Source organism: Zoogloea sp. (assembly GCF_028689785.1).
GTDB lineage: Bacteria > Pseudomonadota > Gammaproteobacteria > Burkholderiales > Rhodocyclaceae > Zoogloea.
Map to the genome: position 1 here is coordinate 1 of NZ_JAQVCN010000044.1, position 42,018 is coordinate 42,018.

Genomic DNA, 42,018 nt, shown 5'->3' on the forward strand with positions numbered 1-42,018 from the left:
GCCACGGGCTGACCGGCCGGGGCATCTGCCGGCGCCTGGGGCACCAGATCCAGTTCAATGTCGAGGCGGGCCCTGGGTGCGGCGGCATGAAAACGGGCCGGATCCACGTCATGCAGGCTGAGACGCCCCGAGCGCAGGGGTAGGGGCGCAAACGGGGTGGCCGCCAGATGCACCTCACCGCGCAAACCTGAGCCGCCCGCCCTTGCCGTCAGCTCCAGCTCGGCGAGGGTACCGGCGACATCGGCGTCCACAGCGTAGGCTTCGCCTTCCTGGACGGTGTTCAGATGGGCGCGGACCTTGAGAGGGAAAGGCCCCTGACCGTCCAGGGTAGCGTCCGCAGCAAGCTGACCGAAGGGGGCGCTCACTCTCAGAGCGGAGAGCTCATGGTGGCGCCCGTCGGACACCAGCCCGCCAGCCAGGGCGGTAAGTTCAAGTTTGGGCTCGATGGGCTGGCCATCCACCAGATCAGCAATACGCAGGCGGTCGATGGCCACCCGGTCGAGCTGCAATGCCAGCGGCAGCACCAGGCTGGCCGGCAGGGTTGCGGGTTCGGTGCTGGGCTGGCTCGCCACGCGCACTTCCGAGGCGCTCAGGGTAGCCGCCTCAAAACGCCGATCCATCAGGGCGCCAGGGCGCCAATCGAGCTGTAAGTTGAGCACATCCAGGTGCAGGGTAGGCGTGCGCACCAGCACGGCGTCGGCGCGCCACTCGCCCAGCAGGTAGCCCTCGGGCTTCTCGATATGCACCAGGCCGCCGCTCAGGCTGCCGGCCAGCCCTGCCAGGGCCTGCAGGCCCGAAGCCGTGGCGCCCAGCCAGCCGGCCAGCACCACGACGATGACCACCAGGCCCATGCACAGGCCCAGCACCCCGCGGGTCAGGCGCGCAACCCGGCCTTCCCCACGACGGGGCGGCGGCCCGGGCGGGCCATCCGGCGCGCCAGGCGATGCGGTATCGGCCGGCGGGGCCGGCACCTCACGCATGGATCAACCGAACAGGGCGGCCAGTCCAGCGCCCGGGTCGTCGGCACGCATGAAGGCCTCGCCGACCAGGAAGGCATTGACCTGATTGGCCTGCATCAGGGCCACGTCGGCGGGCGCCAGGATGCCGGACTCGGTGACCACGATACGCCCGGCCGGGATACGCGGCAGCAGATCCAGGGTAGTCTGCAGGCTGACCTCGAAGGTGCGCAGGTTGCGGTTGTTGATGCCCAGCAGCGGCGTGCGCAACTGCAGGGCCAGGTCCAGCTCGGCGCCATTGTGAACTTCCACCAGCACCCCCAGGCCGAGGCCTTCGGCGATGGCCTCCATCTCCTGCATCTCGGCCAGGCTGAGGGCCGCGGCGATGAGCAGGATGGCGTCGGCACCCATGGCCCGGGCTTCGTACACCTGATAGTTGTCCACCAGGAAATCCTTGCGCAGAGCCGGCAGGGCGCAAGCGGCGCGGGCGGCCTGCAGGTATTCGGGAGCGCCCTGGAAGAACTGCCGGTCGGTCAGCACCGACAGGCAGGCCGCGCCGGCCTTCTCGTAACTGGCGGCGATTTCGGCCGGGCGGAAATCGGCCCGGATCACCCCCTTGGAGGGACTGGCCTTCTTGATCTCGGAGATCACCGCGGCGCGGTCGGCGGCGATCTTGCTGCGGATCGCCCCGACAAAATCACGGGCCGGCGCCTGGGCGGCAGCCAGCTCGCGCACGGCGGCGTCGGAGACCACCGCCCGGGCGGCGGCCACTTCCTCGCGCTTCACGGCGAGGATCTTGTTGAGGATATCGGACATCGGTGTGTTCTTTCGTGGATATCGTTTCCGGGTCCAGCACGCTGGCATTCTGTCTGCGACCGGCGCGGCTGTGGGGTCGAACTCGTTCGACCTCACGGGCAGGCACCTCAGGCAAAGCGCCTGGTACAGGCCACAAAGGCCTCCAGCTTGGCCCGGGCGGCGCCGGAGGCGATGGCTTCGCGGGCCTTGAGAATGCCCTCGCCGATGGAGTCGACCACATTGGCGGTGTACAGCGCCGTGCCGGCGTTGAGGGCGACGATCTCCCGGGGGGCGCCGGGCTGGTTGTCGAGCACGCCCAGCAGCATGGCCTTCGACTCGTCGGCGTCGGCCACCCTGAGGTTGCGGCTGGCCATCATGGTCAGGCCGAAATCCTCGGGGTGGATCTCATACTCGCGGATCTCCCCATCCTTCAGCTCGCCCACCAGGGTGGCGGCGCCCAGGGAGACTTCGTCCATGCTGTCGCGGCCATGAACCACCAGCACATGCTTGGCGCCCAGACGCTGCATGACGCGCACGCAGATGCCCACCAGGTCGGGGTGGAAGACCCCCAACAGGGTATTGGGTGCGCCAGCCGGGTTGGTGAGAGGGCCGAGGATGTTGAACAGGGTACGCACGCCCATCTCCCGGCGCACCGGCGCCACGTTCTTCATGGCGCTGTGGTGATTGGGGGCGAACATGAAGCCGATGCCGGTCTCGGCAATGCACTCGGCCACCTGGGCGGCGTTGAGGTTGAGATTGACGCCCAGGGACTCCAGCACATCGGCACTGCCCGACTTGCTGGAGACGCTGCGCCCACCGTGCTTGGCCACCTTGGCACCGGCCGCAGCCGCCACGAAGATGGTGGCGGTGGAGATGTTGAAGGTGTGGGAGCCATCGCCGCCAGTGCCCACCACGTCCAGGAAGTTGTCGTCCGCCGGCACAAGCACCTTGGTGGACAGCTCGCGCATCACTGTCGCCGCCGCGGCAATCTCGCCGATGGTCTCCTTCTTGACCCGCAGGCCGGTCAGGATGGCGGCGGTCATGACCGGCGAGATCTCGCCAGCCATGATCTGACGCATCAGGGAGAGCATCTCGTCGTAGAAGATCTCCCGATGGTCGATGGTGCGTTGCAGGGCTTCCTGGGCACTAAAGGTCATGGCGGGCTCCGGTCAGGCTTTGGATTGTTCGAGGAAGTTGCGCAGCAGGTCGTGGCCACGCTCGGTGAGGATGGACTCGGGGTGGAACTGCACGCCTTCCACCTGCAAGGTCTTGTGACGCACCCCCATGATCTCGCCGTCATCGGTCCACGCGGTGACCTCCAGGCAGTCGGGCAGGCTCTCACGCTCGATGGCCAGCGAATGATAGCGGGTGCAGGTGAGCGGATTGGGCAGACCCTTGAACACGCCCTGGTCCAGGTGATGCACCGGCGACACCTTGCCGTGCATGAGCTTCTTGGCGTGGATGATCTTGCCGCCAAAGGCGGCGCCGATGCTCTGGTGGCCCAGGCACACGCCAAGGAGCGGGATCTTGCCGGCGAACGCCTTGATGGCCGCCACCGAGATGCCCGCCTCGGCCGGCGAACACGGCCCCGGCGAGACGACGATCTGATCGGGCTGCAGGTGGGCGATCTGTTCGACGCTGATCTCGTCGTTGCGGAACACCTTGACGTCGGCGCCCAGCTCGCCGAAGTACTGGACGAGGTTGTAGGTAAAACTGTCGTAGTTGTCGATCATCAGCAACATGGCTGTCATTCCTTTCCGGAAGTGCGCTGCGGCACAGTGGCGGTCAACGCAGGGGAATCTTCATCGCAGCGCCCGCCGATCGCGGGCCGCTGCAGGCAGGTCGGGTTCGCAAGGCCGCAAACCGGGCGATCACAGGCGCGTGTCGAGCCCGGCTTCGGCGATCTCGGCGGCGCGCAGCATGGCGCGGGCCTTGCTCTGGGTTTCCTGCCATTCGGCGTCCGGATTGGAGTCGGCGACAATGCCGGCGCCAGCCTGGACATGGATTTGCCCATCCTTGACGACGGCAGTGCGGATGGCGATGGCCAGGTCCATGTCACCGTGGAAGCCCAGGTAGCCCACCGAACCGGCATAGATGCCTCGCTTGGTCGGCTCCAGTTCGTCGATGATCTCCATGGCCCGCAGCTTGGGGGCACCGGACACGGTGCCCGCCGGGAAGGTGGCGCGCAGCACGGCCAGGGCGTTGAGCCCGTCCTTGAGCTTGCCTTCCACGTTGGAGACGATGTGCATCACGTGGGAGTAGCGCTCGACGCTGAAACGCTCGGTGACCTTGACCGTGCCGGTGCGGGCCACCCGGCCGCAGTCATTGCGGCCCAGATCGAGGAGCTGGGTGTGCTCGGCGAGTTCTTTCTGGTCGGCCAGCAGCTCGGCCTCCAGGGCCAGATCCTCGTCGTGGGTGGCGCCGCGCTTGCGGGTGCCGGCAATGGGGCGCACGGTCACGTCGCCATCCTCAAGGCGCACCAGGATCTCGGGGGACGCGCCCACCACCTGAAACTCCTCGAAGTTGAAATAGAACATGTAGGGCGAGGGGTTGAGGCTGCGGATCGCCCGGTACAGGGCCAGGGGGCTGGCGCCAAAGGGCTTGCTCATGCGCTGGCTCAGCACCACCTGCATGATGTCGCCTTCGACGATGTAGTCCTTGGCCTTCTGAACCGCGGCCTTGAAGGCCTCCTCGCCAAAGCTGGACACCGCCTCGGCTGACTCGGCGACCTGCTCGACCGGCACGCTCACCGGCTCGCGCAGCTTGCCCAGCAGCACCTTCAGGCGGCGCACGGCGCGCACGTAGGCGTTGGGCACCTCGGGCTCGGCGTAAACCACCAGGGTCAGCTTGCCGGAGAGGTTGTCCACGATGGCGATTTCTTCGGACAGCAGCAGCAGGATGTCGGGGGTACCCAGTGCGTCCGGTTTTTCGGTCTTGGCGAGGCGCGGCTCGATGTAGCGCACGGTGTCGTAGCCGAAGCAGCCCACCAGGCCGCCGGCAAAGCGCGGCAGGTGGTCGCGGGGCGGCACCTTGATGCGGTCCATGAACTCGGCGACGAAATTGAGGGGGTCGCCATAGTCACGGCGTTCCACCAGACGGTCGTTGGTGAGCAGCAGCACCGAACGGCCATGGACCTCGATGCGGGTCGAAGCGGCCAGGCCGATGATGGAATAGCGGCCGAAGCGCTCACCCCCCTGCACGGATTCGAGCAGGTAGGTGTTGGGCGCATTGGCCAGCTTTAGGTAAACGGAGAGCGGGGTATCGAGATCCGCAAAGGTTTCGAGGGTAACCGGGATGCGGTTATAGCCCTGAGCGGCCAGGGCATTGAATTCGGCTTCGGTCATGGAGACTCCGGAAGGGCATGTTGCTTTTTCGCGAGGGTATCACGGGGCAGGCCCGCGACTGTTCAGAGCTGGCTCAGGCGAGCAGCCATGACCGGCCGCCGCATCCGCCAGAGCGGGGGATACGAACGGCAGGGAACTCCTCAACGAAGAACATGCGCTTGCGGGTCACGATGGATGGGTATCCGTGAATTCAGGTGAGGATGCGCGGCAGCGCATCGACGAGGCTGGATAGTAGCCCGTCACATTCGATGCTGTCCACCGGCCGGCCTTCGCTGTAGCCGTAGGTGACCAAGAGCACCGGCATGCCGGCGGCCCGGGCAGCCTCGGCGTCGTTGGCCGAGTCACCGATCATCCACGCCGCGTCGGCCGGCACGCCCAGGTGGGCGCACGCATGGAGCAGCGGCGCCGGGTGGGGCTTCTTGTCGGGCAAGGTATCGCCGCTCACCGTCACGCTGAAGAAACGGGCGATGCCGGTGCGCTCCAGCAACGGCCCGGTGAAAGCGCCGGGCTTGTTGGTGACGCAGGCCATGGGCACCCCGGCCGCCTCGAAGGCCACCAGAGCCTCCACCACACCGGGGTAGATCATCGTGCGCTCGCCGTTCACAACCGCGTAGTGGCGGCGGAAGACGTCCACCGCGGCGTCCACCTCGGCGGCCTCTGCCGAGCCGGACTCGGCCAGGCAGCGCCGCACCAGGTTGATCATGCCCTTGCCAACGAAAGTGCGGATCACCTCCAGGGGATGGGGTGGGCGCCCCAGCTCCACCATCATCCGACGGCAAGCCTCGGACAGGTCGGGGATGGAATCCAGCAGGGTGCCGTCGAGATCGAAGAGAACGGCAGTGGGGGCGCGGTGGGCAGACATCGGGCAGCTCATAACGGGGCAACAGGACAGCGCCGCAGCATACGGGAGATCAGCCCGCCGACGCCAGTCTGGCACGCCCGTGCAGCAGGGCCCGGCCCAGGCAAGCCAGCAGCACCAGCAAGGGCAGCGCCGCGAGCCCATTGACCAGGGCCCAACCCAGCCGGTCCACCAGGGGCGCAGCGGCAAAAGTGGCCAAGGTCACCACGGCAAACACCAGGCTGTCGTTGAGCGCCTGCAAGTGGCCCTTTTCCTCGTCCCGCCAGCACTCGGCGAGGCGCGTGGTGGCCCCCACGTAGAGCAGGTTCCAGCCCAGGCCGACCAGCACCAGCGCAAGCTGGAAGTGCCCGTAGCGGTCGCCTAGCAGGGCAATGCCGATGGCGGCCAGGCTGGCCAGCACGCCCAACACCATCACCGGCAGCGCGCCGATGCGGCCGATCAGCCCCCCGGTAAGGAAGGACGGGGCAAACATCGCCACCAGGTGCCACTGGATCACCGTAGCCGTGGCATTGAAGTCATGCCCGACGCACAGCATGGCAAGGGGCGTGGCCGTCATCAGCAGGTTCATGACTCCGTAGGCCACTACCGCCGCAGCCACGGCCAAACCCACGCCGGGGTCGGCCAGCATCTGGCGTGCCGACCGAGGAGATGCCTGTGCCTGCCGCCGCGATGGCGGTGGCAGGCACAAACGCCCGGCCGCCCCGGCCGCCACCACGGCCAGCGCAGCGAGGATCAGGAAGCTCGCCAGGAAAGGCGCCTCCGATAGATGACGGGTGGAGCGCGCCAGCCACGGCCCCAGGAAGGCCGCCAGCACCCCGCCAGTGAGGGTGAGGGACACGGCCAGCCCCTTGCGCGCAGGGGGCACGGCTTCGATGGCGGCAAAACGGTAGAACTGCCCCACTCCGCCCAGCACGCCGATACCCAGGCCTGCCAGCACGAACAGGGGGAAGCTGCCCCAGGCGATGGCCAGCGCCGCCAGCAACAACCCGGCCATCCCCACCAGAGCGGCCCCGATGAACACCGGCCGACGGCCGTGGCTGCCCATCAGCCGGGCGGCCGGATGCAACACCAGCAGGGTGGCCAGGTACTGGGCAGCCAGAGGCAGGTTGGCCAGCCCTGCCGGCGCCGACAGCCCCACGGCGACCAGGGCCGAGCTGGAGAGAACGAGACCGACCAGGGTCATCATCAGGGCCTGGCTGAGGGCGAGAAGAAATACATTGGCGTTCATGGGGCGCTCCCGAAGACTTTGACGCCGCCATGGTCGCCGGCTAGAGTGAATGGCGTAAATGACGTAAAAACCACCTTTTCTGCCACACCACCATGCTCCGCTCCATCAGCCTGCTGGTCTATCCCGGCTTTCAGATCCTCGATGCCGCCGGCCCCCTGTCGGCCTTCGAAACCGCCAATCGCTTCGCAAGCGACAGCTACCGGCTGGCCATCGTGTCCCGGGACGGTGGTCCGGTGGCCAGCTCCAGCGGCGCCGTGCTGCTGACCCGCCCCGTGACTGCCGACGACTCACCGGACACCCTGCTGGTGGTGGGCGGCGACGGGGTGGATGAGGCCTCGAACTGCCCCGCCACCCTGAGTCTGGTCCAGGCCACCAGCGCGCGGGCCCGGCGCACCGCCAGTGTCTGCTCGGGTGCCTGGCTGCTGGCCAGCGCCGGGCTCCTCGACGGCCGGCGGGCCACCACCCACTGGCGGCGCACCTCACGCTTCAAGCAGCGTTTTCCGGGGGTACGGCTGGATGCAGATTTGATTTACGTGCAGGACGGCTCGGTATGGACCGCCGCCGGCATCTCCGCCGGCATCGACCTGGCCCTGGCCCTGATTGCCGACGACCTGGGAGAGGCGGTAGCGCGCCAGGTGGCCCGACAGTTGGTGGTGTATTACCGCCGCCCAGGCGGCCAGTCGCAGTTCTCGGAGCTGGCGGAAATGCAGCCTGCCGGCGGGCGCTTTACGAGCCTGCTCGACTATATCCGCCAGCATCTGGGGGAAGAACTGGATGTGGATACGCTGGCAGCCCGGGCGTGCATGAGCCCACGCCACTTCTCCCGGCGCTTTACCGAGGAGATGGGCGTTACGCCCGCACGGGCGGTGGAAAAGCTGCGGGTGGAGGCCGCAGCGGCGGCCCTGGAGAGCAGCACCGAGGCGGTGCAGAAAATCGCCCGGGACTATGGCTTTGGCGATCAGGAGCGGATGCGCCGGGCTTTTGTGCGCACCCTGGGCCGGCCGCCCTCCGCCCTGCGGCGCAAGACGGCCTGAGCGGATCAGACCCCGGCCAGGGCGGCGCGCAGGCTGCCCAGCACGCTGTTGTAACGCTGGGGGTCGCTGTCCTTGCCGGCACCGAACACGGCCGAACCGGCGACGAAGGTATCAGCGCCGGCCCGGGCGATCTCGGCGATGTTGTCCACCTTCACGCCCCCGTCGATCTCCAGCCGGATCTGGCGGCCGCTTCGGGCCGTGTAGGCATCGATCTTGGCCCGCGCCTCACGCAGTTTGTCGAGGGCGCTGGGGATGAAGGTCTGGCCGCCGAAGCCCGGGTTGACGCTCATGATCAGCACCACGTCCAGCTTGTCCATCACGTAGTCCATCCAGTTGAGGGGCGTGGCCGGGTTGAACACCAGCCCGGCTTGGCAGCCACAGTCGCGGATCAGACCAAGGGTGCGATCCACGTGATCGGAGGCATCGGGATGGAAAGTGATGATGTTGGCGCCGGCCTTGGCAAAGTCCGGCACGATGCGATCCACCGGCTTGACCATCAGGTGCACATCGATGGGTGCGGTGGTGCACGGGCGGATGGCCTCGCACACCAGGGGGCCGATGGTCAGGTTGGGCACGTAATGGTTGTCCATCACGTCGACGTGCACCCAGTCGGCACCGGAGGCGATCACGTTGGCGACTTCTTCACCCAGTTTGGCGAAGTTGGCGGAGAGAATACTGGGGGCGATGCGGAAGCTCATGGCAGATCGTGGCGGGGATAACGCAAAGGTGCGGCAGTGTACCCGCCCCGCCCACGCTGCGCCAACGCTGCGTTCCTCATGCCCTGCGTGGTTGCGGCACGGGCACAATTCGGCTTCAATTGAATCCCCAACGCGCTGCACCCAAGACAATGACCACCAGCAAGGAAGAGGACACCATCGAAGTCAGGGCCGTGGCCCAGTACATCGAGGAGCAGTCCAGCATCGAAGCCAACCGCTATGTCTTCGCCTATCGCATCACGATCCGCAACACCGGCCAGGTCCCGGCCCAGTTGGTCAGCCGGCACTGGATCATCACTGACGCCGAAGGCGCGGTGCAGGAAGTGGAGGGGGCCGGCGTGGTCGGCAAGCAACCCCTGCTGCGCCCGGGCGAGAAATTCGAATACACCAGCGGCTGTACCATCGCCACCCCGGTTGGCACCATGAAGGGGAGCTACCGCATGGTCGCCGAAGACGGCAGCCGCTTTGATGCACCGGTCCCCGAATTCACCCTGGCGATGCCCCGCACCCTGCACTGACGCCCTGCCGCCCCGATTGCGCCGGCCTCCCTCCCGCAGATCCGGCGCGGCCTGCACGCCCCCGTCTGCGGGGGTGCCGGCGGGCATGAATATCGCTTCGCCCTGCATCACGATTACGCCCGGAACACTCGACAACACGTGCCCCCACTCTCCGGCCGCCAACGCCGCACCAGCCTCCACACTGCCCGGGCCGTAGACCGCACGCGGGTTCTCGACACCCTGGTGAACAACCTGGAGGGCATGGTTTACCGCTGCCTCGACGACGCCCAGTGGACCATGATCTTCGTCAGCCAGGGCTGCACCGCCCTGACCGGTCACGCCCCTGCCGACATCATCGACAACGCCATGCTGTCGTGGGCCGACATCACCCACCCGGAAGACCGGCCCTGGGTGGGCGAACACATCCGGGACGCGGTCCGCGAAGGACGGCGCTTTTCCCTGCAGTACCGCATCCTCACCCGCGGGGGTGATCTCCGCTGGGTGATCGAGCGCGGCATCGCGGTGCCCGACGAACAGGGGCGCACGGTGATCGAGGGCTTCATCGAGGACATCACCGCCAGGAAGGTGACCCTGGATGCCCTGGAGCACACCGAGCTGCGCTACCGCCACATCTTCGAGTACGCCTCGGAGGGCATCTTCCAGACCACCCAGGACGGCCACTACCTGGCCGCCAACCCGGCCCTGGCCCGGCTCTACGGCTACGCCTCGCCCCATGAGCTGATGGCCGACCTGTCGGACATCGAGAGCCGGCTCTACATCGACCCCGAACGCCGCGACGTCTTCCGCCACATCATGGAAACCCGCGGCGAGGTCATCAACTTCGAATCCGAGGTGCGCCGCCGGGATGGCTCCCGCATCTGGATTTCCGAGAACGCCCACACGGTGCGCGACGCCGCCGGGCGCTTCATCTGCTACGAAGGCACGGTGCAGGACATCTCCGAGCGCCGCCATGCCGAGGAGCACCTGCGCCTGCTGGCCACGGTGTTCTCCAACAGCAACGAAGCCATCATCGTCACGGATGCGGCCAACCGCATCATCGCCACCAACCAGGCCTTCACCAAGCTCACCGGCTACACCCAGGAGGAAGTAGCCGGCCGGGATCCGTCCATGCTGTCCGCCGGCCGCACGCCACGGGACGTCTACCGGGAGATGTGGACCAGCCTGGAGAGCACCGGCGCCTGGCAGGGTGAGCTGTGGGACCGCCGCAAATCCGGCGAGCCCTACCCCAAGTGGCTGTCCATCTCGCTGGTGCGCGACGAGCACGGCCAGATCCAGAACTACATCGGCAGCTTCATCGACATCTCCGAGCTGAAGGCCTCCGAAGAGCGCATCCGCCACCTGGCCCACCACGACCCCCTGACCAACCTGCCCAACCGCTTCAGCCTCAACGAGAAGCTCGAGCAGGCGGTCGGCTTCTGCACCCGCAAGGGCGTGCAGATGGCCCTGATGCTGATCGATCTCGACCGCTTCAAGGCCATCAATGACACCCTCGGCCACCACGTGGGCGACGAGCTGCTGGTGCAGGTGGCCCAGCGCCTGAGCAGCACCGTCCGCAAGAGCGACATCGTGGCCCGCCTGGGCGGTGACGAGTTTGTCGTGGTGCTGCCGGGCGTGGACTCGCCAGCCGACGCCGCCCATGTGGCCGACAAGATCGTCCAGACGGTGTCGGCGCCCTACCAGGTGGGTGGGCAGGAGCAGCGCACCTCGCCGAGCATCGGCATCTGCATCTATCCGGACGACGCCACCGAGATCGGCGACCTGCTGAAGAACGCCGACATGGCCATGTACCACGCCAAGGCCAAGGGGCGCGGCAACTACCAGTTCTTCACCGAGAACATGAACGCAGCCATCATGCGGCGCATCGCCCTGGAGTCGGAGCTGCGGGTCGGCCTGGAGCGCGGGCAGTTCGTGCTCCACTACCAGCCGCAGCAGGATTTGCGCAACGGCCGCCTGGTGGGCCTGGAGGCGCTGGTACGCTGGCAGCATCCGGTGCGCGGCCTGATTCCGCCGGCCGAGTTCATCCCGGTGGCGGAGGAGACCGGCATCATCGACGCCCTCGGCGACTGGGTGCTGCAGGAGGCCCTGCGCCAGCTGGGTGAGTGGCGCGCCCGAGGCCTGACCGAGCTGCGCATGTCCATCAACCTGAGTACCGGCCAGTTTCTCGACAAGACCCTGCCGGCCCGCATGGATGCCCTGCTCGCCCGCCACGGCCTGGCCGCCGGGCTGATCGACCTGGAGGTCACGGAGTCCGTCTCCATGGCCTCCCCCGACGAGACCATCGAGGTCATGCGGGCCCTCACCCAGCGCGGCCTGAGCCTGTCCATCGACGATTTTGGTACTGGCTATTCATCCCTCGCTTACCTCAAGCTCTTCCCCATCCGCACCCTCAAGATCGACCGCTCCTTCGTCAAGGACATCGAGACGGACCCCAGCGACGCCGACATCTGCGACGTCACCGTACTGCTGGCCCACAAGCTGGGCCTGGAAGTGGTAGCGGAAGGGGTGGAGACCGAAGCCCAGCTCAAGTTCCTGCGCAGCATCGGCTGCGAGAAGATCCAGGGCTACCTGATAAGCCGGCCGCTGCCCGCCGACCAGCTGGAAACCCTGCTGCGGCAACCCGCCCAGGCCTGGAGCAGTGGCGCCGTGGAACTCTGGCACCCCCTCTGAGCCGGGCTGCCCCTCCAGCAGCGCCCTGCGTCGCAGCATCTCCGCCCGCACCTGGGGCGTAAGTCCGTAATCCCGGGCCTGGTCCAGGCCGCGCCAAGCACAGCCGAATTCATCCGCAAAGCCCGCCAGCGCCGGCCCCAAAGGCCCTGCCGTCGCAGATACGCGCCGCCCTCACGCCTTGACCCGGCGCATGCAAGCCAACAGGACCAGCAGGATAGCTGGCCGGCTCCGCAGGCCCGCTTTTCAGCTTCCGAACAAGCCAAAACCACAAGTTTTTTTACAAGAGATTGACAATTATCAATTTTCTGTCCAAAAACACCGTTTCAGGAGCAAGAAAACCTAAAACCCTGCCGTTACTATGGCCATGGTGGGCATCCCGACAGCACTTGTAGAACCGCTTTCCCGCCAGACGCCGATAAATCAACAATAAAAGAGTGAATCACGCCCATGTGGATCAAGCGCAACCAGTACGAACAACTCCAGGCTGAGCTCCAGGCCACCAACGCACGGGAGCAGGCCCTGCAAAGCGAGCTCGACGCCCTGCGCAGCGAGCTTGAGGGCCTGCGCCACACCCATTCCGAGAAAGTGCACCACTGCGAGCACCTGCTCGCCGTAGTGCGCCGCATGTCCGAATTCGGCAACTCCCTGTCGGGCGCCCAAGGCAGCCTGGGCGAGATGGCCGGCATTCTGCGGGACGAGAAGGTCAAGGCTGTCGAGGCAGCCCACGTCTCCCAGACCAGCGGCCAGGCCACCACCGAGATCGCCGAGAACCTGCAGCGCCTCGCCACCGAATCCCAGAGCTCCGCCAGCCAGGTGGAGGCCCTGGCCCTTCGCGCTGACGAGATCAGTGCCATCGTCAAGCTGATCCATGGCGTGGCCGACCAGACCAACCTGCTCGCCCTCAACGCTGCCATCGAAGCCGCCCGGGCCGGTGAGGCCGGTCGCGGTTTTGCCGTGGTGGCCGACGAAGTACGCAAGCTGGCCGAACGCACCTCCACCGCCACCGCCGAAATCTCCGCCCTGGTCACCCGCATCCGCGAGGACTCCACCCGTGCCCGCAACAGCATGGAGAGCCTGGCCGAAGCCGCCGGCCGCTTCAGCGAACGAGGCCAAAAGGCCACCGAAGACATGAAGCTGCTGATGGCCCTGTCCGGCAACATGGAAGGGGTGATCGCCGGTAGCGCCATGAAGAGCTTCGTGGAGGTGGCCAAGATCGACCACATCGTCTTCAAGTTCCGCATTTACCTGGCCGTTTTCGGGCTGAACAACCTGAAAGCCCACGAAACCTCCACCCACACCACCTGTCGCCTGGGCAAGTGGTACTACGAAGGTGAAGGCCAGGCCTGCTTCAGCCGCCTGCCCGGCTACCGGGAGATCGAGCCGCCCCATGTGGACGTCCATCGGGCGGGCGTCGACGCCTTGCAGGCCCTGGAAAGTGGCGACATGGATGGAGTGCTCCGTCACCTGGACAGCATGGAAAGCGCCTCCATGCGCGTGCTCGACAACCTGCAGCGCATGGGCGAGGCCGCTATGCACGACCCCTCCGCTCTGTGCGTGGCCGACGATCACAGCCACACCCACTGAATCCGCCGGGCCAGGATACAAGCCGGCCCGCATTGACTCCCCCGCCGCGCCCGCCCAGAATCGGGCGCCATGCCCAGCCTCGACACCCTCCTCGCCTTTCTCGGCATTTCCATCCTGATCACTCTCGCCCCCGGGCCCGACAACCTCATGGTCATCGGCCAGAGCCTGTCCCGGGGCCGCCGGGCGGGGCTGGCCTTTGGCCTGGGCTGTGCCGCCGGCTGCCTCACCCACATCGCCTGGGCCACCTTGGGCATCGCCGCCCTGGTCCGCGCTTCGGCGGGCCTCTTCCTGGCCATCAAGCTGGCCGGTGCAGCCTACCTGCTGTGGCTGGGCATCCAGGCCCTGCGCAGCGGGAGCAGCCTCCGGCCAGCTACCGGTACGCCCCCCCAACCCTGGCAGCGTGACCTGCGCAGGGGTTTTGTGGCCAATGCCCTCAACCCCAAGGTGGCCCTGTTCTTCCTGGCCTTTCTGCCCCAGTTTGCCGACCCGTCCCAAGGCAGCGTCAGCCTGCAGATGCTGGTCCTGGGCCTGGTCTTTGCCGCCCAGACCAGCCTGATCTTTGGCACCATGGCCTGCGCTGCCGGCAGCATCGGCCACCTGCTCGCCCGGCAGCCCACCCTCGGGCCATGGCTCGACCGCCTGTGCGGCGCCCTCTTCATCGGGCTGGCAGTCCGTATCGCCAGCGACGATCTGTAAGGGCGGCAGCCCCCGCCCCTCCCCCAACACCGAAAACCCTAAAAATGCGACGTTCCCCTTCCGGCGCCCCGCCCCTCCCCGCCACTGGCGACCGCCACGACTGGCAGACCATCAAGAAACTCGTGCCCTACCTGTGGGCCTACAAATGGCGGGTGCTGTTTGCCCTCGGCTGCCTGATCTCGGCCAAGTTTGCCAACGTCACCGTGCCCCTGATCTTCAAGCAGCTGGTGGACGGCCTGGACATCACCCGCGAGCAGGCCGTCATCGTGGTGCCGGCGGCCCTGCTGGTGGCCTACGGCGCCCTGCGCTTCTCCACCTCGCTCTTCACCGAGCTGCGCGAGATCGTCTTCGCCCGGGTCACCCAGGAATCAGTGCGAGAGATCTCACTGCAGGTCTTCGGACACCTGCATGCCCTGTCCCTGCGCTTTCACCTGGAACGCCAGACCGGCGGGCTGACCCGGGACATCGAGCGCGGCACCCGCTCCATCGGTAGCCTGATCAGCTACACCCTGTACTCCATCCTGCCCACCTTCGTGGAGATCAGCCTGGTGATCGGCATCCTGTTGGTGAAGTACGAACCCAGCTTCGCCATCATCACCCTGGTCACCCTGGTGCTTTACGTCACCTTCACCTTCAAGGTCACCAACTGGCGTACAGCCCTGCGCCGCCAGGCCAACGAGCTGGACTCGGCCGCCAACGCCCGGGCCATCGACAGCCTGATCAACTACGAGACGGTGAAGTACTTCAACAACGAGGCCTTCGAGACTCGCCGCTACGACACCGAGCTGAAGAAGTGGACCGCGGCCCAGATCACCAACCAGAAGTCCCTGTCCCTGCTCAACATGGGCCAGGCAGCGATCATCGCGGTCGGTGTCACCGCCATGATGTGGCGGGCCGCCCTTGGCGTCGCCGACGGCCGCATGACCCTGGGCGACCTGGTGCTGGTCAATGCCTTCCTGATCCAGCTCTACATCCCCCTCAACTTCCTCGGCGTGCTGTACCGGGAGATCCGCCAGGCCCTCACCGACATCGAGCGCATGTTCGGCCTGATGGGCACCCACAGGGAGGTGGCCGACGCCAGCGATGCCCATGCCCTGGCCCGGGGCCCCGCCAGCGTGAGCTTCGAGCGGGTGGACTTTGCCTACGAGACCAGCCGGCCCATCCTCCACGGAGTCGACTTCTCCATTCCGGCGGGCCGCACGGTGGCGGTGGTGGGCCACTCGGGCTCGGGCAAATCCACCCTCGCCCGCCTGCTGTTCCGCTTCTACGACGTGCAGGGCGGCGCCGTGCGCATCAACGGGCAGGACATCCGCACACTCACCCAGGACAGCCTGCGCGCTGCCATCGGCATCGTTCCCCAGGACACCGTGCTGTTCAACGACACCCTGTTCTACAACATCCAGTACGGCCGCCCCGATGCCAGCCGCGAAGAGGTGGAGGCCGCTGCCCGGGCCGCCCAGCTCGAAGACTTCATCGCCCGCCTGCCCGATGGCTGGCAGACCCGCGTGGGCGAACGCGGCCTCAAGCTCTCCGGTGGCGAGAAGCAGCGCGTCGCCATCGCCCGCACCCTGCTCAAGAACCCCGACATCCTGATCTTCGACGAAGCCACCTCGGCGCTGGACTCCAAGACCGAAAAGGCCATCCAGGCCCAGCTTGATGCAGCCGCCCGGGGCCGCACCACCTTGGTCATCGCCCACCGGCTGTCCACCGTAATGAACGCCGACGAGATCATCGTGCTCGACCAGGGCCGCATCCTCGAACGGGGTGGCCATGCCGGGTTGCTGGCCAGCGGCGGCGCCTATGCCCAGATGTGGAAGCTGCAGCAAGAGGAGCGGGAAGCGGAGGAGCAGGCAGCCTGAGGGCCGTCTCGGCAAGAGACGCCACGGGGAGATTGACAGGCAAGTGCCCGGCGGGCGCATCATCACCCTATCCACTGCGTCATCCCCCTGGCACAGGAGCGCGCCATGTCACAGCCAACCGGAAGCCCCGCCTCGCCGGGAGAGACCATCCTGCTGATCGCCACCCGCAAGGGGGCATGGCTGTATTTCTCGGATGCGGAACGTCGGGCCTGGCGGGTGGATGGGCCGCACTTCCTCGGCCACACCATCCACCACATGGTGCTCGACCCCCGCGACGAACGTACCCTCCTCGTGGCGGCCAGGACCGGGCACCTGGGCCCCACCGTTTTCCGCTCCACCGATTTCGGCCGCAACTGGCGGGAAGCCTCCCGCCCCCCGGCCTTCGCCCCCGCCCCGGAAGGCCAGGAGGGGCGTGCCGTGGACCACACCTTCTGGCTCACCCCGGGCCACCTCAGCGAGCCGGGCCTGTGGTACGCCGGCACTTCACCCCAGGGCCTGTTCCGCTCCACCGACGGCGGCGTCACCTGGGCCCCCGCCTCCAGCATCAACGACGCCCCCCAGTACCGCCAATGGATGGGCACCGTGCAGGACGGCACCCCGGACGGCCCCAAGCTGCACTCCATCATCATCGACCCGCGGGACGCCAGCCATCTCTACATGGCCATGTCCGGCGGCGGCGTGCATGAATCCACCGATGGTGGCCAGACCTTCACCCCCCTGGTGGATGGCCTGCAGGTGGTCGAGGGCTTCAACCCCGATGACGTCGCCTTTCACGACCCCCACTGCGTGCGACTCTGCCCCTCCAACCCCGACCGCCTCTACCAGCAGAACCACTGCGGGATCTACCGCCTCGATCGGCCATCGCGCAGCTGGACACGCATCGGCAAGGCCATGCTGGCAGAGGTGGGCGACATCGGCTTTACCATGGTGGTGCACCCGCGCGACGCCGACTGCGCGTGGGTCTTCCCGATGGACGGCACCAGCGTCTGGCCCCGCACCAGCCCGGACGGCAAGCCGGCGGTGTACGGCACGCGGGACGCCGGCACCAGCTGGCAGCGCCTCGACGCCGGCCTGCCCGTCAGCCAGGCCTGGTGGACCGTGAAACGCCAGGCCATGAGCGTCGATGCCCACGACCCGGTGGGCGTGTATTTCGGCACCAGCAGCGGCGAACTGTGGATGAGCCGCGACGAAGGCATTGAGTGGGAATGCATCGCCCGCCACCTGCCCGAGATCTACGCCGTGGAAACCGCGACCCGGGCCGTGCCGGCGTGAAAGTCCTCATCCCCAGCGCCCTGTACGCCTACACCGGCGGGGCCCGCGCCGAAGCCGACGGCGAGACCCTCGCCGACGTGCTGGCCGACCTCGACCGGCGCCACCCGGGTATCCGCTTCCGCATGATTGACGAGCAGAACCGTATCCGGCGTCACATCCGCTTCTTTTCGGAAAACATCCAGATCTGCAAGCTGGATCACCCCCTGCCCGCCACCGGAGAACTGATCATCGTGCAGGCTCTGAGCGGGGGCTGAGCGCAATACAGGCGTCAAGAAGGCGTAACACGGGCTGGTTAGCGTTGTCGGTTTATCCAATCGCCGGAGCCACCCGTGTTCGCCAAACGTCTGCTCGCCGCCGCCATCCCGGCGGCCCTCGCCCTGCCCTTCTCCTTCAATGCCCACGCCGGCGTCTCCCTGATCGGCATCGGCCAGATCAGCGGTTCCGACCTGTCGGGCCTCAACGGCACCCTCGAAAACGGCGCCTCCGCCAGCATCCTCGGCGGGCTCGGCTCCGCCATCGCCTGGGCCGGCGGCGACACCTTCCTGCTCACCCCCGACCGTGGCCCCAACGCCAGCGCCTGGAACAGCGCCGTGGACAACACCACCAGCTGGATTCCGCGCTTCCAGACCATGAGCCTCGGCCTGAGCACCACCACATTCAGCGCCGGCAGCATCGCCACCCTCAGCCCGGTGCTCGACGCCACCACCCTGCTGTCCAGCACCACCGCCCTCAACTATGGCAGCGCCCCGGTACTGACCGGCAGCAATGGCCAGAACTACTTCACCGGCCGCTCCGACGCCTTCGCCACCGGCACTTCCACCAACCCGAACAACGCCCGCCTCGACCTGGAAGGCATCCGCGTCGCCGCCGATGGCAAGAGCGTCTACATCTCCGACGAATACGGCCCCTACATCTACCGCTTCGACCGTGCCACTGGCGAACGTACCGGCGTGATCACCCTGCCGGAGAAGTTTGCCGCCACCACCCCGGCCGCCACCGAAGCCGCCGAAATCGCCGCCAATACCAGCGGCCGCGTCACCAACAAGGGCATGGAAGGCCTCGCCATCACCCCCGACGGCAAGACCCTGGTCGGCGTCATGCAAAGCCCCCTGGCCCAGGACGGAGGCACCGCCGCCAGCACCGTACGCATCGTCACCATCGACCTCACCACCGGCAAAGTCACCCACGAATACGCCTACCAACTCGACAACATCGGCACCGCCGCCAAGCCCAAGTACGGCACCATCAGCGAAATCGTCGCCATCAACGACCACGAGTTCATCATCGATGAGCGCGACGGCAAAGGCCTTGGCGACGACTCCAAGGCAGTCCAGAAAAAGCTCTACACCATCAACCTGAGCGGCGCCCAGGACGTGAGCAACGACACCGGCGCCACCGCCCTCGCCGGCAAGGCCGTCACCAAGACCCTGTTTGTCGACCTGGTCGCCCTGCTCAAGGCCAACGGCTACACCGACCGGACCATCCCCGCCAAGATCGAAGGCCTCGCCTTCGGCCCCGACGTGTGGGTGGACGGTGTGCTCCAGCACAGCCTCATCGTGGTGAACGACAACGACTTCCTCGACACCGTGGACGTCAATGGCACCCCCACCGCCAACCCCAACCAGTTCTTCGTACTGGGCATTACCGGCGATGTCTTCCCCGGCTTCCAGGCCCAGCAGATCCCCGAACCTGCCACCCTCGCCCTGGCGGCCCTGGGGCTGACGGGCTTCATGCTGCGTCGCCGGAAGTAAGCACCGCACGGCGGGGCGGGGCGGGGCCGCTCATGAAGACCGCATCAAGACGCCGCCCCGCGCGCCCTCCAACGAACCACCCCCAAGGCCGCCCACCACGCCAGCCCGAGCCAGAAGGCCGTGATGAAGCACCAGCCGAAGATCGTGGGCGCACACCAGCCCCAACCACAGGCCCCATCATTCACCAGCAAGCCCGGCACCCCAAGCGTGTGAAAGAGATAGACCGACAGGTAAGGCAACACCACCAGCACCCCGACTGGGCTATCGAGATAAGACGGCCAGAGCAAGGCAGGGGATAGGGCAAGGAGATAGGCGCCGACAATCAAGACGAAGACGCCGATGGGGTGGTGGAACGGGCGGCAGAAGTGATGGGGCATGGGGGCTTCGGATAAACTGGTGAACGTATTCAGCGGCAAATTCTCTTCCATGCCCATTGCCGATGCTCACTGCCCCACGCGCCGATCGGTGAGAAAGGCTCCAAGCGCGACTCGCCGATTTCAATATTCTCCGTACCCGGAGGGCATCCAGTGCTATGGAGGCGAACAAGGCGATGGCTCACGCGACGGAGGTCGAGGGAACTCGACCCCGCAGCAATCCAGAACAGTCACTTCCTGCGCACGTCCAGCCACACATCCAGCCCCTGGGCGTTGAGCTCCACGTCCAGCGCCAGAATGCGCCGCCACTCGGCTTCAGGCACGGTCCACCCGGCACGGACGGCCTCTTCGCCGACCAGAGCCCAGATGTCCTGCTCGATCCGCTCCTTGCGCTCCTCTGCGGCCTCGTGACGCTCCGCGATGGCCACGTGGGCGTCGATCAGGCGGTGCATATCGGCCGCCAGGCGCGGCACGTCCCGCACCTGGGCGTAGTGAGTCAGATACATGGCAGTGGGCTGCTCGGCCTCCATGCGGCGGATGGAGGCGTGCATGGCCTCCGGCTCGAACTGCACCGGCGTGGTGGTGGGGAAGATGCTGGGTTTTCCGTTCACATCCAGAGTCCGGTACGAGAGGCCAAAGGTATCGCCGGTAAAGAAGGCCCGGCTCTTCGTGTCGAAATAACACACGTGATGGCGGGCATGACCCGGCGTGTCGAAGACGCGGATGACGCGCCCCGCCAGGTTCAGCTCATGGCCGTCACCGGCCTCGATGATGCGCTCCACCGGCACAGGGATCAGCTCGCCGTAGAGCGCCCTCGCCCGCTCCGGCCCATACACCGCCGACACCCCGGCAAACAGCTTCGACGGCTCCGCCATGTGGCGTGCCCCTCGCGGATGCACCACCAGCTTGGCGTTGGGAAAGGCCTGCATGAAGGCTCCGGCACCACCGGCATGATCCAGGTGGATGTGGGTGAGGAGCACGAAGTCCACCGACTCCGCAGACAGGCCCGTCTCGGCCAGGGCCGCCAGTACATGGCGTAGCGATTCGTTGTTTCCCGTATCTACCAGCGCCGCCCGGCCACCTTCCTCAATGAGGTGAATCGCGGCCACATCGGGTCCGGTATAAGCTGAGTCCACGGCAAAGATGCCGCTCCCGAAATCGATCAGTCCCTGCATGGCCTTGCCCCTGAAAAAATACCGATTCTAGCCGGCACGCTGACATTTATGTGACGTGCACGTAAAGTAATCCGTCGTCACGCGGCGTGAAACCTTCGCTCGCCAGCCCCCAAACAGATTGGCATAATCCGCGGCTACCCCTTCTTCATCACCTCACATGGCCCTTCTTCGCTGCAACAAGTGTGGTCACGTCGCAGAAGCCCATGCCACCCAGATCGGCACCAACGTCCCCTGCCCGGCCTGCGGCAATCACGTCCCGGTGTACGACACGGTCCTGTTCGTCCGCAAGGTACTGCAGCAGTACTTCGCCCTGCAGGACGAAGTGAAGCAGCTTCGCGCCGGCTCTGCCGTTACCGAAATCGCTACTGCTCCAAAAACGGCGGTGTCCGACATTGATTTCCACAACACAGAACACCTCACCAGCGAAGCCTGGCATGCAGAGATCGTAGCCTGGTTCCAGCGCCGGCAGATCCAGGTCCGCACCAGCCCCGACGCCGTCAACACCACGGGCTTCTTCGACGAGTTTGCCGTGGAGATCGGTGACAACTACCCCCTGCTGGGGGACGTGGTGGGCAAGATCCGCTGGGCTCAGCAGAAGGATGTGCCCCACTTCAGCCTCAAGCTCGGCGAACTGAGCCAGAAGGACGGCCAAGCCATCAATGCCTTCTGCAAGCGCCTCCACGAACACACTTTCCTGTCCAAGTACTTCTACCAGAAGCAAGACAAGCTGGGCCGGGCCACCATTCAGTCGGCCCCGGCCATCCGGAATTTCTTTGCCGGTGACTGGCTGGAGTGGTACGCCCTGATGAAGCTGTTGACCTTCCTCCAGGCGCGGCAGAAGGCCTTCTCCTGCACCCGCAACCTGTCGGTGATCTTTCCCAACGAAGACCTCCATGAGCTCGATGTATTCTTCCTGGTAGAGAGCAACACGCCGGTGTGCGTCGAATGCAAGACCGGCGAGTTCCGCCAGGACATCGACAAGTACCTGCGGCTGCGCAAACGCCTGGGCATCGACCGGAGTCAGTTCATCCTGTGCTGCCTGGGCCTGAGCGACGAGCAGGCGGCGGGTCTCTCCAGCATGTACGAGCTCAGCTTTGTCAGCCCGACAGGCCTGCAGGGCCATCTGGCAAAGCTGTTCTGACCTGCGCCGCTGGCCGGGGTAAAATCCGGGCCCTATGAGCCGCGCCCGCGAAACCCTATTCCACGTCTTCGGTTACACCCAGTTCCGCGGTCCGCAGGAGGACATCGTCGAACATGTGGCGGCCGGCGGCGATGCCCTGGTGCTGATGCCCACGGGCGGCGGCAAATCCCTGTGCTACCAGATTCCGGCGCTGCTGCGGCCCGGGGTGGCCATCGTGGTATCGCCGCTGATCGCGCTGATGCAGGATCAGGTCAGTGCGCTGAAGGAAGTGGGCGCCGCAGCGGATTTCCTCAACTCCAGCCTGAGCTTCGACCGGGCCATGGAGATCGAGCGGGCCATGCTGGCGGGGGCGCTGGACATGCTCTACGTGGCACCGGAGCGCCTTGTCACCCCGCGCTTTCTGGACCTGCTGGACCATCTCCACGAGGCCGGCCAGCTCGCCCTGTTCGCCATCGACGAAGCCCACTGCGTGTCCCAGTGGGGCCATGACTTCCGGCCCGAATACCTGCAGCTGTCCATCCTGCAGGAGCGCTACCCGCAGATTCCACGCATCGCCCTCACCGCCACCGCCGACGCCCAGACCCGCCGCGAGATCGCCGAGCGCCTCTGCCTCACCACCGCGCGGGAGTTCGTCTCCAGCTTCGACCGGCCCAACATCCGTTACACCATCGTGCCCAAGGACAACGCCCGCGCCCAGTTGCTGGCCTTCATCCGCGACGGGCACCTGGGCGAAGCCGGCATCGTGTATTGCAGCTCCCGCAAGAAGGTGGATGAGACCGCCGCCTGGCTGACGGAAAAGGGCATCTCCGCCCTGGCCTACCATGCCGGCATGGCGGCCGACGAGCGCGCCACCAACCAGGACCGCTTCCTGCGCGAGGACGGCATCGTGATGGTGGCCACCATCGCGTTCGGCATGGGCATCGACAAACCGGACGTGCGCTTCGTGGCGCATCTGGACCTGCCCCGCTCCATCGAGGGCTATTATCAGGAAACCGGCCGCGCCGGCCGGGACGGTCTGCCCTCGGAGGCCTGGATGGCCTACAGCGTGGCTGACCTGGTGCTGCAGCGCCGTTTCATCGACCAGGGCGAAGCCGACGCCGAGGTCAAGCGCGTGGCCACCGCCAAGCTCGACGCCCTGCTCGGCCTGTGCGAGACCACCGGCTGCCGTCGCCAGCGCCTGCTGGGTTACTTCGACGAAGATTCTGCCCCCTGCGGCAACTGTGACACCTGCCTGCACCCGCCCCAGGTGCGCGATGCCACCGAGTCGGCCAAAAAGGCCTTGTCCTGCGTGTTCCGCACCGGCAGCCGCTTTGGCGCCGGCCACGTGGTGGATGTGCTGATCGGCAAGACCACCGACAAGGTGAAGGAGTGGCAACACGACCAGGTGAGCACCTTCGGCATCGGCACCGAGCTCGACGACAAGGGCTGGCGCACCCTGATCCGCCAGCTCGTCGCCCACGGCGCCCTGGCCGTGGACCATGAACGCTACGGCGCCCTGACCCTCACCGAAGCCGCCCGCCCCCTGCTGCGCGGCGAGACCAGCTTCACCCTGCGCATCGACGCCACCCCGGCGAAGAAAAGCCGCAAGGCCGACACCACCCGCAAGCTGCGCGACTGGCCCGAGGCCACCGGTGCCGAGGCCCAGCTGCTGGAACGCCTGCGCAGCTGGCGCGCCGCCACCGCCCGGGAACGCAACGTGCCCGCCTACGTGATCTTCCACGACGCCACCCTGCGCGACATCGCCCACCAGCGCCCCGACAGCGTCGAAGGCCTGGGGACCATCTCGGGGGTGGGTGACCGGAAACTGGAGGCCTACGGCAAGGACATCCTGACGCTTCTCGCCGACACCGAATAGTCCCCGTGGGGTCGGATCATTCGGTCTCGAACCGGTGAGCCTTTACGGCACGGTTTTCCGTTGCATTACGTCACATCGGCCGGGGACTCGCCCCCGGCGGGCGACCTTCTTTCTTGCTTCGCCAAGAAAGAAGGCAACCCGGCTTCACCGGTCGGCCTTCGGCCGACTCCCCTGCGCTGCTCACAACGGGCGGCCGGCGCGGAACTCGCCCTGCGGGCTCAAACAGCCGCGCCGGACTTCCCCGCCCGTTGCTGCGCTGCTCGGCGGCTCAGATGGGCTTTCACACACACCGAGCCTTTACTGATGCAGGGATGGGCAACGGACCGTTGATCACCTGCATTTCCGGTCCCCTCTGGCGCGCCGACTGGAGGGTTTGGCAGGCGGAAAAAGGGCTGCGCATGTTTGAGCCCGCAGGGCGAGTTTGCGCAGACCCCGCCTGACGGGCCCGGAAAGAGGGAACCCCCGAAGGGGGCGCGACAGCGGGGTACGTTTTCTTGCCTTCTTCTTTGTCGTACAACAAAGAAGAAGGTCGGCCGCCGGGCCGAGACCCGGCCAACGATACGCAAAACACCGGAAAGCCAGCCAGCAAAGGCTGAACCCAAGGAGATCGAATGAATTCGACCCCAGGGAAAACCAACCAATCAGGGCTTCAGCCGCATCTCCGCCGAGCGGGCATGGGCCTGCAAGCCCTCGCCGTGGGCCAGCACCGAGGCGATGCGGCCGAGGGTCTGGGCGCCGGCTTCGGACACGTCGATCAGGCTGGTGCGCTTCTGGAAGTCGTAGACTCCCAAGGGGCTGGAGAAGCGCGCGCTGCGCATGGTGGGCAGCACATGGTTGGGGCCGGCACAGTAGTCGCCCAGCGCCTCGACGGAGTGGTGACCGATGAAGATGGCGCCGGCGTGGCGAATGCGATCCACCCACGGGCCAGGCTCGGCCAGGGACAGCTCCAGGTGCTCCGGGGCGATGCGGTTGGCAATGTCGCAGGCCTCGGCCAGATCCTGCACCAGGATCAGCGCGCCCCGGTTCTTCAGGGACGTGGCGATGGTCTCGCGGCGCGGCATCTCGGGCAGCAGCCGGGCGATGCTCTCTTCCACCCGGGCAATGAAGGCTGCGTCGGTGCACAGCAGGATGGACTGGGCCAGGTCGTCGTGTTCGGCCTGGGCGAAGAGGTCCATGGCCACCCAGTCGGGGTTGCCGGAGCCATCGGAGATGATTAGCACCTCGGAGGGGCCGGCCACCATGTCGATGCCAACGGTGCCGAAGACACGGCGCTTGGCGCTGGCCACATAGGCGTTACCGGGGCCGACAATCTTGTCTACCTGGGGAATGGTCGCCGTGCCATAGGCCAGCGCGGCCACGGCCTGGGCGCCACCGATGGTGAACACCCGGTCGACGCCGGTAATGGCGGCAGCGGCCAGCACCAGGGGATTCTTCTCGCCGCGGGGGGTGGGCACCACCATGATCAGTTCGGCCACGCCCGCCACCTTGGCGGGGATGGCGTTCATCAACACCGAGCTCGGGTAGGACGCCCGACCGCCGGGCACATACAAGCCGACGCGATCGAGGGGAGTGACCTTTTGGCCAAGCCGCGTGCCAGCCATGCCCGGCGCTTGGTCTTCATACTGCCAGGATTCCTGAACCTGCCGTGCGTGGTAGCTGCGCACCCGCTCGGCGGCGGCCTCGAGAGCCTGACGCTGTTCGGCACTGAGCCCGGCCAGGGCAGCCTCCAGCTCTGTCCGGGGCAGCTCCAGCGCCGCCATGTCGGCCACGTCCAGGTGATCGAAGCGGCGGGTGAACTCAACAACGGCCTGGTCTCCATCCCGGCGCACGGCCTGCAGGATGTCGGCCACGGCCTGCTCGATGGCAGCATCGGTGCTACCCTCGAAGGCCAGCAGGGCGTCCAGGGTAGCGGTAAAGCCCACGTCGGACGACGACAGGCGACGGATCTGTGCGCTCATGGCTTGACGGCTCCGGCGAAGGCGTCGAGAACGGGCTGGATCAGCTCGCGCTTGAGCTTGAGGGACGCCTGATTGACAATGAGTCGGGAGCTGATGGGCATAATGTCCTCGACCTCGACCAGGTTGTTGGCCTTGAGAGTGCCGCCGGTGGACACCAGGTCGACGATGGCATCGGCCAGCCCGACCAAGGGCGCCAGCTCCATGGACCCGTAGAGCTTGATCAGGTCCACGTGCATGCCCTTGGCAGCAAAGTGGGCCTTGGCCGCGCTCACGTACTTGGTGGCCACGCGAATGCGAGCACCACGCTTGACTGCGGCAGCGTAGTCGAAATCCTTGCGTACGGCCACGCACAGACGGCACTTGGCGATGTTGAGGTCAAGGGGCTGGTAGAGCCCGGCGCCGCCGTGCTCGATCAGGGTGTCCTTGCCGGCGATGCCCAGGTCGGCAGCACCATACTGCACGTAAGTGGGCGTGTCGGTAGCGCGCACGATGACCAGGCGCACATCATCACGGTTGGTACCGATGATGAGCTTGCGTGAGCTCTCCGGGTTGTCGGTCGGGGTAATCCCGGCGGCGGCAAGCAGCGGCAGGGTCTCTTCGAAAATTCGGCCCTTCGAAAGGGCAAGCGTAATGCCGTTCAAGATGATGATCTGTCTGCGTAAAAAGCGATTTTAGCCGATCGCCAAGCGATCCGCCCCGGGGGCTGCGGGCAGGAGGTTTGTCCTGCCCCGCAGCTTCTGATAGCCTGTGTTGCATGGCTGAACCGCAACACGCGGTCTCGGCCATTTTCTTTTGTTCAATTCCGAGGAGTCCGTGATGAAACCCGAAATCATCGTTTCCAACAACGATCTGGAGCGCCTGGAAGGCCTGCTCTCCAAGCCCCCCACCCGCAACCGCAGCGATCTGGACGGCCTGCGCGAGGAGTTGGAGCGCGCCCGCATCGTCGACGCCGCCGAACTGCCCGCCAACGTGATCGCCATCGATCGCCGCGCCCGCTTCCGTGAGGAACACTCCGGCCGCGAGTATGAACTGACCCTTGCCTGGCCCCACGAGGCTGACGCCGCCCAGGGCCGCGTCTCCATCTTTTCCCCCGCCGGCAGCGCCCTGCTGGGTCTGGCCGCCGGCCAGGTGATCGACTGGCGGACCCCCGAGGGCCATCTCATCCAGCTCCGCGTGCTGGAAGTCCTGCCCGCAGCCTGACGCCCGGCAGAAAACCGCATGGGCGGCTCAAGCCGCCCTATGCCTTTCAACGGATGCGGCTAACCCGCGCACCCAGGGCCGCAAGCTTCTCTTCAAGCTTCTCGTAACCCCGATCCAGGTGGTAGATGCGCTCGATGGTGGTCTGACCTTCAGCCACCAGGCCGGCAATGATCAAGCTCGCCGAGGCCCGCAGATCGGTGGCCATCACGGTGGCGCCCTGCAGGCTGGCCACACCCTTCACAAAGGCCGTGTTGCCGTCGATCTTGATGTCGGCGCCCAGGCGCTGCAGCTCCACCGCGTGCATGAAGCGGTTCTCGAAGATGGTCTCGCGGATCACCGCCGTACCCTCGGCCACTGCATTGATGGCCATGAACTGGGCCTGCATGTCGGTGGGGAAAGCCGGATACGGGGCCGTGCGCAGGCTGACGGCGTTGAGCCGGGCCGGCGCCTTGAGACGCACCGCATCACGCTCGGCGATGACCTCGCAGCCCGCATCCATCAATTTGTCGATGACCGCATCCAGGTAGCTCGCCGAGGTGCCGGTAAGTCGCACGTCACCACCGGTAGCGGCGGCGGCGCACAGGTAGGTGCCGGTCTCGATGCGGTCGGGCATGACCCGGTGGGTCGCGCCGTGCAGGGCCGGCACGCCCTGGATGCGGATCACGTCGCCACCGGCGCCGGAGATTCGGGCCCCCATGGCGACCAGACAGTTGGCCAGGTCCACCACCTCGGGCTCACGGGCGGCATTCTCGATGACGGTCTCGCCGTCGGCCAGACAGGCGGCCATCATCAGGTTCTCGGTACCGGTCACCGTCACCATGTCGGTGAAGATGCGGGCCCCCTTGAGCTTGGGCACCTTGGCGTGCACATAGCCGTGCTCCACCTTCACGTCGGCACCCATCGCCTGCAAGCCCTTGATGTGCTGGTCCACCGGCCGCGCACCGATGGCACAGCCGCCGGGCAGGCTCACCCGGGCCTCACCGAAGCGCGCCACCAAGGGGCCAAGCACCAGAATGGAGGCACGCATGGTCTTGACCATCTCGTAAGAGGCCACCGGGTTGTCCACACCGGAGGCATCGAGGGTCACGGCGTCGCCATCGCGGCTGACCTTGACGCCCATCTGCTCAAGCAGGCGCAGCAGGGTACCGATATCGTTGAGCCGGGGCACATTGGTGAAGGTCACCGGCTCGGTAGTCAGCAGCGCCGAACAGAGGATCGGCAGGGCGGCATTCTTGGCGCCGGAAATGGCGATCTCGCCCGTCAGGCGGGCCCCGCCTTCAATCAGCAGTTTGTCCATGCATCGAAGGGCATTCAGCCCAGTTCCTTCAGGAGTTCGGCCCACTGGGCAGGCGTGTAGGTGTTCAGTTGGAGAGCGTGGATCTCATTGCCCATCAGCTTGCCCAGGGTGGCATACACGGCCTGGTGCTGGCGCACGCGGGGCTTGCCCTCGAAGGCCGGGCTGACCACGATGCCGGAAAAATGGGTGCCGTCATCGCCCTCGATCTGCAGGAACTCGCATTCGAGACCCACTGCAATCAGACGCTCGATTTCACTTGCTTCAAACATGATTCAAATCCTCAGGCCCGCAGCTTGTAGCCCCTGGCAAGCATTTGCAGGGTAATCACCGCGAGCACGACAAAACAGACTGCCACCACTCCGATGCTCGTCCAAGGCGAGACATCGGAGACCCCGAAAAATCCGTAACGGAACCCGTCAATCATGAAGAAAAACGGGTTGAAATGCGACACCCCCTGCCAGAACACCGGCAGGGAATGAATCGAATAGAAAACGCCCGAGAGCATGGTCAGGGGCATGATCAGGAAGTTCTGAAAGGCCGCCAGCTGATCGAATTTGTCCGCCCAGATGCCGGCGATGACACCCAGGGTGCCCAGGAAGGCTCCGCCGGTAAGGGTGAAAGCCAGCACCCAGCCCGGCTCGGCCAGACTCAGGGAGGCAAACGGCAGGGACACCAGCAACACACCGACACCACAGGCAATGCCCCGCAGCACCGAAGCGATAACGTAGGCTGCGTAGAACTCCTGGTAGGAGATAGGCGGCAGCAATACGAAGACGATATTGCCAGTGATCTTGCTCTGGATGAGGGACGAGGAACTGTTGGCAAAGGCGTTCTGCAGCACCGTCATCATCACCAGCCCGGGGACCAGGAAGGCGGTATAGCTGACTCCCGGGTAAGGCTGGACATGATTTTCGAGCACATGGCCAAAGATCAGCAGATACAGCACCGCGGTGAGCACCGGCGACAGCACGGTCTGGAAGCCGACCTTCCAGAAGCGCAGACACTCCTTGTAGAGCAGGGTCTTGAAACCTTCCATGGACGCCTCAGTTCTGATTCATGATGCCGACGAAGACCTGCTCCATGTCGGGCTTGCCGAGGGCCATGTCGGTGATCTCGCCCCCCGCGGCACGCAGGCCGGCGAGCAGGTGTCCGACATCGTCGTAGTGATCGAAACCCAGCACCAGCTCGGTGCCCGCCTGGCTGACGATGCGGGCAGAGAACGGCGGCGGCAGACTCACCGGTGCGGCGAGCTGCAGCTTGAGGGTATGGGTGGCAAAGCGCTGCAGCAGGTTGGCGGTGGTGTCCAGCGCCACAACCCGGCCCGCCTTGAGCATGGCAATGCGCCCGCACAAGGATTCGGCCTCTTCGAGGTAGTGGGTGGTCAGCACGATGGTATGACCATCCTGGTTGAGCTTGCGGATGAACTGCCACAGACCATGACGCAGCTCCACATCCACGCCAGCGGTGGGCTCGTCGAGGACGATCACCGGCGGGCGATGCACCAGGGCCTGAGCCACCAACGCTCGGCGTTTCATGCCCCCGGACAGCATGCGCATGTTGGCGCCAGCCTTGCCGGTGAGGTCCAGGTGATGAAGGATCTCGTCAATCCAGTCGTCGTTGTTACGGATGCCGAAGTAGCCCGACTGGATGCGCAGCATCTCACGCACCGAGAAGAAGGGGTCGAAGACCAGCTCCTGGGGCACCACGCCCAGGGCCAGTCGGGCGGCACGGTAGTCCTTGATCACATCGTGGCCCATGACCTCCAGGGTGCCCGAGTCGGGCCGGGCCAGGCCGGCCAGAGAGGAAATCAGCGTGGTCTTGCCGGCACCGTTGGGGCCGAGGAGGCCAAAGAATTCACCCTGAACAACTTCCAGATCAACCCCGGCCAGAGCCTGGAGGGAACGGAAACGCTTGGTGACGCCGGCAATGCGGAGGGCTGGAATCATGAACGGGAGACCGCGGCTCAGTGAGCCAGCGGCAGGATGGAGTCGACGTCGTAGAGGGAGGCGAGACTGACCAGCGCCGCCGGAGGCTGGTCAATGGTGAGGCGGTGACCGGCTGCACGGGCCGCACGAACCCAACTGAGCAGCAGGGCCAGCGCGGCGGAATCCACCTGGGTCACGCCCGACAGGTCAACCACCACATTGCCGGCGGTGACGTGCGCCTGCCCCGCACTGGCGAGTTCGCCGGCGGTAGCCACCGTGAGCGGCCCGGAGAGGCTGAGGCGCGGGCCCTCGCAGCGGATCATTTCTTGGCCGAAGCAGTGGCGTCGAGCTGCTTGTTCTTGTCTTTAAGGGACTTGATCAGGCCGTCGATGCCGCCAGCGCGCACTTCCTTGCCGAAGTCGTCCCGGTAGTTGGTGACGAGGCTCACACCGGCCACCAGCACGTCATAGACCTTCCAGCCTTCCGGCTGCTTCTCGAGGTTGTAGTCGATCTGTACGGCCTTGGCGCCGGGCTGGCGCACTTCGGTGCGCACCACCACGTCGGTGTCTTCGGGCTTGGCCTTGAGGGGCTTGAAGTCGATCTGCTGGTTACGGTACTGGGTCAGGGCGTTGGAGTAGGTGCGCACCAGCAGGGTCTTGAACTCCTGGGTCAGGACGGTCTTCTGCTCGGGGCTGGCGGTCTTCCAGTCACGACCCACGGCGAGGCGGGTCATGTGGGCGAAGTCGAAATAGGGCAGCACCCGGGTCTCCACCAGTTCGACGGCCTTGCGGGTATCACCCGACTGGATGGCCTTGTCTTGGCGCACGATGGTGATGACGTCGTCGGTAACGCTCTTGACCAAGGCGTCGGGCGTGGTGACGTCAGCCGCCAGGGCATTGAACTGGACACCCACGCTGAGGGCCAGCGCAGCAAACAGGGAAGCGATCTTGTGCATGAGGAGTTCTCTCTGATGTCGTTCTGTTGTGGCCGGCGCGATGCACCGGCCCTGGGCTTACTCGTCGTCCGGGTCCTTGACCCGGGGCGGCTGCCCGTCATAGACCTGATTGAGACGGTACTGCAGGTAGAAGCTGCGCATGTAGCCGTACTTGTCGAGGGCCGCCTGCTCTGCAGTGGTGTCCGCCCCCAGCAGGGCCGCCCGGCGATGGGTGAGGCGCAGCCCGGTCAGGGAGTTGCGCACGGCAACCTCGTCGAACTGCCACACCGGGTCTACCTGCAGGTCGCCGATAAGGCCCACGCTGTCGCGCACGGTACTCGGCCCCAGGAAGGGCAGCACGATGTAGGGCCCCTCGCCGACGCCCCAGCTTCCCAGGGTTTGACCCAGGTCCTCGTCGTGCTTCTCGAGGCCCATGTCGCTGGCCACGTCGAACAGCCCGAAGATGCCCACCGTGCTGTTAACCAGCACCCGGCCACCGTCCGACAGGCCATCGACGAACTTGCCCTGAAGCAGATTGTTCACGCCGATCCACACGTCGCCGAGATTGCCGAAAAAGTTGCCGACCCCGACCTTGATTGGCAAGGGCAGGTAGTCGTACACCTCGGCCACCGGGCGCATCACGTATTTGTCGGCGGTTTCATTGAAGCTGAAGGTGGCCCGATTGAGGGGCTCGAAGGGGTCTTTGGGGTGACCACCCGTGCTCGCACAGGCCGTCAGGGCCAGCGCGAGGGCCAGCACCATCGGGCGCGTGGCCAGACTTCCCGATTGAGGCTTGTCCTTGATCATCGTCACATGCTTTCTGTGGGGGCGGCAGCCGTCCGGCGACATCACTTGGCCGGGGCGGTGTCACCCTCGGCCGCCTTGTTGAACATGAACTGGCTGATCAGCTTTTCAAGCACAACGGCGGACTGGGTTTTCTTGATGACATCACCGGGGGCCAGGAGCTTATCCTCGCCGCCAGGGTCCAGGCCCACATACTGCTCCCCGAGCAGGCCGGAGGTCAGGATATTGGCGAAGGTGTCTGTCGGGAACTTGTAACGCCCGTCCACGGTGAAGACCACCTCAGCCTGAAAGCGTTCATTGTCGTAGCGGATCTCGGCCACCCGCCCCACCAGCACACCCGCCACCTTGACCGGCGCACGGGCCTTGAGGCCGCCGATGTTGTCGAAACGGGCGATCAGCGTGTAAGGCGACTGGATATCGGAACCAGAGATGCTGCCCACCTTTAGGGCTAGAAAGAGAAGTGCGGCGATACCCGCTGCGACGAACACACCCACCCACAGATCCATCGTGGTACGACTCATCATTGACCTCGGAACATGAAGGATGTCATTACAAAATCAAGAGCCAGGATTGCCAGGGCCGAACTCACCACGGTGCGGGTAATGGCCCGGGATACCCCCTCGGCAGTGGGCACGCAATCGTACCCTTCGAAAACGGCGATCAGGGCCACCGCCACACCGAAGACGCAGCTCTTGATCACCCCGTTAAGCACGTCATAGCGAAAATCCACCGCCGACTGCATCTGCGACCAGAAAGCGCCGTCATCGACACCGATGGCCACCACTCCGATCAACCAGCCGCCAAACACGCCCATGGCCGAAAAAAGGGCTGCGAGCAGGGGCATCGAGATGACGCCCCCCCAGAAGCGCGGCGCCACCACCCGGGCAATCGGGCTGACAGCCATCATGTCCATGGCCTTGAGCTGCTCGGTGACCTTCATCAATCCGATCTCGGCAGTGACCGCCGAACCCGCCCGGCTGGCAAACAGCAGGCCAGCCACCACCGGGCCAAGCTCGCGCACCAAGGAAAGGGCAACCAGCGTGCCCAGGGAGTCGCTCGCGCCATAGCGCTGCAGGGTTTCATAGCCCTGCAGGCCCAGCACCAACCCCACGAACAAGCCCGACACCAGAATGATCAGCAGGGACATCACGCCGCTGAAATACAGCTCGCGCAGGGTAAGGTGGAGGCGCGTGAAGGACTGGCCGGAGTAAACCAGGATCAGCCAGAAGAAACGGGTGATGAACCCCAACTGCCAGACCCCGTTGATGAACAGGGTTCCCAACCTGCGGATAGCGCCCACCATCAGCCCGCCCCCCCCACCAGCGCCGTGGCGTAATCGCCGGCGGGATAGTGAAAAGGCACGGGGCCATCGGCCTCGGCATGCACGAACTGATGTACGAAGGGATCTGTCGAGTTGCGGATGGCGTCGGGCGTGCCCTCGGCAACCACCCGGCCTTCGGAAATGAAATAGATGTAATCCACGATCTGCAGGGACTCCTGGATGTCGTGGGTAACGATGACCGAGCTTGCCCCCAGAGCATCGTTGAGGCGCCGGATGAGCTGCCCGATGATGCCCAGGGAAATCGGATCAAGACCAGTGAAAGGCTCGTCGTACATCAACAGCATGGGGTCGAGGGCGATGGTGCGCGCCAGGGCTACCCGCCGCGCCATCCCGCCGGAAAGCTCGCCGGGCATCAGCCGGGCGGCGCCACGCAAGCCCACGGCATGGAGCTTCATCATCACCAGGTCGTTGATCAATTCGGGGGGCAGATCGGTGTGCTCCCGGAGGGGGAAAGCGACATTGTCGAACACCGTCATGTCGGTAAACAACGCGCCGAACTGGAACAGCATCCCCATGCGTCGGCGCAGGGCATACAGGGCATCGCGCCCCAGCCCGGCCACATCCTGCCCGTCCACGGTCACACGGCCGCCCACGGCCCGCTCCTGCCCGCCGATCAGGCGCAGCAGGGTGGTCTTGCCGCTGCCGCTCCCACCCATGATGGCTACCACCTGACCACGGGGGATCGACAGGGAAATGTCGCGCAGGATCGTCCGTTCGCCATAGGCGAAACGCACGTTCTCAAGACGGACGAGGGGCTCGGACATGGAATTATGTTGCAACGCGGGAGGCGGATTGTAGCAGAGGGATGCTTGCGTGACATGCAGCAGCACCGCCATTCAAGGGGAAATATCTCGTCACATCAACGTCTTGAGCACGCAACAGCGGGGTTTCCAGGAGCCGTTTATAATGCGCGGTTTCGTTCCATCCGCGATCCGCCACGCCCATGCAGGACAAATACCTCCCCGCCGATATCGAGCGCGCCGCCCAGCAGCACTGGGACAGCACCGAAGCCTTCCGCGTCACCGCCGACGCGTCGAAGCCCAAGTACTACTGCCTGTCCATGTTCCCCTACCCGTCGGGCAAGCTGCACATGGGGCACGTGCGCAACTACACCATCGGCGACGTACTGTCCCGCTTCCACAAGATGAAGGGCTTCAACGTCCTGCAGCCCATGGGATGGGATGCCTTCGGCCTGCCCGCCGAGAACGCCGCGATCAAGAACCAGGTGCCGCCCGCCAAGTGGACCTACGACAACATCGCCTACATGAAGCAGCAGCTCAAGTCCCTGGGCTTTGCCATCGACTGGCGCCGCGAGCTGGCCACCTGCACCCCCGAGTACTACAAGTGGAACCAGTGGATCTTCCTGCGCATGCTCGAAAAAGGCGTCGCCGAGCGCAAGACCCAGGTGGTGAACTGGGACCCGGTGGACCAGACCGTGCTGGCCAACGAGCAGGTCATCGACGGCCGCGGCTGGCGCACCGGCGCGGTGGTCGAAAAGCGCGAGATCCCCGGCTACTACCTCAAGATCACCGACTACGCGGATGAGCTGCTGGGCGATCTGGATGAACTCACCGGCTGGCCAGAGCGCGTCAAGCTGATGCAGGCCAACTGGATCGGCAAGAGCACCGGCGTGCGCTTTGCGTTCAAGCATGACATCGCCGGCGACGACGGCGCGCTCATCAATGACGGCAAGCTGTGGGTGTTCACCACCCGCGCCGACACCATCATGGGCGTCACCTTCTGCGCCGTGGCCGCCGAACACCCGCTGGCCCTGCATGCCGCCAAGGGCAATGCCGAACTCACCGCCTTCATCGAGAAGTGCAAGCACGGCTCGGTGATGGAAGCCGACATGGCCACCATGGAAAAGGAAGGCCTGCCCACTGGCCTGTTCGTCACCCACCCCCTCACCGGCAAGCAGGTCGAGGTCTGGGTCGGCAACTACGTGCTGATGAGCTACGGCGACGGCGCCGTGATGGGCGTGCCGGCCCACGACGAGCGTGACTTCGCCTTCGCCAAGAAATACAGCCTGCCCATCGAGCAGGTCGTCGCCGTGGGCGACAAGCCCTACAGCCTGGACGCCTGGCAGGAGTGGTACGGCAGCAAAGACGGCGCCTGCGTCAATTCCGGCAAATACGACGGCCTCGGCTATGAAGCCGCAGTGGACGCCATCGCCGCCGATCTGGCCGCCCAGGGCATCGGCGAGAAGAAGGTCCAGTGGCGCCTGCGCGACTGGGGCATCTCGCGCCAGCGCTACTGGGGCTGCCCCATCCCCATCATCCACTGCGACAGCTGCGGCTCGGTGCCGGTGCCCGACGACCAGCTCCCGGTGGTGCTGCCCGAAGACTGCGTGCCGGACGGCTCCGGCAACCCCCTGCACAAGCGCGAGGACTTCCTCAATGTCCCCTGCCCCTGCTGCGGCAAGCCGGCCCGCCGCGAGACCGACACCATGGACACCTTCGTGGATTCGTCCTGGTACTACGCCCGCTACGCCACCACCTTCGGCAAGGACAAGATGGTGGATGACGAGACCAACTACTGGATGACCGTCGACCAGTACATCGGGGGCATCGAGCACGCCATCCTGCACCTGCTCTACTCCCGTTTCTGGACCAAGGTGATGCGCGACCTGGGCCTCGTCACCTACCGGGAGCCCTTCGCCCACCTGCTCACCCAAGGCATGGTGCTCAACAACGCCTTCTTCCACAAACCCGAAGGCGGTGGCAAGAACTACTACTGGGAGAGCGAGCTCGACATCCGGAAGGACGCGAAGGGCCAGATCACCGGCGCCACCCTCAAGAAGGACGGCACGGTGCTGGAGCACGAGCTCACCACCATGTCCAAGTCGAAGAACAACGGCGTGGACCCGCAATCACTCATCGAGCAGTACGGTGCCGACACGGCTCGCTTCTTCATGATGTTTGCCGCGCCGCCGGAGCAGACCCTCGAATGGTCCGACGCCGGCGTTGAGGGTGCCTACCGCTTCCTGCGCCGGGTATGGAGCTTCGGCCACCTGTTCGCCAGCGAGATCCGCGGCCAGATCGGCGCCCAGCGCCAGCTCGCCGGCACCAAGCTGCCGGATGACGTGGCCGCCTTCCGCCGCGAGATCCACCTGCTCCTCAAGCAGGCCAACTACGACCTGGGCAAGCAGCAGTTCAACACCGTGGCCTCTGCCACCATGAAGATGCTCAACGCCCTCGAGAAGGCCCCGCGCCAGGGCGCTCTGGCGGCCGAGGTCATCGAGGAGTGCTTCGGCATCCTGCTGCGCGTGCTCTCGCCCCTCACCCCGCACATCAGCCACGCACTGTGGCTTGATCTGGGCTACGGCGACGACATTCTCAAGGCCGCCTGGCCCGAGCCCCTCGACGCCGCGCTGGTGCAGGACGAAGTCGAGCTGATGTTGCAGGTCAACGGCAAGCTGCGTGGCGCCCTGCGCGTCCCCGCCGATGCCCCCAAGGACGCCATCGAGGCCGCCGCTCTGGCCCACGAGGCGACCCTCAAGTTCCTCGAAGGCCGTGCCGCGAAGAAGGTCGTCGTGGTGCCCGGCCGCCTGGTCAACATCGTCGGCTGATCCCCCATAGGAGCCCCCTCATGCTGCGCCTTGCCCTTCTCACCCTCGCCCTCCTGGCCGGCTGCGCTTCACCGGACCGCAACTTCTACGAGGGCATCCGGCAGGAAAACGCCCGACGCCAGCATGAGCCGGGCCGCGATATCAGCCGTGACGCCCCGCCGCCCGGCTACGACGCTTACGAGAAAGAACGTCAGCGCCTCAAGGAGGAATCGCCCAAATGAGTTTCGCCCACCTGCCCGGGCGCCGGCGTGCCCTCGCCGCCCTTGCCGCAGCGCCCCTGCTCGCCGCCGGCTGCGGCTTTCAGCTGCGCGGGCCACGCCCGCTGCCCTTCGATACCATTTATCTGGGCATGTACGAATACTCCGAGCTGGCCGCAGCCATACGCCGCCAGATCCAGGCCGGCAGCAGCACCCGGGTCGTCACCCGCCCCGAAGAGGCGGCAGTGCGTCTCGAAGTCCTCGCCGATGCCAAGGAGAAGTTCATCCTGGCACTCAACACCCAAGGCCGTGTCCGCGAGTATCAGCTGCGCCATCGCTTCAGCTTCCGGCTGGTGGACAAGAACGGACAGGAGATCATCGCCCCGAACGAAATCCTGCTGCGCCGCGATCTGGCCTTCGACGATTCCCAGGTGCTGGCCAAGGAGCAAGAAGAGATCCTGCTCTACCGTGACATGCAGGGCGACCTTGTGCAGCAACTGATGCGCCGCCTGTCGGCCGCCCGCATGCCCGACGCCCCGCCCAAACCGTGAATCTGCGCCCCGAGCAGCTTGCCAGCCAGCTCGACAAGCCCCTCGGACCGCTTTACGTCCTCCATGGCAACGAGCCCCTGCTGGTCCTTGAGGCGGGTGACGCCATCCGCGCGGCCGCACGCAAGCAGGGCTACGCCGAGCGTGAAGTGCTGGTCGCCGGCCAGGGTTTCCGCTGGACGGAGCTGCAGTCGGTCGCCGGCAACCTTTCCCTGTTCGGCGCCAGCAAACTGGTCGACCTGCGCATCCCCAACGGCAAGCCCGGCCGTGAAGGCGGTGAGGCTCTGCAACGCTACGCCCGCCACCTGGATGACGGCGTCGTCACTCTGATCACCCTGCCCGAGGTGGACTGGGCCACCCGCAAGGCCGCCTGGTTCGTGGCCCTGGGCGAAGCTGGCGTAGTGGTCGAACTCAACGCCCCCGAGCGTGAGCGCCTGCCCGACTGGCTGGCCCGACGCCTGGCCGCCCAGCAGCAGAAGGCCTCGCCGGAAGCCCTCTCCTTCATCGCCGATCACATCGAGGGCAACCTGCTCGCCGCCCACCAGGAGATCCTCAAGCTCGGCCTGTTGCATCCGCCGGGCGAGCTGTCCCTCGAAGCGGTGCGCGACGCCGTGCTCAACGTGGCCCGCTACGACGTGGACAAGCTGCGCAACGCCCTGCTCGACGGCGATGCCGCTCGCTGCGCCCGCCTGCTCGAAGGCCTCGCAGGCGAGGGCGAAGCACCTCCTCTGGTGCTGTGGGCCCTGGCTAACGAGATCCGCACCCTGGCCCGCCTGCGCATGGGCGTCGACGAAGGCCAGCCCCTGCAGGGCCTGCTCAAGGCCGAGCGAGTCTTCGAGGAACGCCGCAAGCAGGCAATCCAGCGCGCCCTGCAGCGCCTCACCAGCGGCAGCCTGCGCACAGCAATCTTGCACGCTGCCAGAATTGACCGGATGATCAAGGGTCTGACAACGGGTGACGTGTGGGACGAGTTCCTGCAACTGTGCCTGCGCCTCTGCCGTGGCGCGGCCCAGCCCCCTGCGCGGCGCTGAACGCCACCCACCGATTCGAGAGCACACACGATGGACATCAAGACTTACATGCAAGGCGTCGGCCGCCAGGCCCGCGCCGCTTCCCGGGCTGTCGCCGCCGCAACCACCGGCGCCAAGAACACCGCCCTGCTGGCCATGGCCGCCGAGATCCGCGCCCGCAAGGCCGAGCTCCTCGCAGCCAACCAGCGCGATCTCATCGAAGCCCGCACCAATGGCCTCGAAGCCTCCATGGTCGATCGCCTGACCCTGTCCGAAAAAGGCATCGAGGCCATGGCCCAGGGCCTCGAACAAGTCGCCGCCCTGCCCGACCCGGTCGGCGAAGTCACCGACATGAAGCGCCGCCCCTCGGGCATCTCGGTGGGCAAGATGCGCGTGCCCCTGGGTGTCATCGGCATCATCTATGAAGCCCGCCCCAACGTCACCGCCGATGCCGCAGCCCTGTGCCTGAAGTCCGGCAACGCAGCCATCCTGCGCGGCGGCAAGGAAGCCCTACACTCCAACCAGGCCATCGCCGCCTGCGTTCGCGCCGGCCTGGCAGCGGCACAGCTGCCCGAGCACGCCATCCAGGTCATCGAGACCACCGATCGGGCCGCCGTGGGCGAGCTCATCACCATGCCCCAGTTCGTGGACGTGATCGTCCCCCGGGGCGGCAAGGGCCTCATCGAGCGCATCTCCAGCGAGGCCCGGGTGCCGGTCATCAAGCATCTGGACGGCAACTGCCATGTTTACGTGGATGCGTTCGCCGATCCGGCCAAGGCCCTGGCCATCGTCGAAAACTCCAAGACCCAGCGCTACGGCACCTGCAACACCACCGAATCCCTGCTGGTGGATGCAGCCATCGCCAAGGCCCAGCTCCCCGCCATCGGCACCATGCTGGCCGCCAGGGGCGTCGAACTGCGTGCCTGTCCGGCAGCCCTGGCCATCCTGCGCGAAGCCGGCGTGGCCGAAGCCCAGCTGAAGCTAGCCGTCGAGTCCGACTGGACCGAGGAGTTCCTCGCCCCGATCATCGCCATCAAGGTGGTGGGCGGGCTCGACCAGGCCATCGAGCACATCAACACCTGCTCGTCCCAGCACACCGAGTCCATCGTCACCGAGAACCACACCCGGGCCATGCGCTTCCTGCGCGAGGTGGACTCCGCCTCGGTGATGATCAACGCCTCCACCCGCTTCGCCGATGGCTTCGAGTACGGTCTGGGTGCAGAGATCGGCATCTCCACCGACAAGATCCACGCCCGCGGCCCGGTAGGCCTGGAAGGACTGACCAGCCAGAAGTGGATCGTCTTTGGCGACGGCCACGTGCGCGCCTGACCCTCAAAGTCTCCTGCCGGCTTCATTTCCCGGCTAAGATTCAAACGCCCGTTCGAAGTCATCTATAAAGATGACGGACGGGCGTTTGCACATCCCTACACCTGGAGACAGTCATGAAACGCTTCTTCCGCAGTGCTCTGCTGGCCACCGCCATCCTCCTCGCCCTGCCCACCACCGCAGCGGAGGTGGCCGGCATCCACATCGACGACAAGGCCAGCGTGGCCGGAACAGACCTCGCCCTCAACGGCAGCGGCCTGCGCACCCGCTTCATGCTCAAGGTCTACACCATCGGCCTGTATCTACCGAAACGCGGGGAGGCCCCCCTCGCCACCGCCAGCGGCCCCCGGCGCATTCAGATCGTCACCCTGCGCGAACTCAGCGCCGAGAACTTCGCCAATGCACTGATCGACGGCATCCGGAAGAATCACAGCGACACCGAATTCGCCGGCCTGCAGAGCCGGGCCGAAGAATTCCGCAGCATTCTCCTCGGCCTCAAGACCGCCCCCAGCGGCACCCAGGTGCGCATCGACTGGCTCCCCGCCAGCGGCACCCGACTTTCCATTAACAATGAAATCCGCGGCAAGGACATTTCCGGCGAAGATTTCTACCGCGCCCTGATGCGCATCTGGATTGGCGACAAACCCGTCGATGAAGACCTGAAGAACGCCCTCCTCGGCAAACGCTGACAGGCTTGCGGCAGGCCCGGCGACGAGAGCAGAATCAGGAGATGACTTTGCCAGACAACGCAGGCGCCGGGCTTTCTCTGGCGCTGCCCGCCCCATTTGGGAAAGTCGGCGTCTTTACGATTGGCGAATTCATCCATGAAATTGTCTTTCTGCCGCCGGCCCATCCGCCAATAACACCCCGCGACGCCCTCGGAGAAAAGGCCGCCGGGCAGATTCAGCGCTACCTCGACGATCCGGACGCGCCCTTCGCTCTGCCCCTTGCCCTGCGTGGCACCGCCTATCGCCGCCGCATATGGGCCGCCATTGCCGCCATTCCCCGCGGCCGCACACGCAGTTACGGCGATCTGGCCCGGGAAGCCAGCAGCGCGGCGCGTGCCGTAGGGCAGGCCTGCGGTGACAACCCATTTCCCCTGGTAATTCCGTGTCACCGGGTCGTTGCAGCCGGCGGCCCCGGCGGTTTTGCCCACGACCGGGGCGGCTATCTTCTCGACACAAAGCGCTGGCTATTACTCCACGAGAACGCCCTCCCCGGCAGCGATGACGCTTTCCTTCCCGGCCTCTTCGACAGCCCGCATTCCTGAACGCATCCCCCGGCCATCACGGCCTATTCCTCTCCATTCCCGACTGCCATGTCCCGCTCAGACCAGAACGCTCCCGAAACCCAGGCAACCCGATATCTCCGCCAGCATCACACGGCCTTCTCCACCCATCTCTACGCCTATGAAGAACACGGCGGAACAAAGGTGTCCGCCCGGGAACTGAATGTTCCGGAACACGCCGTCGTAAAGACTCTGGTGATGGAAGATGAAAGCCGCCAACCCCTCATCGTATTAATGCACGGCGACCGCAAGGTCTCCACCAAGGAACTCGCCCGCCAGATCCGCCGCAAACACATCAGCCCCTGCGACCCCGCAGTCGCCCAGCGCCACACGGGCTACATGGTCGGCGGAACCTCACCCTTCGGTACCCGCAAGGCTCTCCCGGTATTCATGGAGAAGTCCATCCTGGATCTGCCGTTGATATATATCAACGGCGGGAAAAGGGGTTTCCTGGTCGGGGTTCACCCTCATGACATCCTGCAACTTCTTCAACCCGAAGTGGTCAGTGTGGCCCTGGAATGAATTGAAATAAAAACACTTACCAAATCTTCGGTCTATAGTGGCAAAATAAATAGCGCGATTAAGGCCGAAACAATCCGGTCAAATTCAAGGCATGCACATAACCACTCGTGCCGCCACTACACCACCAAGGAAAACAGCACCATGGAACCAGGGCAATCGCATCGACCCAGCATAACCGCCTCAAAAATCCCGTTCACATTCATGCAATTACAACCCCCCCTGTTCACCGGGCCGCATTTTGTGTAGTTTCCTGCCTTTTTGGGCTTCCCATGAAG

General features: G+C 65.7%; 41 protein-coding genes and 1 pseudogene. 20 read left to right on the top strand and 22 right to left on the bottom strand.

Features of this window, described 5'->3' with window-relative positions:
- From PHI64_RS16570 to PHI64_RS16600, 7 genes and pseudogenes are all read right to left on the bottom strand, one after another.
- A pseudogene (locus tag PHI64_RS16570) lies at positions 1-980 on the bottom strand (hypothetical protein); the annotation flags it as partial.
- A gap of 3 nt (positions 981-983) precedes the next feature.
- On the bottom strand, positions 984-1,772 hold the full coding sequence (gene trpC / locus PHI64_RS16575; RefSeq protein WP_299884979.1) for an indole-3-glycerol phosphate synthase TrpC: 789 nt from the start codon (positions 1,770-1,772) through the stop codon (positions 984-986).
- A gap of 107 nt (positions 1,773-1,879) precedes the next feature.
- Positions 1,880-2,908 (bottom strand): anthranilate phosphoribosyltransferase, encoded by a 1,029-nt coding sequence (trpD, locus tag PHI64_RS16580; protein ID WP_299884982.1) that lies wholly within the window; start codon positions 2,906-2,908, stop codon positions 1,880-1,882.
- 12 nt (positions 2,909-2,920) lie between these two features.
- Positions 2,921-3,493 carry an aminodeoxychorismate/anthranilate synthase component II gene (locus PHI64_RS16585; protein ID WP_299884985.1) on the bottom strand — a complete coding sequence of 191 codons (573 nt, stop codon included), beginning with the start codon at positions 3,491-3,493 and terminating at the stop codon, positions 2,921-2,923.
- Between the two features lie 129 nt (positions 3,494-3,622).
- Positions 3,623-5,095, bottom strand: a complete 1,473-nt coding sequence (gene trpE / locus PHI64_RS16590; protein ID WP_299884988.1) for an anthranilate synthase component I — start codon at positions 5,093-5,095, stop codon at positions 3,623-3,625.
- A gap of 190 nt (positions 5,096-5,285) precedes the next feature.
- Positions 5,286-5,957 carry a phosphoglycolate phosphatase gene (locus tag PHI64_RS16595; protein WP_299884991.1) on the bottom strand — a complete coding sequence of 224 codons (672 nt, stop codon included), beginning with the start codon at positions 5,955-5,957 and terminating at the stop codon, positions 5,286-5,288.
- Between the two features lie 49 nt (positions 5,958-6,006).
- Positions 6,007-7,182, bottom strand: a complete 1,176-nt coding sequence (locus PHI64_RS16600) for an MFS transporter (RefSeq protein ID WP_299884994.1) — start codon at positions 7,180-7,182, stop codon at positions 6,007-6,009.
- A gap of 92 nt (positions 7,183-7,274) precedes the next feature.
- Here PHI64_RS16600 and PHI64_RS16605 point away from each other — a divergent pair, with 92 nt between their 5' ends.
- On the top strand, positions 7,275-8,216 hold the full coding sequence (locus PHI64_RS16605) for a GlxA family transcriptional regulator (protein ID WP_299884997.1): 942 nt from the start codon (positions 7,275-7,277) through the stop codon (positions 8,214-8,216).
- 5 nt (positions 8,217-8,221) lie between these two features.
- On the opposite strand, the gene rpe is transcribed toward PHI64_RS16605, so the two are convergent.
- Positions 8,222-8,914 carry a ribulose-phosphate 3-epimerase gene (gene rpe, locus PHI64_RS16610; RefSeq protein ID WP_299885000.1) on the bottom strand — a complete coding sequence of 231 codons (693 nt, stop codon included), beginning with the start codon at positions 8,912-8,914 and terminating at the stop codon, positions 8,222-8,224.
- 149 nt (positions 8,915-9,063) lie between these two features.
- Between rpe and apaG the strand changes: the two genes are divergently transcribed.
- From apaG to PHI64_RS16650, 8 genes are all read left to right on the top strand, one after another.
- Positions 9,064-9,450: a Co2+/Mg2+ efflux protein ApaG gene (apaG, locus tag PHI64_RS16615; RefSeq protein WP_299885003.1), complete on the top strand. Its 387-nt coding sequence runs from the start codon at positions 9,064-9,066 to the stop codon at positions 9,448-9,450.
- A gap of 138 nt (positions 9,451-9,588) precedes the next feature.
- The gene (locus tag PHI64_RS16620; RefSeq protein WP_299885006.1) at positions 9,589-12,117 is read left to right on the top strand and encodes a bifunctional diguanylate cyclase/phosphodiesterase; all 2,529 of its coding nucleotides are present in this window, start codon (positions 9,589-9,591) and stop codon (positions 12,115-12,117) included.
- 447 nt (positions 12,118-12,564) lie between these two features.
- A complete protein-coding gene (locus PHI64_RS16625) occupies positions 12,565-13,701 on the top strand; it encodes a methyl-accepting chemotaxis protein (RefSeq protein WP_299885009.1) in 1,137 nt (378 codons plus the stop codon).
- A 69-nt stretch (positions 13,702-13,770) separates the two neighbouring features.
- Complete coding sequence (locus PHI64_RS16630; protein ID WP_299885012.1) at positions 13,771-14,397, top strand: LysE family translocator; 627 nt, start codon at positions 13,771-13,773, stop codon at positions 14,395-14,397.
- A gap of 44 nt (positions 14,398-14,441) precedes the next feature.
- A complete protein-coding gene (locus tag PHI64_RS16635) occupies positions 14,442-16,256 on the top strand; it encodes an ABC transporter ATP-binding protein/permease (protein WP_299885015.1) in 1,815 nt (604 codons plus the stop codon).
- Between the two features lie 105 nt (positions 16,257-16,361).
- Positions 16,362-17,528 (top strand): glycosyl hydrolase, encoded by a 1,167-nt coding sequence (locus tag PHI64_RS16640; RefSeq protein ID WP_299885018.1) that lies wholly within the window; start codon positions 16,362-16,364, stop codon positions 17,526-17,528.
- The gene (locus PHI64_RS16645) at positions 17,525-17,782 is read left to right on the top strand and encodes a MoaD/ThiS family protein (RefSeq protein WP_299885020.1); all 258 of its coding nucleotides are present in this window, start codon (positions 17,525-17,527) and stop codon (positions 17,780-17,782) included. Before PHI64_RS16640 ends, PHI64_RS16645 begins: the two co-directional genes overlap by 4 nt.
- 75 nt (positions 17,783-17,857) lie before the next feature.
- Positions 17,858-19,279 carry an esterase-like activity of phytase family protein gene (locus tag PHI64_RS16650; protein ID WP_299885023.1) on the top strand — a complete coding sequence of 474 codons (1,422 nt, stop codon included), beginning with the start codon at positions 17,858-17,860 and terminating at the stop codon, positions 19,277-19,279.
- Positions 19,280-19,323: 44 nt separating this feature from the next.
- Here the strand turns inward: PHI64_RS16650 and PHI64_RS16655 are convergent, their stop codons facing one another.
- Positions 19,324-19,707 (bottom strand): hypothetical protein, encoded by a 384-nt coding sequence (locus PHI64_RS16655; protein WP_299885026.1) that lies wholly within the window; start codon positions 19,705-19,707, stop codon positions 19,324-19,326.
- Positions 19,708-19,883: 176 nt separating this feature from the next.
- Complete coding sequence (locus tag PHI64_RS16660; RefSeq protein WP_299885029.1) at positions 19,884-20,828, bottom strand: MBL fold metallo-hydrolase; 945 nt, start codon at positions 20,826-20,828, stop codon at positions 19,884-19,886.
- Positions 20,829-20,985: 157 nt separating this feature from the next.
- On the opposite strand from PHI64_RS16660, the gene PHI64_RS16665 reads away from it, so the two are divergent.
- Positions 20,986-21,969: a hypothetical protein gene (locus PHI64_RS16665; RefSeq protein ID WP_299885032.1), complete on the top strand. Its 984-nt coding sequence runs from the start codon at positions 20,986-20,988 to the stop codon at positions 21,967-21,969.
- A gap of 34 nt (positions 21,970-22,003) precedes the next feature.
- Positions 22,004-23,824, top strand: a complete 1,821-nt coding sequence (gene recQ, locus PHI64_RS16670) for a DNA helicase RecQ (RefSeq protein ID WP_299885035.1) — start codon at positions 22,004-22,006, stop codon at positions 23,822-23,824.
- 641 nt (positions 23,825-24,465) lie between these two features.
- On the opposite strand, the gene hisD is transcribed toward recQ, so the two are convergent.
- Both hisD and hisG read right to left on the bottom strand, forming a co-directional pair.
- Positions 24,466-25,782, bottom strand: a complete 1,317-nt coding sequence (gene hisD, locus PHI64_RS16675) for a histidinol dehydrogenase (RefSeq protein ID WP_299885038.1) — start codon at positions 25,780-25,782, stop codon at positions 24,466-24,468.
- Positions 25,779-26,423 carry an ATP phosphoribosyltransferase gene (hisG, locus tag PHI64_RS16680; RefSeq protein ID WP_299885041.1) on the bottom strand — a complete coding sequence of 215 codons (645 nt, stop codon included), beginning with the start codon at positions 26,421-26,423 and terminating at the stop codon, positions 25,779-25,781. The genes hisD and hisG overlap by 4 nt, the downstream gene beginning before the upstream one ends.
- Before the next feature lie 175 nt (positions 26,424-26,598).
- On the opposite strand from hisG, the gene rnk reads away from it, so the two are divergent.
- Positions 26,599-26,982 carry a nucleoside diphosphate kinase regulator gene (rnk, locus tag PHI64_RS16685; protein WP_299885044.1) on the top strand — a complete coding sequence of 128 codons (384 nt, stop codon included), beginning with the start codon at positions 26,599-26,601 and terminating at the stop codon, positions 26,980-26,982.
- A gap of 46 nt (positions 26,983-27,028) precedes the next feature.
- On the opposite strand, the gene murA is transcribed toward rnk, so the two are convergent.
- Genes murA through PHI64_RS16735 form a run of 10 tightly spaced genes read right to left on the bottom strand, consistent with a single transcriptional unit; the run spans position 27,029 to position 34,048 of the window.
- Positions 27,029-28,279, bottom strand: coding sequence for a UDP-N-acetylglucosamine 1-carboxyvinyltransferase (gene murA / locus PHI64_RS16690; RefSeq protein ID WP_299885047.1), 1,251 nt, complete (start codon positions 28,277-28,279; stop codon positions 27,029-27,031).
- Positions 28,280-28,293: 14 nt separating this feature from the next.
- Positions 28,294-28,548 (bottom strand): BolA/IbaG family iron-sulfur metabolism protein, encoded by a 255-nt coding sequence (locus PHI64_RS16695; RefSeq protein WP_299885050.1) that lies wholly within the window; start codon positions 28,546-28,548, stop codon positions 28,294-28,296.
- Positions 28,549-28,559: 11 nt separating this feature from the next.
- Positions 28,560-29,315, bottom strand: a complete 756-nt coding sequence (locus tag PHI64_RS16700) for an ABC transporter permease (protein WP_299885053.1) — start codon at positions 29,313-29,315, stop codon at positions 28,560-28,562.
- 7 nt (positions 29,316-29,322) lie between these two features.
- On the bottom strand, positions 29,323-30,225 hold the full coding sequence (locus PHI64_RS16705) for an ABC transporter ATP-binding protein (protein ID WP_299885056.1): 903 nt from the start codon (positions 30,223-30,225) through the stop codon (positions 29,323-29,325).
- 17 nt (positions 30,226-30,242) lie between these two features.
- The gene (locus PHI64_RS16710) at positions 30,243-30,527 is read right to left on the bottom strand and encodes an STAS domain-containing protein (RefSeq protein ID WP_299885059.1); all 285 of its coding nucleotides are present in this window, start codon (positions 30,525-30,527) and stop codon (positions 30,243-30,245) included.
- A complete protein-coding gene (locus PHI64_RS16715) occupies positions 30,524-31,159 on the bottom strand; it encodes a phospholipid-binding protein MlaC (protein ID WP_299885062.1) in 636 nt (211 codons plus the stop codon). The genes PHI64_RS16710 and PHI64_RS16715 overlap by 4 nt, the downstream gene beginning before the upstream one ends.
- A 57-nt stretch (positions 31,160-31,216) precedes the next feature.
- Positions 31,217-31,945, bottom strand: a complete 729-nt coding sequence (locus PHI64_RS16720) for a VacJ family lipoprotein (protein ID WP_299885064.1) — start codon at positions 31,943-31,945, stop codon at positions 31,217-31,219.
- A gap of 41 nt (positions 31,946-31,986) precedes the next feature.
- On the bottom strand, positions 31,987-32,463 hold the full coding sequence (gene mlaD / locus PHI64_RS16725) for an outer membrane lipid asymmetry maintenance protein MlaD (protein WP_299885067.1): 477 nt from the start codon (positions 32,461-32,463) through the stop codon (positions 31,987-31,989).
- Positions 32,463-33,245, bottom strand: coding sequence for a lipid asymmetry maintenance ABC transporter permease subunit MlaE (gene mlaE, locus PHI64_RS16730; protein ID WP_299885069.1), 783 nt, complete (start codon positions 33,243-33,245; stop codon positions 32,463-32,465). Before mlaE ends, mlaD begins: the two co-directional genes overlap by 1 nt.
- Positions 33,245-34,048 carry an ABC transporter ATP-binding protein gene (locus PHI64_RS16735; protein WP_299885071.1) on the bottom strand — a complete coding sequence of 268 codons (804 nt, stop codon included), beginning with the start codon at positions 34,046-34,048 and terminating at the stop codon, positions 33,245-33,247. The genes mlaE and PHI64_RS16735 overlap by 1 nt, the downstream gene beginning before the upstream one ends.
- A 179-nt stretch (positions 34,049-34,227) precedes the next feature.
- On the opposite strand from PHI64_RS16735, the gene leuS reads away from it, so the two are divergent.
- The 8 genes from leuS to ybaK all read left to right on the top strand — a co-directional run bounded on the left by leuS (position 34,228) and on the right by ybaK (position 41,743).
- Positions 34,228-36,852: a leucine--tRNA ligase gene (leuS, locus tag PHI64_RS16740; protein ID WP_299885074.1), complete on the top strand. Its 2,625-nt coding sequence runs from the start codon at positions 34,228-34,230 to the stop codon at positions 36,850-36,852.
- A 20-nt stretch (positions 36,853-36,872) separates the two neighbouring features.
- Positions 36,873-37,073 carry a hypothetical protein gene (locus PHI64_RS16745; protein ID WP_299885077.1) on the top strand — a complete coding sequence of 67 codons (201 nt, stop codon included), beginning with the start codon at positions 36,873-36,875 and terminating at the stop codon, positions 37,071-37,073.
- Positions 37,070-37,600 carry an LPS assembly lipoprotein LptE gene (gene lptE, locus PHI64_RS16750; protein ID WP_299885080.1) on the top strand — a complete coding sequence of 177 codons (531 nt, stop codon included), beginning with the start codon at positions 37,070-37,072 and terminating at the stop codon, positions 37,598-37,600. The genes PHI64_RS16745 and lptE overlap by 4 nt, the downstream gene beginning before the upstream one ends.
- On the top strand, positions 37,597-38,628 hold the full coding sequence (gene holA / locus PHI64_RS16755; RefSeq protein WP_299885083.1) for a DNA polymerase III subunit delta: 1,032 nt from the start codon (positions 37,597-37,599) through the stop codon (positions 38,626-38,628). The genes lptE and holA overlap by 4 nt, the downstream gene beginning before the upstream one ends.
- Before the next feature lie 30 nt (positions 38,629-38,658).
- Positions 38,659-39,936, top strand: a complete 1,278-nt coding sequence (locus PHI64_RS16760) for a glutamate-5-semialdehyde dehydrogenase (RefSeq protein WP_299885085.1) — start codon at positions 38,659-38,661, stop codon at positions 39,934-39,936.
- A gap of 113 nt (positions 39,937-40,049) precedes the next feature.
- Positions 40,050-40,622 (top strand): chalcone isomerase family protein, encoded by a 573-nt coding sequence (locus PHI64_RS16765; protein WP_299885087.1) that lies wholly within the window; start codon positions 40,050-40,052, stop codon positions 40,620-40,622.
- Between the two features lie 41 nt (positions 40,623-40,663).
- The gene (locus tag PHI64_RS16770; protein WP_299885090.1) at positions 40,664-41,203 is read left to right on the top strand and encodes a methylated-DNA--[protein]-cysteine S-methyltransferase; all 540 of its coding nucleotides are present in this window, start codon (positions 40,664-40,666) and stop codon (positions 41,201-41,203) included.
- 48 nt (positions 41,204-41,251) lie between these two features.
- Positions 41,252-41,743: a Cys-tRNA(Pro) deacylase gene (gene ybaK / locus PHI64_RS16775; RefSeq protein ID WP_299885093.1), complete on the top strand. Its 492-nt coding sequence runs from the start codon at positions 41,252-41,254 to the stop codon at positions 41,741-41,743.
- Positions 41,744-42,018: the final 275 nt, after the last annotated feature.

Bases quoted from the DNA above. Each gene is read 5' to 3' on its own strand.
- trpC (WP_299884979.1), bottom strand. From the start codon at position 1,772: ATGTCCGATATCCTCAACAAGATCCTCGCCGTGAAGCGCGAGGAAGTG.
- trpD (WP_299884982.1), bottom strand. From the start codon at position 2,908: ATGACCTTTAGTGCCCAGGAAGCCCTGCAACGCACCATCGACCATCGG.
- PHI64_RS16585 (WP_299884985.1), bottom strand. From the start codon at position 3,493: ATGTTGCTGATGATCGACAACTACGACAGTTTTACCTACAACCTCGTC.
- trpE (WP_299884988.1), bottom strand. From the start codon at position 5,095: ATGACCGAAGCCGAATTCAATGCCCTGGCCGCTCAGGGCTATAACCGC.
- PHI64_RS16595 (WP_299884991.1), bottom strand. From the start codon at position 5,957: ATGTCTGCCCACCGCGCCCCCACTGCCGTTCTCTTCGATCTCGACGGC.
- PHI64_RS16600 (WP_299884994.1), bottom strand. From the start codon at position 7,182: ATGAACGCCAATGTATTTCTTCTCGCCCTCAGCCAGGCCCTGATGATG.
- PHI64_RS16605 (WP_299884997.1), top strand. From the start codon at position 7,275: ATGCTCCGCTCCATCAGCCTGCTGGTCTATCCCGGCTTTCAGATCCTC.
- rpe (WP_299885000.1), bottom strand. From the start codon at position 8,914: ATGAGCTTCCGCATCGCCCCCAGTATTCTCTCCGCCAACTTCGCCAAA.
- apaG (WP_299885003.1), top strand. From the start codon at position 9,064: ATGACCACCAGCAAGGAAGAGGACACCATCGAAGTCAGGGCCGTGGCC.
- PHI64_RS16625 (WP_299885009.1), top strand. From the start codon at position 12,565: ATGTGGATCAAGCGCAACCAGTACGAACAACTCCAGGCTGAGCTCCAG.
- PHI64_RS16630 (WP_299885012.1), top strand. From the start codon at position 13,771: ATGCCCAGCCTCGACACCCTCCTCGCCTTTCTCGGCATTTCCATCCTG.
- PHI64_RS16635 (WP_299885015.1), top strand. From the start codon at position 14,442: ATGCGACGTTCCCCTTCCGGCGCCCCGCCCCTCCCCGCCACTGGCGAC.
- PHI64_RS16640 (WP_299885018.1), top strand. From the start codon at position 16,362: ATGTCACAGCCAACCGGAAGCCCCGCCTCGCCGGGAGAGACCATCCTG.
- PHI64_RS16655 (WP_299885026.1), bottom strand. From the start codon at position 19,707: ATGGAAGAGAATTTGCCGCTGAATACGTTCACCAGTTTATCCGAAGCC.
- PHI64_RS16660 (WP_299885029.1), bottom strand. From the start codon at position 20,828: ATGCAGGGACTGATCGATTTCGGGAGCGGCATCTTTGCCGTGGACTCA.
- PHI64_RS16665 (WP_299885032.1), top strand. From the start codon at position 20,986: ATGGCCCTTCTTCGCTGCAACAAGTGTGGTCACGTCGCAGAAGCCCAT.
- recQ (WP_299885035.1), top strand. From the start codon at position 22,004: ATGAGCCGCGCCCGCGAAACCCTATTCCACGTCTTCGGTTACACCCAG.
- hisD (WP_299885038.1), bottom strand. From the start codon at position 25,782: ATGAGCGCACAGATCCGTCGCCTGTCGTCGTCCGACGTGGGCTTTACC.
- rnk (WP_299885044.1), top strand. From the start codon at position 26,599: ATGAAACCCGAAATCATCGTTTCCAACAACGATCTGGAGCGCCTGGAA.
- murA (WP_299885047.1), bottom strand. From the start codon at position 28,279: ATGGACAAACTGCTGATTGAAGGCGGGGCCCGCCTGACGGGCGAGATC.
- PHI64_RS16695 (WP_299885050.1), bottom strand. From the start codon at position 28,548: ATGTTTGAAGCAAGTGAAATCGAGCGTCTGATTGCAGTGGGTCTCGAA.
- PHI64_RS16700 (WP_299885053.1), bottom strand. From the start codon at position 29,315: ATGGAAGGTTTCAAGACCCTGCTCTACAAGGAGTGTCTGCGCTTCTGG.
- PHI64_RS16705 (WP_299885056.1), bottom strand. From the start codon at position 30,225: ATGATTCCAGCCCTCCGCATTGCCGGCGTCACCAAGCGTTTCCGTTCC.
- PHI64_RS16710 (WP_299885059.1), bottom strand. From the start codon at position 30,527: ATGATCCGCTGCGAGGGCCCGCGCCTCAGCCTCTCCGGGCCGCTCACG.
- PHI64_RS16715 (WP_299885062.1), bottom strand. From the start codon at position 31,159: ATGCACAAGATCGCTTCCCTGTTTGCTGCGCTGGCCCTCAGCGTGGGT.
- PHI64_RS16720 (WP_299885064.1), bottom strand. From the start codon at position 31,945: ATGATCAAGGACAAGCCTCAATCGGGAAGTCTGGCCACGCGCCCGATG.
- mlaD (WP_299885067.1), bottom strand. From the start codon at position 32,463: ATGAGTCGTACCACGATGGATCTGTGGGTGGGTGTGTTCGTCGCAGCG.
- mlaE (WP_299885069.1), bottom strand. From the start codon at position 33,245: ATGGTGGGCGCTATCCGCAGGTTGGGAACCCTGTTCATCAACGGGGTC.
- PHI64_RS16735 (WP_299885071.1), bottom strand. From the start codon at position 34,048: ATGTCCGAGCCCCTCGTCCGTCTTGAGAACGTGCGTTTCGCCTATGGC.
- leuS (WP_299885074.1), top strand. From the start codon at position 34,228: ATGCAGGACAAATACCTCCCCGCCGATATCGAGCGCGCCGCCCAGCAG.
- PHI64_RS16745 (WP_299885077.1), top strand. From the start codon at position 36,873: ATGCTGCGCCTTGCCCTTCTCACCCTCGCCCTCCTGGCCGGCTGCGCT.
- lptE (WP_299885080.1), top strand. From the start codon at position 37,070: ATGAGTTTCGCCCACCTGCCCGGGCGCCGGCGTGCCCTCGCCGCCCTT.
- PHI64_RS16760 (WP_299885085.1), top strand. From the start codon at position 38,659: ATGGACATCAAGACTTACATGCAAGGCGTCGGCCGCCAGGCCCGCGCC.
- PHI64_RS16765 (WP_299885087.1), top strand. From the start codon at position 40,050: ATGAAACGCTTCTTCCGCAGTGCTCTGCTGGCCACCGCCATCCTCCTC.
- PHI64_RS16770 (WP_299885090.1), top strand. From the start codon at position 40,664: ATGACTTTGCCAGACAACGCAGGCGCCGGGCTTTCTCTGGCGCTGCCC.
- ybaK (WP_299885093.1), top strand. From the start codon at position 41,252: ATGTCCCGCTCAGACCAGAACGCTCCCGAAACCCAGGCAACCCGATAT.